Below are 57,671 nucleotides of genomic sequence, written 5' to 3' on the forward strand. Positions count from 1 at the left end.
ACCAATTTGGCCCTCTGCGCGTCATTGCGAGGCACGAAGCAATCTCCACGATGGCAGGGCGAATATGCAGGCTTAGCTTTTCTGTCTGCTCTGTATAGTAGGGAGATTGCTTCGTGCCTCGCAATGACGGGGTTACAAAAAAACACTTTTTGTCATACTGAACGTAGTGAAGGATCTGTTGTTCGCCATGCTTTTTTGTCCGGGACAGTCTGCGAATAGATTCTTCGTTCCTAAGTATAACAAAATTTTAAACGTCATTTTTTTCAGTGTCCCCCGATAGTAAAACTCGTGACGGTTTTGTATAAATCAGTAATTAAATAAAATCTCCACTTATTAAAATTATTTAAAAAGTTGTATATATTTACGTGTCCAATAAAATTAAACACTAAAATTATATGCGTAAAATTTTTACTACGATGCTTATCGCGGCATTTTTTATGAGTTCTGCTTTTAAAACTACGGATGCTATAAAATTTAATGCTGCCGATTTGCGCATTAGCTGGGAGGTAATGGATAATAACTACCAGGGTAAAAATGAAGCGTTGACCGCGCTGGTAATTACCAATAGCGGTAGAGAAGTATTGCCGGCAGGTGGATGGAAGTTCTACTTCAACTCGGGACGTGGCTTTACCGAGAATGCGGTAAGTGGCAACGCCAAAATAAACCAGGTAAACGGCGATCTGTACAGTATTACCCCAACAACAAGTTTTAAAGAACTGAAACCGGGTGAATCTGCCCGCGTCGAATATGTAAATGACGATCCGGTAGTAAACGTTACCGATGCCCCTGAAGGTATTTACCTGGTTTGGGATGCCCAGCCCGAAAAGGGCTATAGCATTGGTTCGTTTGATATCAAACCCTATAAGCCTACCTACGCGGGTTTAATTACTCCCGAAATTGTTTACGACAGGAATAAAACGGTAACAGATATTCCGGCAGATCAGTTGCCTAAAATTTTGCCTACGCCGGTAAGTTATAAGGAAACGGGGAGCGCTTTTACATTAACAGCTAATATTCATGTTTCATCGGTTGATAAGAGGTTCGATAAAGAATTAGCGATATTAAACAATGACATGAAGGCCTTATTCGGCAAAAGGGCGACCAATAAGTATGCTGATAATGTTATTTCGCTTGAATATAAAGAGGGCTTAAATGCAGAAGGGTATGAGCTAAGCGTTAAGACATCTGCAATAACTATCCGTGCAACTACTGCAGCTGGTATGTTTTATGGCATACAATCGTTTAAAACGCTGATACCGGTAACAGCATTAGCTAAACCAACGTCATCTATACAAATTTCTTGTGTTGAAGTTACCGATGCTCCCCGTTTCCCGCACCGTGCGGTGATGTTGGATGTAGCCCGTAATTTTCAACCCCAAAAGCAGGTGATCAAATTGCTGGAGGCTATGAGTCTTTATAAACTGAACGTTTTACACCTGCACCTAACCGATGATGAAGGCTGGAGAATAGAGATTCCATCGTTACCGGAGCTTACTTCTGTTGGTTCAAAACGTGGGCATACGTTGGATAGTAAAAACCATTTACCGGCATCGCATGGTTCGGGGCCGGATGTAAACAATCCTTATGGTACAGGTTTTTATACTAAGGCGGAGTACATCGAAATTTTGAAATACGCTACAGATCGTCATATCACGGTAATCCCCGAAATAGAAACTCCCGGCCATGCCCGTGCTTCTATCAAAGCGATGGATGCCCGGTATGATCGCCTGATGGCCGAAGGTAAAAAGGAGGAAGCCACCAAATATCTACTCCGCGATCTTGATGATAAATCCGAGTATCGGTCTGTACAGTACTGGAACGATAACGTGATCAATGTATCGGTGCCATCAACCTATACTTTTGTGGAAAGGGTTGTTGATGACCTGATCAGCATTTATAAAGAAGCAGGCGCACCACTGCCAAACATTCATTTTGGGGGCGATGAAGTACCACCGCATGTATGGGAAAAATCTCCGGCTTATATCGCTTTAAAGGCCACCCACCCGGAGATTCAAAACACCGGCGACCTGTGGTATTATTTTTACGGCCGCGTTAACCAGATATTGAAAGCTAAAGGCATTCACTTATCCGGCTGGGAAGAAATGGCCCTGCGCAAAACCAGGCTTGATGGCAACGATACTTATGTGCCTAACCCCGATTTTACAGGCGAACACCTGCAGGCAGATGTATGGAACAATGTTTTGGGTGGCGGCCAGGAAGATCTGGCTTACAAGCTGGCCAATGGCGGTTATAAGGTAGTGCTTACCTGTGTTACCAATTTGTACTTTGATATGGCCAACTACAAATCATTTGATGAGCCGGGCTATTATTGGGGCGCCTTTTTAGGGATAGATAAATTTTACTCCTTTATTCCTTATGATTATTTTAAAAATGCGGATGTAGATAAAAACGGCGCACCAATAAACAGGAGCATATTTTTAGGCAAACAACGTCTTACTGATTATGGCAAAAGCAATATAATAGGCTTACAGGGAGCGCTATGGGCCGAAACAGTAAAAGGCACCGAGCGTATGGATTATATGATTTTCCCGCGCCTGTTTGGCCTGGCCGAACGTGCATGGGCGCAAGACCCTGCCTGGGCTACAGAGAAAGATGCTATAAAAGCACAGCAGGAATACCAGCAATCATGGTCGGTATTTTTGAATGTGCTGGGTAAAAGAGAAATGCCACGTTTGAGCTATTACAATGGCGGTTACAACTACCGTGTGCCAAAACCGGGTATCAGCCTGCAGGATGGTAAATATTCAAGCAACATAGAGTTCCCTGGTTTAACTATACGCTATACTACCAACGGGAAAGATCCGGATGCAGGCAGCAAAGTTTATACCGGCCCCGTTGATTATAAAAGCGGTGTGATTAAGTTCCGCGCTTTTGATCCAAAGGGCAGGGGAGGTAATGTAGCTACCGGTGGTGAGGATGCAGAAGGAAAGAAACAGGGATCTACTTTGTAAGTAGAGAAGAACGTTAAAAACACCCGTTATTGCGAGGAACGAAGCAATCCCAGCTATGCAGAGCCGCTCTGTACTTGGGGAATTGCTTCGTTCCTACCTATGAGGTTTTGGATTTTGGGGCGTGTGGGCCTGTCAGTCTGAGCCTGTCGAAGACTCGCGCGGAGAGGCCTTTGCCCACTATCCTTCGACAGGCTCAGGATGACAGCCATTTTTTTTACGTCATTTTCTCCTTCAAAGGCCAAAACGGATAGTAAAACTTGCAATGACGTTTTAAGAGTGTTAGTTGACTAATGATTTAGGCCGTAGGATATCTTCTCCTTAAAAGAGCGTAGAACTTTTCGGCAGTTGCGGCTTTGCTATCCCAGTTGTTTTTGGCAACATAATTTGTTTTCAAAAAGCGTTCGGCTTCTTCAAAAGTGTTAAAACGGTTCACTATTTCAATGGCTTCGCTATAGGCCAGGCTGTAGCCGTTAAACAGATCTTTAATATAAAGCAGTTTATCATTCAGGTTAATGGCCGATTTAAGATCATTAACAGGCAATGCGTTTACCTGTGCCGACAAGCCATTTTCCCTTTCGGCCTTTTGGGCCGACATTTTTTGATTGAAGGTAAGTACCTGGTCGCCTTCTGTTTTTGCCGGCTCAGGCTTAGTCACCATTGGTTTAAATAGTTCTGGCTGGGCTACTGGTGTTGGTTTCTCTGCTACAGGCGGTTGTACGGCTACAGGCAGTTCAATTATTGCTACTGGTTCGGCTATCTTTTCTTTCTCTTCGGTTATTATTGGTTCATCCAATACCAACTCGTTGTTGAGAATTATGGGTTCACTATTTTCAAAAGTATATGAATCAGCTGTGCTTTCTAATCCGGAATCAATTACCACTGGTGCGGGTTCCTCTTTAATCGGGGCAGGCTCAGCTATTTCGGGTTTAACAGGATTATAAGCTGCTGGAGCTGGAATAACTGCCTCATTGCTCAGTTCGAGTTTAGCTTCAACAACTGGTTTTTGTTGTACTACCGGCTCAAAAAAGCGGCGTTCATATATCGGCTCTTGTTTTGGTAAGGGAGTGGTTGCCGGTTTTGGAGTTTCTATAACCGGCTCTGGCTTTGCAACAACTTCGGGCGCATCAGCAGGTTGTACTTTGCGCTCGTGAATTTTACGCAATATTTCGGCGTGGTCTTTTAAAAAATGTGCGTTGGCTACAAAAAGCTCCAGTTCAAGTTCATTCAGATCGCTGCTGTCAGCTTTAAGGTAATCATATTGGTCATTAAGCTCTTGTAAAATGCCGCCGATCTTTTTAAATACATCCATTTGCTTCATGGCTTCAATGTTAGGAAAATGCTTACCAAAAATAGGATAAAATTCTGATATTTGGGCCCCACAATAGTTAAGTATGGTATATCACGAGGATGTTTTTAGGCGTAAGAGTGAATTTGGCGGCAGTATTGAACTGGTCTGCGGATCAATGTTTTCGGGCAAAACCGAGGAGTTGATCAGGAGGCTTAATCGTGCGCGCATTGCCAAATTAAAGATAGAGATCTTCAGCCCTAAATCTGATACCCGTTATGGCGAGGACGCCATCATTTCACATAACGCCAATAAGTTTTCTTCAACTCCTGTTGATAGTGCTTCTGCTATATTGCTGCTGGCTAATGATGCTCATGTAATTGGTATTGATGAGGCGCAGTTTTTTGATGATCAACTACCCGAGGTTTGTACCATACTGGCCAACAGGGGTGTGCGGGTTATTGTGGCTGGGCTTGATATGGACTTTAAGGGCCGCCCATTTGGCCCGATGCCGGCAATTATGGCAATTGCCGAATCTGTTACCAAGCTGCACGCCGTATGTGTTCAATGCGGTAATCCGGCTTTATACTCTTATCGCCTGGTGCCCGATGAATCTAAAATATTATTGGGCGAAAAGGAAAGTTACGAACCACGTTGCCGTATTTGCTATAACAGCTAACAATTTAATTTTTCTGTAATATTTTCTTCATAAAGCGTACCTGCTAAAACAAAAGGTGAGCCTTTATTTGTTATGCTTGTGATTGGATATGATAACCAGTTGTGAATTATAGGTAAATTTTATAATTTTCAATTAAAATTTATTATATTCGATCCTAACTATGAGGACTTTATGGCGAAGAAAATTTTAGTGATCGAAGATGATAAAGACATTCGCGACACCATTGTTTATGTTCTGGAAGAGGAAAAATACGAAGTTATAGCTTCTGATAATGCCCGTATACTAAAAAGGCTGGTGGAGATAGATCCCGACCTGATTTTGCTGGATAACTGGCTTACCGATTGGAAGAGTGATGCCAATGGACAGCAATTGAGTAAAGGCTTAAAAAGCGATCCGGCTACAAGCGGTATCCCGGTGATCATCGTTTCGGCGGTTAATAATATTGAAGAAGTTTCAAAGGCTGGCGAGGCCGATGGCTTTTTAAAGAAACCTTTTGATCTTACCGAACTGTTACATATAGTAAAAAAGCACGTTAAATAACAGGCTTAGCCTGAAATGAAAATGGCCTCCTGGTATTATCGGGAGGCCATTTTTCGTTAAATCTTAATTCCGAAACCAATGTTAAAAGTCCGGCCGTCCGCAGGCAAAATACCGGGACCAGGGTACATATTAATGCGGCGGGTAAAGTATTGGGCATTCAGCAGGTTATTCACGTTGGCACTAATGTGGTAGTTTTTAAGGAAGCTATAATTAAAAGCCCAGTCAACCACATGGTAGGCAGGTACAACGCCGGTTGCCCCTGTTGGGTTAAATACGGTGTTATTGGCATCGCTAAAGCTTTTGCTGGTATAGCTCAATTGCAGGGTGCTGCTAAAGGCTCCGCTTAAAAATGTTAAACCAGTACGGTTTATCCATTCGGGTACATTCTCCAGGTGATTGTTCGCCAGGCTTATATTTTTACCCGATGCGTTAATGGATCCGCTGGTGTAGCGGCCATGGGTATATGCCAATGAATTGAACAAACGGATATCACTACCGGCATGTTTGTTAAATGATCTTAGTAATGATACCTCGGTATAGGCTTCAATGCCTTTGGCCACGCCGTTGCCTATATTAGTTAAAAATAAATGGTTTACATTTTGCGCGTCGGTTTGGGTTAATGTACCTGCACGGTTGCCGTAGTAAACGTAAAAGCCGTTAACATCATAATTAAAAATGGTGCCGATATGCCCGCGATAACCCATGTCGATATCATAACCACGACTATCCTTAATATTAGGATCAATAATTGTCAGCTGATCGGCAGGGGTAACAGCGGCGTACAGGTAAGGGCGGTAAGCCTGCGAAATGTTGCTATATAGCTGGCTGCCATTGCTAAACTGGTATTGTAGCCCTGTCCCAAACAACGGGAAATTCCTGTTGCCTTTATACCCAATAGGGAAGGTGGCATTATTAATAACACCCGATGTGGTGCTTTTGATCACTTCGTATCTCACACCTGGAGTTATGGTAAACTTCGGCGTTAACTGGAAAATATTTTCGGCAAAGGTGGCATAATTAAGCGAATGCAATCTCAGGTCGATACCATAAGGTTTAACCAAGGTCAAATCGAAATCGGATGCGATGGTACCTGTTCCTTTTTGCTTGCGCTTTGTAGTTTCCTCAAAAAACCTTACCCCGGTGGTAAATGTAATGTTCAGGTTGCCCAGTTTGTAGGTATGCAGTAAGCGGGCTTCGGTAGTAAAGCCGGCATAGTAATCCCTGTCAACTTGGCGCGGATTAAAGGTTTTTAAGCTGGCATTAACCGTATCCTTAATGTTGGGTGTGTTGATGAACTGCACGCTGTTACGCTGCCCAAACAATACATGCGATGTAACCTCCAGTTTTGTATTACTGCTGAACGCGTAGTTAAATAAGAGGGCGGGAATATTAATCTCCGGGTTAAAGAAATTCCTGGCCCGGAACGACTGCCGGTTATCAGCCTCAAACTGCGCGTCTGTTAATCCTCCCGCAATCTGCTGCACATAATCCGACCGGGAAAACTGCAGGGCTATACTGCCTTTGCTGCTAAACTGGTATTTGATATTGGCATAATAAGCATGATAATTAAAGGCAGCGTTTGGTCGCCAGCCATCGCCTCTGCGGGTGGAGTAAAATGCGTAATAGGTCACCTTACCTACCTTGCCACCAATAGCATTATACGAATTGAAGAAGTTGTTTGAGCCTGCGGTTTGTTCGCTTTCAATACCGAAAACCTTAGTGCTGTCGCCTTCTTTTATTTTGTAGTTAACCATGCCGCCAAACTGCGGCCCAAATTGCAAAGCAGCCGAGCCGCGCACAAACTGAATTTCGCTGATGGCCTGGAACGGTACATTGTAATGATTTTCGGGATAACCAAACGCGTCCGAATTGGTATTATACCCATTTTGGCGCATGTTCATTTCAATTGACCTGTGCGGATCGGTACCGCGTGTGCCAATATTTAGCTGCAGACCGGCTCCATCCATTTCCCAGGAGTTAACACCCGGAACTTTGGCAAAGACCATCCGTGCTGTATTGTTGGCCAGGTTTACCTTCCCCGCATCAGGGTATATTAAATGTGTGTTTTTACCGGCGAAAATATAGGTACCAACGATGTTGGGCAGATATTTAGAGCGACTTTCTTTAATAATTACACTATCGAGGTGTAAGGTATCTTTGACGCTCTTTTGTGCCAGCGCAGAACCAGACGCTGTAATGAACAGAACCGAAAAAAGTATTTTATAAAAATTAGTCATGAATAGTTTTATTTTGATAGATATGGCCGATAATTAGCTGTAAGGCAATAAATAGCCATGCATTACTACCGGCAATCTGTTGCTGTATATAATAAAAGAATGATAAGAGCTGCTTAGGCAATGTTTTCTGGCGGGCGGCCATCTATCAGAATCAGCGGTTGATTGATATCAATAAAAATAAAGGTGTTTAGTTTTTTGATTGCCGATACCCTGGATGTAAATATGTATGCTGTTATAGGATAGTTGTATTTATTATCCACTCCCGTTTTTTTTCCGGATGACTCATGCGCCTTTTTGCTTATCGGGATATCGTTGAGCTGTTTGGCGTATATCACATTATCGGTTAGCAATTTGGTGGTTTCGTAATTTGGAATGCACTGTACAAATACCGTATCGCGGGTTACCTTAAGTTTTACATAGTTATAGGCTATGCCGGCAAACTGTACCTGGCCAGATACACACACAAATGATTTCCAATCGCGTATTTGGGGCATGTGTTGAGGTATCTTTATTTCGATAAGGTTGGTAGGATCGTATTTTCCCTTGCTGATCTGTTCGGCCGCGAATTTATCAGATTGGTAAACCAGGTATTGGCTCAACACCATATATCCGCCTATATTGAAAAGGTGGGCTATAAGCAATATGGTGGCGAAGAACTTTTTCAAGAATGATTCTAAATAAGCACAATGCTAAGTATAATTTTTCTTGGTTTACTATTTTATTTAAAAATAGTGGGCGGGTGACGAGGGGTGACTGTACCGGCTGTAATTAATTTGGCAAGTTTGCGGGGCGATTTGCTAAGTTTAAACCACATACTTCCTTTATCTTCACCCTGCTTTACTTTCTCTTTACCCGCATCTTAAAGCTTGCTTCTTAAAATTGGATTATATACATTTGTAAATCTCTGATTTTCAAACTATAACCGCCAGGGCAAATACCAGGGAGATTTTATTTTGAGTATTCGGGTACTTAAATAAAAAATTCAGACTACTTTTATAGAACCAATTTTATAAACAGGTAATATATGATAATCAAAAACTTTTACTTTTTGCTGGTCGGCTTGCTGCTGATCAGTTTTACTGCATGCAAAAAAACATCTCCTTCTAAGGGCGGTTCCGGGAACGTTCCCGGAGATACGGTAGTGACTGGTGGAAAGGAATTACCCGCAGGCGCGGTAGATGGAGTTACCTATATAAACTCAGGTAAATCAGTCATTTTAAACTTATATGCTCCGTCAAAAACATCAGTAAGTGTAATAGGCGATTTTAATAGCTGGACCGCTGATGCCAAATACGCCATGAACCACACGCCGGATGGGAAGCGCTGGTGGATCCAGATAGATAACCTGGATGCGAGTACAGAATATGCTTACCAGTATTTAATTGATGGCAGCCTTAAAGTGGCCGATCCTTATACCGAAAAGGTGCTTGATCCGGACAATGATAAAAATATAACGACCGATACATATCCGGGTTTAAAGGCTTACCCAACCGGCAAAACAACCGGTAATGTAAGTGTTTTGCAGGCCAATCAACCTGCCTACAGTTGGAAAAACGCCACGTTCGCTCGCCCCGAGAAAAAGAAGCTGGTTATTTATGAGCTCCTTGTGCGCGATTTTACCGATAGTCACAACTATCAAACCCTGAAAGATACGCTTAACTATTTGGCTAATCTTGGTGTAAATGCAATTGAGCTTATGCCCATTAATGAGTTTGAGGGTAACCAGTCATGGGGATATAACCCATCATTTTACTTTGCGCCCGATAAATATTACGGTACTAAAAATGCTTTAAAGGCATTTATTGATGAGTGTCATTCGCGCGGTATCGCAGTTATCCAGGATATGGTTCTTAATCATTCATTCGGGCAATCGCCAATGGTGCAAATGTATTTTAACACAGCCGCGGGCAAACCTGCTGCCAATAATCCCTGGTATAATGTTGATCCTACACACCCTTATAATGTAGGGTACCAGTTTAACCATGAGAGTGCAGCTACCAAATATTTTGTAAAAAATGTATTGAAATTCTGGATGCAGGAATATAAAATTGATGGTTTTAGGTTTGATCTTTCCAAGGGCTTTACACAAGTTAATTATGGTACCGGCGATGCCGCTGTTGGTCCTTGGGGGCAATATGATGCCAGCCGTGTTGCTATCTGGAAAGAGTATAACAACTATATAAAAAGCATCGATAATAATAACTTCTATGTAATACTGGAGCACTTTGCCGCCAACCAGGAAGAGAAAGAACTGGCCGGAGAAGGCATGATGTTGTGGAATAATTTAAATTATAATGCCAATGAAGCTACCATGGGCTGGCTAACTAATTCAAATTTCCAGGGATTGTTTTATGATCAGCATACATTTACCCTGCCATACCAGTTGGTAGGCTATTTTGAAAGTCATGACGAGGAACGCCTGATGTTTAAGAACGAGACTTATGGAAACGTATCCGGCAGTTATAGTACAAAAGATATACCCACAGGCTTAAAACGCGAGGAGATGGCTGCCGCGTTCCTGCTATCGGTACCGGGGCCTAAAATGATATGGCAGTTTGGCGAGCTGGGTTATGATAAATCCGTTGATCTTTTTGGGCGCACCAATAATAAACCTATACTGTGGAATTACAATGCTGATCCGCAGCGCAGGCATTTATACAGCATATATTCGCAATTGATAAACCTGCATAAAAAGAACGCGGTGTTTGCCACTACAAATTATGTTTACAACCTTTCGGGAGGAATTAAAACAATCCAGTTGAAGGATGCCAGCGCCAATGTTGAAGTAGTAGGTAATTTTGATGTGGCATCGCAAACGGCCAATATCACCTTCCCAACCACTGGTACTTATACCGATGCCTTAACCGGTGCCAGCATAAATGTGGTTTCATTAACCTATTCCATAACACTTGCACCGGGCGAATACCATGTTTACAGCAGTACTACTTTGACTCGTTAGCAGCGGGGCTAACATGCTAATAATAAAGGCTCCGGGCGTATTGCGGAGCCTTTATTATTATTTAAATTTCAATTAAAAACTTAATTGCCTTATTTATAATAGATTGTTGATTAATTAACTGTACATTTGCTTAATTAAATAAAAATATAATGCAAGGAACAGTAAAATTTTTCAATGAAAGCAAAGGTTTCGGATTTATTACACCTACAAATGGTGGTGCCGAAGTTTTTGTACATGCCTCAGGCCTTATCGATACTATCCGTGAAAACGACAGTGTTACCTACGATGTAGAACAAGGTAAAAAAGGCTTAAACGCGGTAAATGTAAAAGTAGGTTAAGACTTAACTATTATATAAAGAATCGTACAAGCATCTGCTCCACAATGGGCAGATGCTTTTTTTTGTGGGTAAAATTTATTTAACCCGTTATTATTTCCACGCGTCGTTGGTTCGCTTCTACTATGACTTTTTTTGAAAAACTTTTGTCATCCTGAACGATAGTGAAGGATCTATTCGCAGACTTTACAGGGAGAAGAAGCATAGCGCATAATAGATACTTCACTATCGTTCAGGATGACAAACGCTTCAAAACATTATTTCCCTCTTTATCTCCTCTGGGATTTTATTCCTTGCAATGAAATCCCAGAGCACAAAAAAAACGCGTATGATTTTCACCATTCGCGTTTCAAATATGTGTTCGGATGCATCTGCATCCGGCTAATCTCTTAGTTCAAGTATGATTGTAAAAGATTTGATTTTGAGTTGTGACGTAAACGCATCAACGCTTTATCTTTTAACTGACGTACACGCTCGCGGGTAAGGTTAAATTTCTCACCTATTTCTTCTAAAGAATGAGCGGCATAACCACCTAAGCCAAAAAACAGGATGATAACCTCGCGGTCACGTTCGGCAAGGATACCTAATGAACGTTTGATCTCTTGTGATAATGAATCCATCATCAGTTCGGTATCAGTTGCGGCATCGGTGCTTTGCAAAACATCAAGCAAAGTATTTTCTTCACCTTGTATAAAAGGAGCGTCCATTGATACCTGTCTGCCAGCGTTGCTTAATGAATCGGCAATTTTATCAACAGATATTTCCAAATCATCCGCCAGCTCTTCTGGTGTTGGTTGTCTTTCAAATTCTTGCTCTAATTTAGATGCCGCTTTGTGAATTTTACTTAATGAACCAATCTGGTTCAAAGGTAAACGTACAATACGTGATTGCTCGGCAACGGCAGATAGTATAGATTGACGGATCCACCATACAGCGTACGAAATAAATTTAAAGCCTTTGGTTTCATCAAAACGTTTTGCAGCCTTAATCAAACCTAAGTTTCCTTCGTTTATAAGGTCACCTAAGGTAAGGCCCTGGTTTTGGTATTGCTTTGCAACCGAAACCACGAAACGCAGGTTGGTTTTTGTTAACCGTTCTAATGCAGCTTGATCACCCTCACGAATCTTCTGCGCCAGGATCACTTCTTCCTGTGCGGTTATTAAATCTACTTTACCTATCTCGTGAAGATATTTTTCAAGTGATTGAGATTCACGATTGGTAATGGATTGGGATATTTTGAGTTGTCTCATTTTTTTGAATAGATTTTTTTCAGCTAATTATTAGTCCGATAAGATTTTACACGGTTGGTTTAACCTGCAGTATAAATATATGATGAATTAAACGGTGCTCCTATGAATTTTTCTAAACCCGGAATATTTATAAAACGTGGGTTGGCTTTTGACATTATAGCATTAGGATGCGCGGTATTTACAATATTGAAATATAGTGCAGTGACCGGTAAAAGTTTAATCAAATGTGATATCTCTTAAATGGATGCACAAAGATACGCATTAAATTGCTATTATTGTGTCAAAAATACAAGTATTTGAATGCTAAAAATGAGGCATATATAAGGATTTATTGTAACTATTTTGTGCCATTTTCTTCCGGACCTTTTTCATCCTTGTCTTTTTTGTCTTTATCGTCTTTTTTATCCCTGTTTTTGTTCCACTTTATTTTTATTTTCCCGTCTTCGCCATCAGCGGCCAGTATATGAAGCACAATACCTTTCATACGTTTTTTATTGCGTTGGGTTACATCAATAATAGCGGTATCGCCTTTAGGATTACGTAAAGGAATATCCATAGCAATGTTGGTACCCTTTGATAAGGAATAAACGCCGGCAACATCCATATTTATAGCGCTTGAATTGATTTGCATGGGGTCAATATTGATCTTATCTCCATCAATATTAAACTTCATATCCAAATTAGCAAACCTGATATTTTTAAGGTCCCTGAAAGGGAAAGCAAATTTACCTACACTTGTAATAGGTGTAAAGTTAAGCAGCGCCCCTTTTTTTAGGTTAACGGTAACCAATCCTTTCAATGATCGTGGAACCAAATTACCCTGGCTGTTTATACCACCGGTTAAATGAGCCTGCGCGGATAATAAACCGCTAAGGTTTTTTGATGTGAAATTTTGCATACCAAAATTATTAAACGAGGAAAAGAAGTTGCTGGTATTCACATCATCAATTTTAGTGTTGATAGTGAAGTTATTAGTGGCTCCGTTTTGCACAAAGCTGCCATTTAGTTTTAATGAACCACCTGCGTTTTTAACACTTACATTATTTATTTTGATGACATTATCAGCCATTAAAAAATTTGCAGTGGCATCTGTAGCTAAAAAGTTTTTATAATATACTTTATCAACCCTGAGGTGTATTTCGGCCTTACCTTTTTCAAAAGCAGTGCTCAGTGCACTATTGATATTGGTTTTTTTACCGGACGATTTAATCTCCCCGGTAGACTGGCGGCTGTTTAAAAATCCCAAAAACTCTGCCAGGTGCAATTGCGGACTGCGCACCTGCCAGTTAAGCACTATTTTTTCCGGAGCTGTATAATACAAGTTAAGAAAATTGTTTACCCGGCCTTCCATAAACACAATGCTGTTGCCTGTTTGCATTCGAATGTTGCTCAGCAGCAGATCATTGCGTGAAAATTTGATGGTGATAGCCGTGTTTTTAAAATTTAGGTTACGCGGCACATAACTTACATTGGCGTTTTTAATGTTGATGGTGCCGGCAAGTTTAGGCTTGGTGATTCTATAATTAACCAGGTCGGCTTTATAGGCCAGCTTCAAATCGGCATAACCTTTGGTGAATTTAAGATCATCATCGCCAACGGCGCGGTTAAGCTTCGCAATATCAAAATGCGATTTAAAGATGCCGCTTGCAATGGGCGTATTTAAATTGTTGATGAAGGCTGTATCAATAGTAAAGGGAATCTTTTGGTAGGTGCCATTAAAGTGATAAAGTTTTATCACCGAGTTTTCATCACTCAAACCCTTCCCGTTGATGTAATTATTGGAGAATACACCGTTGAAACTACAGTTTTCAATCTTAACGCCGGGTATGGTCACCACATTATCTTTTACTTTGGCAGTAACAAAAATGGACGGATCGCCGCCTCCGCCAAAAGCGCCTGCAATATCACAGGTAACCGCGATGGGATTGTTAATATTAAACATGCTGAGGCTTTTTGTAATGTTGGGAGCAAATAGCTGGGCAGCGCTTGTCCACAAAATTTCGTCATTCTTAATATTAAGTACAAATTCCACATTGGGTTTGGCCACATTAAATTTACCTCCAATAGTAAATGCATCATCGCCAATGTTTAAAACATTGGGTGCTACAGTTATCAGCTTTGCCGGTTCATTGTAAGTTATGTCAAATATGCCATCCAGCAGTTTGTTTTTCATAAAGCTGCCTCTTTTGGTATTGAAAGAAAAATTTTTAACCAATGTTTGCAGCTTGATATAGGCATGCCAGCCGGTTGCCGGGTATTGCATCTGGCCGTTTACATCATTTACCTGAAACTTAAACAGCTTAAAGGCTTTACGGTCATCAACCACAAAATTAACGTTGCTAAGGTTAAAGCGTTTTATCTGGGTTGAAGATCCATTTTTATCTGTCGGAGCGTTTTTTTCTTTAGGTTTACCCTTAAAAACGGCTGTATTACTATAACCAGTGCTATCGGTAAACAAATCGATATTCGCCTCACTAATGGATACCTTGTTTATCTCCACGCTGCCTTTTAACAGCGCCGCTGCATTTACAGAAACATCAAAGTTTTTGGCATCCAGTAAAGTATGATGATGAGCGGGCCATCGCTGATCTTTAATAACCACATCTTTTAAACTAACAGAAATTCCCGGAAAGCCTTTAAAAAATGTAGGATCAAGCTTGCCGATAGTAAGTGTACCATCCAGGTTTTTATTTAGTTCGGTGGTGATCATTTTGAGCACCTTTTCCTTGTTGAAAATAATATACATAGAAATGCCGGCAAAGGCAATTATTATAATCCCTATTACAGCCCCCAATATTTTCAACGATGTTTTTATCCACTTCGGCATTACAACTATTTTATTATAAAAGATTTAATAAGTTTAATTGTTTGATTTATACAGATATAAACACATTGGTTATAAAATACTAAGCTGAGGTGTATTTATTTGCAGTCGTTATTATGTTGTTAGGAGAGCTATAATTATAATATTACAATTATTACGAAATAGGTTGCTGTATAGCTGAATCTGTATCCTGGAGACGCAAATATGCGTCTCTACAGAGAATTGTGAATAACCTGTTGTTAAAACAAATCATTTTTAGGCTGCTTTGCTTTTTACCATTTGTTAAGTGGGTTTGCTTTTATCATGTTGAATTTTGTGCCTACAAAAATTAAAGAATATGAAAAGTGAAACACTTGCCGGTAAAAGAGTAATATTATTAGGGGCCAGCACAGGCCTGGGATTGGCCACTGCCAAGGCGGCTGCTGTTGAAGGGGCTAAAGGGGTTATTGTATCCAGCAATCAACAACGTATTGATAAAGCGCTTGAGGAACTTCCAGAAGGGAGTGAAGGGTATGCCGTTGATCTGGGTAAGGAAGAAAACATTAAGGCATTTTTTGAAAAAACAGGCAGGTTTGATCACCTGGTGTATACTGCCGGCGAAAATTTGAGTCTGAAAAACATAAGTGATACAGTTGTTGAAGAAGCAATAGGCTTTTTTAACCTGCGCTTTTGGAGTGCATTTACCGCGGTAAAATACGGCGCACCTCATATTAACCAAGGTGGTTCTATATCGCTTACCAGTGGTACGGCCAGTGAAAGGCCTGGCGCGGGCTGGTCTGTTGCCTCTGCCATTTGCGGGGCTATGGACGGTTTTGTAAGGGCTATGGCCGTTGAGCTGGCGCCAATTCGTGTTAACTGTGTTGTGCCGGGTGTTATTAAAACAAACCTGTGGGATGCCATGACCGAAGAGCAGCGCAATGGCATGTACAATTATCTGGAAGGTAGTTTGCTGCTTAAGCGGGTAGGCGAGGCAGAGGATGTTGCTTTAGGTTTTTTATACCTCATGAAACAGCAATACGGCACAGGCCGCAGCCTAATCATTGATGGCGGTACGGTATTGGTATAACCGTATTAAATAATGAAAAGGACAGGAGATAAAGGTTAACTTCTTTTATCTCCTGTCCTTTTTTTAATGCCGGAAAAATATCCTCTTAAAAATTCAGTGCATTTTATTTGCTGGTTTCCTTACGGATAATTGGCGCCACTTTGGTGCCATATAGCTCAATGGCTTTCAGTATTTTTTGATGTGGGGTATGGCCTGTTACCAATTGAGCAACAAAGCGTGTATTTCCAAATAATTCATATTGATGCATTATTTTATCTACCGCCATTTGTACATCGCCTACAACCAAAGGTCCGCTCTGGCGCAGGTACTCAAATGAATCCCTGGTCATGGGCGACCAGCCACGATCTTTGCCTACCCGATTCATCAATGCTTCATAGGATGGGTAAAACTCATCCGCAGCATGATTGGCATCTTCGGCCACGTAAAACTGGGATGATATGGCCAGCTGCAGTTTGCTTACATCATGCCCGGCCTTCTCTGCCGATTCGCGGTAGGCCTCCACAAAGGGAACAAAATGCACCGGGTCACTACCTAATATAGCAATGATCATGGGCAGGTTTAACTTACCGGCACGTAATGCGGATGCGCGGGTACCACCAACGCCTATCCAAACCGGGATGGCCTCTTGCAGCGGGCGGGGGTAAACTCCCTGGTTTATAACCGGCGCGCGGAATTTACCTTGCCAGTTCAGGATTTCCTGTTGGTTGATCTGCAAGAACATTTCCAGCTTTTCGGTAAAAAGGGCATCGTAATCATCAAGATCGAAACCAAAAATGGGGAAGGATTCAATAAAAGAACCACGACCAGCTATCATTTCGGCCCGGCCGCCCGAGATCAGATCAACAGAGGCGAAGTTTTGAAATGTGCGGACCGGATCAACAGAGCTCAATACCGTTACCGAACTGGATAGTTTGATGTTTTTGGTAATTGATGCTGCCGCGGCCATAAATATTTCTGGTGCCGAGATCACAAAATCGGGACGATGGTGCTCGCCAAAAGCGAAAACATCCAGGCCCACCTCATCAGCCAGTTTAACCTCTGCCAATAATTCCTGTACCCGTTTGTGGGCGTTTACAGCTTTGCCGGCAGTTCCATCAGGGTGTACTTCGCCAAATGTGCTTATTCCTAATTCCATAAGTAAAATTAAGAAGTTTAAACATGTAATTTAGGTAAGGGAAGGGAAATTGACAAGAAGGTGATAAGAACTGATTAAATACAATTGTTATCTTGCAGGTAGAATTATACAAATGAAAAATATATTTGACGCATTTATCAAGGAAAAAGGATTTGTTGTTCTTGATGGTGCAATGGCCACCGAGTTAGAAGCAAGAGGGGCTAATCTTAATCATACATTATGGTCGGCCAAATTATTAAAGGAAGATCCTGAATTAATTAAGCAGGTACATTGCGATTATTTGCTTGCCGGCGCTGATGTTATTACAACGGCAAGTTACCAGGCCAGTTTTGAAGGATTTGCAAAAAATGGATACACCCACCAGGAAGCTGTTGAACTGATGCAGTTAAGTGTGCAATTGGCTTTCCAGGCACGCGAAGATGCGATGAAAGTTATATCCCGAAAAGAAAAGCCGTTGATAGCAGCGTCTGTTGGGCCTTATGGGGCATCTTTAGCCGATGGTTCAGAATATCGTGGTAATTATGGCGTGAGTATTGAAGACCTGAAGTTATTTCATCGCAGCAGAATTAAATTGCTGATTGAAACCGGTGCAGATTTATTGGCTTGCGAAACAATACCTTGTTTGGATGAAGCTATCGCGTTAAAAGAGTTATTATTGGAGTTTCCGGATGTGCAGGCCTGGATTAGTTTTAGCTGTAAAAACGATACTCAAATTAGCAGTGGCGAAGAATTTTCTGATGCTGTAAAATTAATCAGTCAATCAAATCAGGTCATAGCTGTTGGGGTTAATTGTACCGCACCGCAGCACATAACATCGCTTGTAGAAATAGCGGCAATAAATACCGGTAAGCTTATACTGGTTTACCCTAATAAAGGGGAAATTTGGGATGCGGTTAATAAATGCTGGTTGTCTTCATCTGCAAGCCACACACATTTTCTTGATGATGCAAAAGGTTGGTTTGCAGCGGGTGCAAAAATTATAGGGGGCTGTTGCAGAACAACTCCGGAGGATATAAAGCAATTACAACTGTTGATGGATTAAAACTTATTTCTTCTCTAAACTCTTTTTTACCCTAAACTTTACAATCCGGGTGATCAACGCTAAGGGCATGGGCTTATCAATCGGAAATTGAACCGAGCCCTTTGCTCCCTTGTATGCCGAGAGTTCTTCTTTAAACTCCTCGATGCCGTTGGGTGTTGGGTACAGGCCTATATGATTTTTGAAAGCTGCAAAGTGAATTAAGTTACCCTTAAGCGTGAAAGTAGGCATTCCGTAACTTATTTTTTCTCCGGCCGCGGGTGCCGCTTCTTTAATAGTTGCACGAATTTGCTGCAGGATTTGCTGAACATCGGCTGGGAAATCTGCTATATACTCGTCAATAGTGGTGGCTTTGGCTGTTATCATGGTTTTACATAGAATTTGGGCTATCTGCCTGGTTTATAATGCATAAATATACAAAACCTGCCAAATGCAAAAAATTATTTGCCAACTAATTCCCGATCCGCAAAAAGGGTACTCATTAAAATACCCTTCACGGATCTATAAAACAAGGTTTGGGTTTATGGCCATGCAAAAATAAATAATAGCTATCCTTTAGTTCCCTGGGTTACGTACAAGCACTTTGGCGGGTATTTTATTGCTAAAGAAATTCCTAATGATGGTTATTTTCCCGCTGCGGATAAGATAGCTGATGAATAAGGCGATTAACATAATTTATTATTTAACGATACCTGCAAAACGTTGATAAAAGGCAGTAGGGCTGTCGGCATTTTTGGGCTCATACTTGCCTGCAATAATGGGGATATAAATTACCCTTCTGCGGCTTTCTTCGCCAGTTACAGATGACTGGGCTACACGGTGCCATAAGCGGCCGTCATGTATGGTGAGGTCGCCAGCTGTAGGAGTAATGGCAACTTCATTTTCATCCGTGTCATGATCTAAGAAATATTTTTTACGAAAAAGCATCTGGTAAAGATTCTGTTGATGTGTTCCGGGTAAAATCCTTAATCCTCCATTCTCTGGTTTCAGCGTACTCAGGTGGATCCCCACATTAAGCATTGGATTTAATTTTTGGCCATGGAAAATATCACGCAAGCCATCTGTGTGCCAGCCCATTTTGGTAAAACTGCTTTCGGGACCGTTTACGTAGTGATTAAAAACCATTCCATCTTTTTCGTCGGTACCCAGGCGGGCGCCTTCGCCAATAAGATTAAGCAATACCTGGAACCGGGGATCTTTGGAAAATTCATCTAACGCCGCATGGTGTTTGTTAATAAAAGCGAAGCGTTGTACAATAGGCGAGCCATCAACATCTTTACCATATTTAATGGGTACACCGTTTACCTTTTCTACTTTATTAGTAATCCAGTTTTGCTGAACCTGTTCTGATGCCTGAATGATATTAGTTACTGTTTCGGGTTTAATAAAATTTGTAAAGTGTATAAAGCCGTGTTGGTTTAAAAAAGCTTGTTGTTCGGGCGTAATTGCTGAGCCTAAAGTGAATTTTTGATATGAGCCTGCCATGAAAAAGAGGAATTAAAATGCTTGGAAATGAGTGCGAAAAACCTGGGAACTGCTTTAAGCAGTTTTTAAAATAAGGAGATGATCCTTGGGGAAATTAACAACAACAGCTGCACATGACCCTTTGGGAGAAGGGCATTCGCATGGAGCATGCAAACGGTATGTGTTGTTGTTTAATCAATGTATATAATGTCTATGTATTTAATAGACTATGCAAAAGTATGTAATTTGTTGAACCAAACAAATTTTTATGAAAATATTTTTTTAACGTTTGTAAAGGCCGGCGGTAACACGCTCAATAATCCCTTTTGGGCTGTGCCTTGCAGCCGCAGCCGATAGATTATTCAAAAAGCCCGGCACAATCTCGGCCTTTTTACTGAACATGCCACTGATGCCTATGGCGGCAACATCATCGGGTGTCATATTAAATTTGGCTGCCAGATCGGCCAGCGCGTCCATACCCGCACGATGGGCAAAGCCCGTGTCGGTAGGGCCAGGGCACAGGCAGCTTACCGATACAGCAGTCTCTTTTAACTCATAGCGTAAAGCCCGGCTAAATGATAGTACAAACGATTTTGACGCCGCATAAACCGCCAGCGTAGGCACCGCCTGGTAAGCCGCAGTGCTGGCAACATTTAATATATAAGCTTGCCTTTGTGATTTTAAAACCGGGAGTAAATGATAGCATAACTCAACCACTGCATCTATATTAACCTTTATCATGCTCAGCTGCCCGGTCAGGGCCAGTTCATCAAAGTTACCCCAAAGACCATAGCCGGCATTATTTATAAGTATGGATATAGGAACCGATAAGCTCCTGCTCCACTCCGTTATCCGGGTAGTAGCACCGGCTGCTGATAGATCGGCTAAAAAATAAGAAACCTCCACATGATATTGCGCTTTGATATGAACCGATAAATCTTCCAATTCGTTTGCTGATCGGGCTACCAGCAATAAGTTGTAACCCTTTTGAGCCAGTAATAAAGCTATTGATTTGCCTATGCCTTTACTTGCACCTGTTATTAAAGCGTATTCTTTCATCTAAACAATGTCATATCAAACTAAAAAATCAGATCGATGTTGCAAGTTTAATAAATACTCTACTAAATTTGTAGACTATTTAAAATGTTATTACGTTTGTGCCATATATGAAAAAGGCTTTTCATCATTTTTACCTGGCTGGCTATAATAATTGCCCAAATTATTGTTGTTGTGGATAAACAAATTCCATGTACTGTTTGCTATTCATTTACGTTATAACATTAACCAGATAAAAACCATTTTTCATGATAACTCGTCGTATAACCCCATATTTTAAGGCGTTTATAATCATAAGTTACCTATTATATTGTTTACCCGTGTATGCCCAATTGTCAGCAGCGGTGCGTTATAAACTAAAACCGGGCGATACCACAGCCAAAGACTTTTTTGAAAACGATTTTAATATTCCTGTTTTATCGGATGTAAGCAAAGCACCGGCTGCCGCCAATAAAGCGCGAATTAACAATGAAGCTGATGTAAACCTTATTGAAGGTATGGAAACCCATTTAAGTAACCGCCAGGAAAGAAAAAAACTGATGGGCTACTTAAAAGAACTTTCGGCGAATAACAATGAGGTAAATTATAATCAATCAAAAGTTAAAGTATATTACAGGCTGGCCAATGTATTTGCCAGGTTGCGTTTGTATCCTTTGGCTATGAAATGTTTTTTTAAAACAATGCAATATGCAAAGGGCAAACAGGCAAATAACAACCCGGCGCCATTGCAGTATTCAGCTGATTCGCTGGCAGCCGATAGCGTGAATAAGGATTTTACCTTAAATACCAATTATTTATCCATTAATACAAAGGACGATTCGGTATTTATCAATGCACCAGGTCCCGTTGGGTTAAAAGACAAAACCGAAGAAAAAAGCAAAGCGATAACTTATGATCGCATCATCAATACGTTTAATGATGGTAAAAAGGCTGCCGCATATGCATTGCTTTTCCATGTAAAACAACCGGTACCGGGCAAACCCAAAGTATTTGCTTTTACCAATACAGGGCATACTTTTATTACGCTTATTAAGTATAATACCGATTCAACGTCGGTTTCTATTTCTTTTGGATTTTATCCACAAAAAGACAACCTATTTTCGGCAACGCCATTGGATCCTTCCTGCTCGGGAACCTTTAAAAATGATTGCGGGCACAGGTGGGATGAAGTGATGGGTAAATTTATTTCCAAAAAAAGATTTGAAAAGATCCTGCTGCTCACCAAACGTTATGATGGCCTGGAGTATCATCTATCCAAAAACAACTGTACCGATTTTGCTATTAAAGCAGCCTCCTATGCCGGGTTTGGCGTATCAAACAGCAAAGGCAGCTGGCCATTAGGGCATGGAAATAATCCCGCAGTAACCGGGCAAAGCATTATAGCAGGAGGTGTTTATGATGACGACAGCAAGGCCGATCTATTCATTAATTTTGACGAGGTTTTAAATAAAAGTAAATAAACCAGTGGCGTAGCCACGGCTAATATTGTAACAACGGATTTCAATCCGTTGAAAAAGAGGCAGCCTATAAAAAGAACCATAGGTTCGGACGATATACTCGGCTGGTTAACAGTCATTTAGCATCCACTAAATGAAAGCGCCGGTTCCATTTAAAAGATATGCGCCGTGCCGATGGCACTCATTTTAATTTGGCTTATAATCAACGGATTGAAATCCGTTGCTACAAGATGTTCGAGCCGATGGCTCTATAAAAATGATAATTAACCGACTCATTGAAATTTAATCACTCCTATAAATTGTAAAAATTTTAAGGAATCAGTATTATTTTACCGTTACTCTTCCTGCTTTCTAAAAAGGTATGTGCCTCCTTGCCATCAGCAAGTTTAAAAACGGTTGGCGGCGAAATGGCAATTTCATTATTGCTAATCCACGTAAAGAGCTGGCTGGCCCGCTTTATTCTTTGTTCTTTTGAGGTCAGGTAACTCCAAAGGTCGCCGCCTGTGAGTGTTTTTGAGGTATCCATCAGCATCCTTGGGTCTACAAACGCAGGGTCGCCGCCGGCCATGCCAAAAAATACTGCTTGTCCGCAGTTTTTTGTTACCTCAAAGCTGTCCTGTAAGGTGCTGCCAATACTATCGTAAACCACATCAACGCCATTGTTGCAAAAAGATAAAACTTCATTTTTCCAATCATCCTGGTACAAAAACACTTTGTCAATCCCGTTTTGTATGGCTGTTGCTGCCTTCTCTGCAGATGAGGTTAGCCCTATTGTTTTTGCGCCCAAAAGTTTACTTATCTGGGTTAGCAATTGCCCTACACCGCCGGCGCAGGCATGTATAAGCACTACTTCGCCAGCTTTGGTCTGGTGGCTGTCTGTAGCCAGGTACTGCGCGGTAAGCCCTTGTAGTAAAACCGAAGCAGCAGTTTCAAAACTAATGTTTGCTGGTAAAGGAATGGCATGATCAACAGGAACGGCCACCATTTCGGCATTTGCAAAAGGCACATCGGCAAAGCCAATTCTATCGCCAATTTTAAAATCGGGGTTGTTGTTGGCGTTGATTACCACACCAGCACCCTCATACCCGGCTATAAAAGGAGGGGTGCCCTTTAGGTGATAATTCCCTTTTCGGCGATAAACATCTGCAAAATTTAAGCCGATGGCTTTCATTTCAACCAGTAACTCTCCGGGTTGTAATACGGGTGTAAGAATGTCAATATATTCAAGTACTTCCGGGCCGCCAAAAGTTGAAAATGTTAAAGCTTTCATTTATTGCAGATGATTTTAAGATTTGGTAAAAGTAGGAAATCAACCGGGAACCTGTGTTGCCCCGGAATCAGGGTGATGTAAAAATTATGATCCTATAAGAGCTGGGCCCTTTAAATAAACAAAGCGGCAGGTAAATTACCCGCCGCTTTGTTATCGTATAAATTAAACCTGTTTAAGTTGATTATTTATAATCAGGATTTTGAACCAATACGCCACCACTTTTATCAATCTCTGTTTGTGGCAGTGGCCATTTGTAAAATTTATTTTCAAAATGGTAAGGGATCAGGCTATCCTTTACTTTATTTAACACATCATCCGCAATGTGCCACCTCATTAAATCATAATGACGTAAGCCTTCAAAAGCGAGCTCAACACGGCGCTCATGTCTTATCCTTTCGCGCATTTGCTCTTTGGTATATCCGGCCGGGTAAGCGGGCATAGTTACACGGGCGCGCAAATCTGTCATCGCTTTATAAACGGTTGCATCCGGACCGGCAATTTCGTTTTGTGCTTCGGCATACATCAGCATCACTTCTCCTAAACGTAATACAATAGCATCCTGGCCGCTAAGTGTCGAAAACCCGAATGGAAGATTGGCCGGGTCAAGAAATTTTAGGACGCCATAGCCTGTAGGGCGTGGGTTTGACGGGTTATGTACTTTACCTCCGCCAAAATCAGGATGATCAACATATACTGTTTTGGCTAATCTTGGGTCGCGGTTGTTAAACGGCTTTTTTGTATCGGTAAGGGGAGAAGTACCATAAGGTAAACCATCGGTACACTCAAACGTGTTAACAAAGTTAGGCAGCGGGCTTGCTGAGCACCAGTCGCCATAATCCCTGTCCCAGTAGGCTAAATTGTTAGGTGCTAAAAAATTAATAGAGAAGATGGTTTCTGTATTGTTTTTCTGTGTAGCATCCCTGAAATTGTCCTCAAAGTTTTTAGTTAAGGTGTATTGCGACATAACATCTTTACAAAGATCCCTTACCTGCGTTAGCATTGCCACATCAGGCGTACCAGTAGTGCCATAAGCTGCAAATAAAAGTACACGGGCTTTTAATGCCTTGGCCGATGAAGAAGCCGCATGCCCTCCGTTTGAAAAATATGGAGCGGTATTAAGGTTTGCAATACTGTAATCAAGATCGGTTGTTATTTGAGTCAGTATCTTAGCTGCGGCTACTTTAGGCTGTTTTTGGGTAGCCAGGGTAAGCGGCTCTAAAACCAAGGGAACATCACCATAAATGGTGTATAACTGGTAGTAAAAAAATGCTCTTATAAACCTTACTTCGCCCTCATAGGCCTTTCTGTCGGCATCTGCAATATCAGATCCTTTGTAGTTAGCCAGGTTTTGAATAAATAAATTTACCCTTCCAATGCCAACATAGCTGTCTTTGTAAATACCGGTTTCATAGCCACCAGTAGTAGGATTTAAGTTACCCTGATCAACATCATTAACGCTGCCCGAGTTAAACTGCGCATAACCATTATCGGTAAGGCAATCCCGAATAGGAAGCTCCTCGGCGAATTCATTGTTTTGTAAAGACGCGTAAACTGCGGCAAGGGCTTTGTCAAAGTCGCTTTTTGATTTATAAAATGTAGATGTGGATATCTGGTCCAGCGGATTCAGATCCAGTGTTTTTTTACATGCACCTAAAAACAGTGATGTAATTAATATAGTTGCTATAATTCGATTTTTCATGTGGACTGATTAAAAGGAAACGTTTACACCAAAAGAGTATATTTTATTTTGCGGGTACTGCACTAAATCACCGCTTCCATAACGTTCTGGATCAAGACCCTTAAATTTGGTTATGGTAAATAAGTTATCGCCGGCAAAGTAAACCCTTAACCTGTCAATACCTATGCTTTTGGTTACCTTAGACGGCAGTGTATAGCCAAATACTAAATTTTTAAGCCTTAAGTATGATGCATCCTGTAAAAAGAAAGTTGATGGGCGGGTAAGTTTTTGCGGAGCGCTCCATCCCCAGTAAATACGAGGCATGGTGGTTGATGGGTGTTCAGGAGTCCATCTGTTCAACCAATCGGTTGTTGGTGGTGTGCCTTGTACAAACGGAATTACTCCCCAGTTAGATACGTATGATTTACTACCGTAAACACCTTGCATCATAGCAGAAAAATCAAATCCTTTAAAGCTTGCCGATAGGTTAAACGAGTAATTTAATTTAGGGTATACGCCGCTTATAATGGTTCTGTCATCACTGTTGATCTTGCCATCGCCATTAACATCTTTATATTTCAAGTCGCCCGGTAAGGTGCTGTCATTAAATTGTTTAGGCGAGCTGTTTACCTCGGCAGTTGACTGAAAAATTCCTGCAACCTGCAGCATATAAAAAGAGCTTATAGGCTGTCCGTTTTTGTTAGTGGTATAATCAAAAATGTCTTGCTGACCGTATTTTACCAGTTTGTTATTAAAGTGATCTAAATTAACTCCTAAGCCATAGGTAAACCCGCTTAATGATCCTTCATGAATCATGTTGCTGTAGTTTAAACCAAGCTCAACTCCGGTATTATCAACAACGCCATCGTTAATAGTTGGGGCGCTTAAGCCCACAATTGCGGTAACTTGCGATTGCCTTAAGATATCAATTGTTCTTTTCTTGTACCAATCAAAAGTTACATTGAAGTTTTTGAAAAGTGCCAGATCCAGGCCAATATCTGTCATGGTAGTAGTTTCCCACTTAATATCGGGATTGTTTAATGATTGTTGGGCTACGCCGGTTGTTAAGGCGGAGTTATCAAAAGAGTAATTCCCGGTCAGGTTTAATAATGCCTGGTATGGGTAATTTTGGCCATAACCTCCTATTACAATGTTTTGATTACCTAATTTCCCCCATGAGCCTCTTAACTTAAAGTTATCCAGCCAGGTTAAATTCATGGCTTTTACAAAAGGCTCTTCAGATGCACGCCAGCCTCCGGAAAATGATGGGAATATACCCCATTTGTTATTGCCGGCAAATTTTGAGCTGCCATCATAACGGATATTGCCCTCTAACAAATAACGCTCTTTGTAGTTATAATTTACACGACCAAAGTATGACATTAGCGCCCATTGGTTTGCTGTACCGCTGGCTCTTTGAATGTCCTGTCCGCCGGCGTTTAGTTCCCTTAAGTCCTCATCAGGGAAATTCTGACGGTAACCCTGCAGGTATGAGTATTTACTTTGCTCAACACTGTAACCAGCCTGCGCTTTAATGCTGTGCCCGTTAAAGTTATGGTTGTAATTTAAGTAACTGTACAAGTTTGAGTAAACAGTTTGTTCGTCCTGGTCGGTTAATCCCTTACCCAAATCTAACGAAGTAGAAAGCGTGTTGGTTTTGAAATTATATAGATCAAGGGTTGATTTATAATCCTTGTACTTATCCATATTAACATTTACAGCTCCCTTGGTATACCATGAAAAATCTTTGGTGAACTGTACTTCAAACCAGCCTTGAGCATTAACGGCGTAATCGTTTGTATTGTGGGTGAAGCTATTGTCAAGTACAGCTATAGGGTTTTTGTTGTTGTATTCATAATCATAAGCCTTATAGGTAAAGTGCCCGCTTCCATCGGTAAGGTATGGTCCGTAGGTAGGCGCTTGTGACATGGCCGAAAGGAATAAATCTTTTGAGCCACCTGCAGCAGATTCTGTAGTGCCGGATTTTAATAAAATATTAGTTCCGAATTTGATATGATCGTTAATTTTTGAGGTTAGATTAATACGACCAGTATATTTTTTATAATTGAAACCCCTGATAATACCATTCTGATCAACGTAACCTAATGATATGTTATAAGTGGTTTTTTCATTTCCGCCGCTAAAGGTTAGGTTATGATTTTGTGTTGGAGCCGTTTTAAAAATAAGACTTAACCAATCGGTATTAGGATAATGAACACGATCTGAACTGTTACGGTAAAGATCTATCTGATCCTGCGGATAAAGACCATATAGTTTGGTTGGATCGTTAGGATCATTTAAACCAGTATTGATACGGGCCTCATTATACAATTCCATGTATTGAGCAGAGTTGGTTATCAGTTTAAAAAGCTTGGTTGGCTTGTATATGCCAACATTGCCATCGTACTGAACTTTCATTTGGCCTGCTTTGCCTTGTTTGGTGGTAATTAATACTACCCCGTTTGCAGCCCTTGAACCATATATTGATGCGGAAGCCGCATCTTTAAGAACGGATACATTATCAATATCTGTAGGATTAATATCACTAAAACTACCCGGAACACCATCTACTAAAACCAACGGTGCTGATCCGGCGCCACTAAAGGTTCCGTTTCCTCTGATCTGTATGGTTACACTTTCGTTACCCGGTTCGCCCGAGCCCTGGCTCACCTGTACGCCGGGTATAGTTCCCTGCAACATCGAAGCCGGATTTATAACCGGGCGTTTATTAAGATCTTCGCCGCTTACTGTAGAAACAGCACCAGTCAGGTTTACCTTTTTTTGCGTACCGTAACCTACAACTACAACCTCATTAAGTGCCGATGTTTGTTCCTTTAACACCACATCAATTTTAGCCTGGTTGCCAACGGTTATTTCCTGGTTAACAAAACCAATAAAACTAAATACCAAAACGGCTTTATTATCGGGTACGCTAAGAGAATATTTACCATCAAGGCCTGTTTGAGTGCCAATCTCAGAGCCTTTTATTTTAATGGTAACACCAGGCAGGGGCAACCCCTTGTTGTCTTTAACCTGGCCTGTAACCGTAATAGCCTGAACAGGGGTTGTTTCCTGTATCTTAGGTGTAACTACGATGGTTGTATTATTGATTACATAAGTAAACGGTTGGTCCTGGAAACATTGTTTTAATGCTTCTTCCAGTTCAACGTTTTGTAAATGCACGTTTACAGGCACTGCCAACTTTAGCATTTTGGCATTGTAAAGCACACTAAATCCACTCTGCTTGTGGATCTCTTTTAGTGCTGCAGCCAGGGATGCATTATTTTTGTTCATGCTGATTTTTTGTGCATAGGTAGTGGAGGCACTAACCTGCAGTATGGAAATCAAGCATAAAAAGAACGTCAATTTCATAATCAGAAATAATTTAGATTGGATACGGGGAAGCTCCCTGCATCTAATTGCAGTAGAAATTTTATACATTTGAATGTTAGGTTAAATAATTGGTTATGAGAAAAATGATCATTGGTTTTTACCTGGCAGCTTCACAGCTTAATACCAGGGGCGGTGCGAACGCTCCTGGTTATTATTTTAACAGGTTAACATTATTGGGCAGATATAACTACTTCATAATGATTACCCTCCTTCCTTCAATTTTATAGTGAATAGTACGGGTTAACTGCATATTGTTTAATAACTCATTAATGTTTTTGTACCTGGATATGGTACCGCCAAACTCGTTCTGTTGCACATTGTCGCGGTACTCTATATCAACATCGTACCACCTGCTTACCTGCTTCATCACATTTACAATGCTTTCGTCATGAAATACAAAGAAGCCATTGATCCAAGCCATGTTTTCTTCGGTATCAGCCTTGCTAACTTTAATCGCCGCGCCGTTTTCGCCTGCAGATCCCTGTTGGCCGGGAACCAGCATTACTGCCGAGCTTGCATTTGACATTCTTACAGATCCTTCTAAAAGGGTGGTGGTTATATTGTTATTATCGCTGTAGGCATTTACGTTGAAATGAGTACCCAATACCTGCACCTGAGTACCGTTAGCTTTTACAATAAATGGTTTTTCTTTATTTTTTGCCACTTCAAAATAAGCTTCGCCGGTTAGTTCAACCTGCCTGTCGGTACCGGTAAATGCCTGCGGAAACCTTAATGATGATGCGGCATTTAACCAAACTTTAGTGCCATCTACCAGTTCAACCTTGTATTGCCCGCCGCGTGGTGTGGTTATGGTATTAAACTCTGGCGCGGCACTCGCAACAGCTTCGGGTCTGGTTTTTGTAAAATGATATACAAGTACGCCATTAGCTGTTTTACTCACCTTGATGCCGGTTTTAGCGGCAATTTCACCGTTTTTAGCATCATCGAGAATAATATTTGCGCCGTTGGCCAGGGTGAGGTAGGCTTTGTTACTGCCCGGTACAATTTGTTGTTGTTTGTTTTTTGCTATGCCGGTAACTGCCTGTTGTTTTGGTTTTTCACCTTTTATAAAAAACAAGCCCGCAAATAAAGCTATCAGTAAAACAGCTGCTGCGGTAATCCAACGGTAATTGGCTTTTTTACGTGGTGTAATTTCAACTACTTTGCGGCTGTCATTTAGTTTTTGCCAAATTCTGTTGCGTACATCCTGCTCATCAACTAAATCATCGGTCCAGTCATCACCCTGCAATTTCATTTCATCGCTGTAACTATCAAGCAATTCCTTTTCCATAGGGGTGCATTGCCCGTTAATGTACTTTTGGTACAAAGCCAGAAACTCGTTTTTGGTTATCATCAGGAATATATATTACAGGTTTATACATTATATGTGTAGGTAACATTTAATCACACACACATACTTTTGTAAATTTTTATTTGCAAAAAGTAAAACATTGAAATATTTCAGGTCTTTTCATACTTTTACCCTACCAATTATGTCTAATTCCCCGCTTAGTGACGCTGAACTTTGGGCTGCTATCCGCCGCAATGACGAAGCAGCTTTTACCGCTCTTTTTGACCGGTACTGGGTAAGGCTTTACAAAACCGCGCTGGTGTACGTTAAAGATCGGGAGGAGAGTGAAGAAATTGTGCACGATGTTTTCCTGAATATCTGGAACCGCAGAAACCTGCTGGAAATTGAGTCATTCCCCAATTTTTTACTTACGGCTATCAGGTACCAGGTGTATAACAGGATGAGATCGGCAAAATCACCTGTTATTTTGGCTCCCGAGGGGCTTGAATTAGCAGAGCAGGTAGATGGTAACGCTGGTGAGCAGCATATTATGGTTCAGGAGTTTGAGCAGGAGCTGGATAAATACCTGGTGCAGTTACCCAAACGTTGCCAGGAAATATTTTACATGAGCAGGGTGAGGCAACTCTCCAACCAGGAAATTGCCGGTCAGCTGGGTATCTCAAAACGTACAGTTGAAAACCAGATAACGGTTGCACTTAAGCACCTCAGGATTTGCTTTAAACACATTTCGTCGTTTATTTTAATGATCTACCTGCTTAAATAAATTCAGCCGCTTATCGGTTTTAGCAAAGGGCCGCTCTCCGATACATTATTTGCTTTTTTACTATATTCGTTTTTTTTACAATCATCCCTGTATGTAAACAAAGGTATATTAAGGTTTTTCCCCCGTAGCGGCTTTAATCATGCCTTGCCTTATGTAATTTAAGGGTAATAAAAGCAATATTTTTTAATGGAGGTTAAATTCAGATTAGGTGAATATAAGGTTCTTATATTCAGGATTTTATTAGGTTATTTATTTTATTTCATAGGCAGGGTGCTGTTTTTTGCATTTAATGCAAATCTTTTCGCTGTTGATCACCTTTCCTCTATATTAAAACTGTGTTATTACGGGATGGCTTTTGATACAGCCGCGCTATTATATATTAACAGTTTGTTTATTGTATTAAGTATTTTGCCCTTAGCCATTAATACACGGCCCGGTTTCCAAAAAGGGTTAACAATTTTATACTTCATTACAAACCTGCTGGCTTACGCTACCAATTTTGTTGATATTATTTACTACCGTTTTAGCCAGGTTAGATCAACAAAGGCTACGCTTGATGTGCTTGCCGATGAAAATAACAAGAAAGCACTATTTAAACACTTTTCCGGAGCATACTGGTATGTAATTATCATTTTTATATTATGCAGTCTTTGCTGGATATGGTTATATAGCCGCGTAAAAATTAAACCCAACCCGGGGAGAAAACCGGCATCCTATTTTTATTCATCAGTAGCTGCATTCTTAATTGTGCTGGCTTTAGTTATTGGTGGCATACGGGGCGATTTTAGTCACAGCACCAGGCCTATAAACATGATTGATGCCTACAAACACGTAATCATCCCCAACCAGGGCGATATTGTATTAAACACACCTTTTGCCATTTTCAGAACGCTTAGCGCCAACAATTTTAAACTTGAACACTGGACAGACCAAAACTATATTAACGCGAATATTAAGCCTGTAAAACAATACAACAACACCCCCGCTGTAAAGCCTAATGTTGTAGTTATTATATTGGAAAGCATGGCAAGGGAGTATTGGGGAAGTATGAACAGGGGCGCCAATATACCCGATTTTAAATCCTACACTCCTTTTTTAGATTCATTATCTGATAACAGCTTAATATTTACCAATGCTTACGCCAACGGGCGGCAATCTATTCACGCCATGTCGTCTATTTTGGCTGGTATTCCATCGTTTCAAACCGCCTTTACTTCATCGCCTTATGCAAAGCAACAAATCCAGTCCCTGGTATCCGTTTGCGATACAATGGGTTATCAAACATCGTTTTTTCATGGGGCGGCAAACGGTTCTATGGGTTTCCAGGGCTTCGGCAATATTTTAGGATTTAAAAACTATTACGGCAGAACGGAATATAACAACGATAGAGATTTTGATGGTATTTGGGGTATTTGGGATGAGCCATTTTTTCAATTCATGGGTAAAACGCTTAACACCCAGAAACAGCCATTTATGGCTACGCTGTTTACCCTATCATCGCATGATCCCGATCAGATTCCGGAAAAATACAAGGCGAGGTTTAAAGGTGGTCCGCTTACTATTGATAAATGTGTACAATATACAGATAACTCCCTGCGGCTGTTTTTTAACTATGCAAAAACGCAGCCCTGGTTCAATAACACCATTTTTGTAATAACTGCCGATCATACCAGTCAAACTTATTATCCTGAATATAGTAAGGCTATTAACCGGTTTGCTGTTCCCATATTGTTTTACAGTGCTAATAAGGCTTATGCTTTAAAAGGTGTGAGGACAGACCTGGCCTCGCAAATGGATATATATCCTTCCATAGTTGATATGATAGGTTATAATAAGCCTTTTAGATCATGGGGCAGAAGCCTGATCACCAATTCCCCGGACGAAACGCCAAGGGTAATCAATTCGCCGGGTAATATATACCAGTTTATGCAGGGTAATTATATTTATTTGTTTGATGGAAAAGTATTTACGGGGATTTTCGCGGCTGCTGATAAAGGGCTTGAAAAGAATTTAATGGGCGGGAAAATTGATTCTGAAATGGATAAGGCAATGCTTGATTGTAAGGCCCTGATCCAGGATTATACAGATCGTATTGTAAATGGAAAGTTGAAGCGGTAAATTACTTCTTCGCCCTGTTTTGCGTGGAGCCATCTAAACGTTATTGATATTATGCTGGTGCTTTCGTTAAAAGTAACAGTAACAACGGATTAACAAAACCGCGGTTTTGGTGTTGTAGCTTATTATAAAGCTGCCTGTAGGTTGCTTAAAACTAAAATAAGAGCAATTATTATGGCGGTTTCGTTTTTAAAGCACAGGTGGCAAAAAATTGTATTGATCAGTTTGGCGGCGGTGGGTTTATTGGTGCTTGTTGTAGCATTATTCCTCAATAGTTTTTTAACCAGCAAGCTTACCGCAAAATTAAAGGATGCGGTTTTAAAAGGCTCCGATAGTTTATACCATGTAGATTTTAGTAAAGCCGAGCTGCATATTTTTGCGGGGAAGGCCACTTTGTATGATATTACCTTCGGTCCGGATACTGCTGTTTACCGTAAGATGCAGGAAAGTGGCGATGCCCCCAATCATCTTTATGAACTGCACGTAAAGCGACTGGAAATTTCGGAAGCGCACCCGCTGCAAACCTGGTTTAAAAAGAAAATGGATATTGGCCGGATTACGCTGAATAGCCCGGAAATATATATCAGTAAAAACACAGATAAGCCGCACAAAAAGGAGCAGAAGGATAAACGAACCCTCTACCAGAAAATTTCCAACAGTTTTAAAATGATCCATGTAGGTCAGATTAACCTGGATGCTATCACCTTTACTTACAGAGATAAGAGTGTCCCCAAGCCTTCGGTTTCTGTACTGAAGGAGATGAACCTGCAAGCTACCGACCTGCTGATAGATTCGACAACGCAAACAGATACCTCCAGAACATTATATTGCAGGGACATCGTTACAGAGCTGAAGCATTATACCCAAACTTCTGCCGGGGGCCTGTATAAATATAAAGTGGGATCGGTAAAACTATCCACCCGCGAAGCCCGGTTGGATATTGCAGGGATAGACATACAGCCACTAAGCGTAAAGGCATTTTTTGCCAAAAGCAAAAGCGACCGCTTTACCCTGCACCTTGATAAGGTTACCTTTCATCATTTTGATTACCGCAGCTATCGTAGAGCGCAGGATCTCCTGGTATCAAAAATTACTGTTGATAAAGGAAGTTTCGAAGTTTTTGCCAACCCCAATGGCCGGCTTCAAACTACCGATAGACTGGTAACGTTCCCCAACTGGGCTATCCGCCAGGTAAAAGCGGGGCTCAATGTGGATACGCTCGACATAAAAAAGATCGACGTTACCTACAGCGAGTATAACAAAAGCTCCGGGAAAGCCGGGGCGGTAAAGTTTGATAATACTACGGGTAGGTTTCTCAACCTCACTAATAAAAAAACTATCCTCAGTCAGCATCCTGTTTGTACGGCTAACCTCAATACTTATTTTATGGGCAAAGGCAAGCTCGACCTGGCCTTTGGTTTTAATTTAAGCGATGCTGCTTATAGCTACAGTTATAAAGGGCACCTGGGCTCTATGGATATGTTGGCTGCTAATCCGGCGGTTATGCCCCTGGGCCTGGTAAAAATAACATCGGGAAGGGTAAATAGTCTCGACTTTAATGTTCACGGCGACAAAAAAAACGCTGCCGGTAAGGTCACGTTCCTCTACAATAACCTAAAGGTGGATTTACTAAAACGCGATGAGGAAAGAGGTTACGCGAAAAAGTCGCTCCTGTCTCTGCTGGCCAATGCCGTAATACTTAAACAAGATAACCCCGATGAGGGAAAGCCTGTACCACGGTCGGCCAACGTGGTTTTTATCCGCCCGGCAAATTTTCCTTTCTTTAAAACAATATGGCTTACGTTGCTCGATGGACTCAAGTCATGCGTCGGGGTCGGCAAATCGCAGGAAAAAGAAGCCGGTAAGCCAGTTACTAAAAAGGAAAAAAAGGAGCGGGAGAAGGCTTTAAAAAAAGCAAGGGAGAAGAAAGAAAAAGAGGAAAAAAAATTCAGGGAGCAGCTTGAAAAAAAGAAGAATTAGAAAATTATACCCAGCGGATATAGCATATTGGATCTATATCCGGGAGATGCAAAATATGCGTTTTTACACCTACACGTATTGAAACTTGATCCTGTCATTAGGGAACTCATTGCTGTGCTGTATTTTCAATTGCTTTAGTTTATCATCAAAATATTTATAGATCTTTTTCGAGTTTTTTTCGGCTTTCTGTTGATTCTCAAACTCTTTTTCCAGGTACCTGGAAAGGGCAAACAGGGTTCTTGGAAATTCATAAATGGTTATGGTGCCATCGTCTTCCTTTTTTGCCCGTACCCAGTAAGGGTCATTTTTGGTCGATTCGCGAATATACACTACATCACTTTGGGCTTCTACCATATTGCAATATTTAACCAAAGCGTTTAGGGTGCCCGGTATGCCTACCTTAACGTTAACCTTGCCGGGAGGGTAAGCTACAAGATTAGTATCCGGGAAAGAAAAACTGATATCGGCCTTGCCTTTTAAAAGTTTAGCCAGCCTGCCGGTAAAATTCATAAAATAACCCATCGCCAGTATTTCGGCCAGCGACCTTCTGTAATTACGCTTGTTTTCGGCATGGAAAATTATTGCCAGTATTACAGATACTACAAATCCTGACCCAAAAGCCATCCATTTATTGGGGAACGTAATAATGCCATCAAGGAAGCCGCCATAGGTACCAATAGTTGGTATAATGGAAAATATAAAATCCTTAAACGGGAAAAATCTGAAAGTAAAGGTCATGACTATCAGGTTATTAGTTAATAGTAATAATAATGATTAATTAAGTGGTATGCAAAAAATGTTGGAATTTGATTGAATTGCCACATACAATTTGTTGAGAAACACCTCATTCACGGCAGCGATGCGGAGCGTAAGGATAATAGCGTACTGGATGCCTGGTTATTAACCTTTTAAAAAAGAAAAGCCCTTCTTTTTTAGAGAAGGGCTTTGGAGCGAAAGACGAGATTCGAACTCGCGACCCCGACCTTGGCAAGGTCGTGCTCTACCAACTGAGCTACTTTCGCGTTGGTGTTTCCTGTTTCGAGTTGCGTTGCGGTTAACCGTGTGCCTATCTCGTTTTCGGGAGCGCAAATATAAAAAGAATTGAATACTCTGCAAGTTAAAAATACACTAACCATCTGCTTAATTTAAATTATAGGCCGGCAAGCGAATAATAAGGCTCTTATTTAAGCATTGCCTTGGCTCAATTTGCGGCATGCCGGATGAAATTATTGGGAAGATATTTAAATGACAAATAAATTATATAAAGTCTATGTGTTTAGTAGAATATATTATATATTTGCTGACGAAATAAGTTCTTTAATTTTAATTATCAAGAAAGACTGAGGGAAAGGCCCTATGATGTCTTAGCAACCTGTAAGCCCATTGTTATAAAGGTGCTAATTCCTGTCCGCTATAAAAGGTGGAGAAGATAATATTCGCAAAATTATTGCACAGCCCATGGCTGATCATTATCTCCCTTTCTCTCTGAAATCCTGTTTAATTAAAATACTTAAAAATTTATGCCTGCTAAAAGCAGCATTAAAATTTACAACTATGAATATTAAACATTTACTCATTACCTGTACATTTCTGATAAGCACCATGTTCGCCGGCGCGCAAACTGCAAAACCAACTGATCCTGCATCTATTGATCGTGGCTATATTGTAAAAGTTGGCGACCAGGCACCTGCAGATTTTGAACTGCAACTTGCCGATGGTACCAAAACCTCCTTAAAAGAGCTGCGCGGCAAAGTTGTTATTCTGCAATTTACAGCCAGCTGGTGCAGTGTATGCCGCGAAGAAATGCCCCACCTTGAAAAGGACGTATGGCAGGCTTATAAAGGCAAAGGCCTGATTCTGATAGGTGTAGATCGCGATGAGCCCCTTGAAAAGGTAAAGAGATTTCACCAGGAAATGAATATCAGCTACCCGCTGGCGCTTGATCCCGGAGCCGATATTTTTGGCCGGTTCGCCAACAAAAAAAGCGGCGTAACGCGTAATGTTATTATTGATAAGGATGGTAAAATAGTTTACCTCACCCGTTTATATGATACCCAGGAATTTGCATCGATGCTAAAAGCTGTAGATGCGCTGGTTAATAATAAAACTGCATCTGTTAATTAAAAATACCGGGCAATTACGGAGTAAGTTGCTTGCAATTATTTATTCCGGTTGCTTTTTCTATAAGTCAATATCTTAATGTTATGAAAACAACAGCTACCTTTTTTCACGCCAACTATTCTTCTGATGCTACGCTGTTTACCTGCAATTCTTTCCATGGCTGTATGCAAAGCATGCGTTGTTGATGCTAACCCAACCGCAATGGTTATTTAATGAGTGTACTTGCTGCAGCTTGTTATCTTTTAAATAACCACAAAGCAAAAATTAATTCTTTACAGGTTCTATAAAGCATATCAGCGGGTATTTCATGCCAAAAAAGCTGTTAGCCAATGCTTTCATTCAGCTGTATTGATATTCAAAAACTATTCACAATCTATTTATCATGTTTAAAAATTACAAACTGTTACTGGTAATCCTGTTGCCATTTTTTCTCATCCAAACAGTTGCGGCGCAATCTGTTAAAATAAGCGGAGTGGTAACCGCAAAATCCGATGGCCTGCCATTGCCCGGTGTTAATATCTCTGTAAAAGGAACTTCCAATGGTGCGCAAACCAATGCAGATGGAAAATTCTCCCTCAGCGCCAATGTTAACGATATATTAAAGGTTACTTATATAGGTTTCGCAGCGCAGGAGATCACCGTAAAGCAAGCTGAAAACAATTTACAGATCATATTACAGGAGGCTGCCAATTCCCTTAACGAAGTGGTAATCACGGCCCTCAATATATCTAAGGATAAAAAATCATTGGGCTATGCTGTTCAGGGGTTAAAGTCGAAGGATATCTCCGAGGCTAAAGAAACCAACCTGGTGAATGCGCTGGCCGGTAAAATTGCCGGGGTGCAGGTAACCAACAGCCAGGGTGATATGGGTTCGTCCCGGATCATTATTCGCGGCGAAACCTCTATCGCGGGTAACAACCAACCGCTGTTTGTGGTGGATGGTGTTATAGTTGATAACTCCCAGTTTTTGGGTACAAACGGATCAAGGGATTTTGCCAATGCCATCGCCGATCTAAACTCCGAAGATATTGAATCTGTTAGTGTACTTAAAGGCCCTAATGCGGCGGCTCTTTACGGTTATCGTGCGGCGGCCGGTGTTATCCTCATTAAAACTAAAACAGGTAAAGGCGCAAAGGGCTTGGGTATCAACATTAATTCAAATACCAGCTTCTCAAACGTACAGCTTTTGCCAAATTATCAAAATCAGTATGGCCAGGGTTCAAACGGTAAATTTAGCTATGTTGATGGTAAAGGCGCCGGCGTTAATGATGGTGTTGACGAAAGCTGGGGGCCGGCTTTAGATGGTTCGTTGATTCCGCAGTTTAATTCAAACGGCGTTGCCGTGCCTTTTATAGCGCACCCGGATAACGTTAAAAATTTCTTTAAAACAGGAGTAACCCTTAACAATGGTATAGCATTATCAGGCGGTAGCGATAAAGCGGATTATCGCTTATCCTACAACAACCTGCACCAAACAGGTATTATCCCGAATACATCACAAGGAAGAAATTCATTTTTACTGAACTCTACCTTCAGGCTTAGCCCTAAATTAACGGTAACCACTATTGCCAATTATATTAAAGACGATGCCGATAACCTGCCGGGAGCAGGCGGCAAGCGTGCTACCAGTACCATGCTGCAATTTACCTGGTTTGGCCGCCAGGTTGATATAAGCCAGTTAAAAAACTATAAAGACGCCAATGGCAATACCTTTAACTGGAACAACAGTTACTACAGTAACCCGTACTGGCTGGCTTATGAAAATACGGTTGGGCAACATAAAAACCGTATTATAGGTAGTGTGGAATTGAACTACAAGATCATCGAAGGATTATCTGCCAATTTCCGTACAGGTACCGATTATTATAACGACAGGCGCAAGATCAAGGTAGCTTATGGCACCAATGGCACACCATTTGGCTCGTATGAGGAAGATGCCTATAGCGTGAACGAAAACAATACCGAGGGCCGTTTGCAATACACCAAAAAGCTCAATAATGATTTCTCTTTAGATGTTTTGGGTGGTGGTAACATCAGCACTATAGTAAACGAGCAAAACGACCAGGTGGCGCCAAAGCTGGCTGTTGCAGGTTTATATACGCTAAGCAACTCACGCGATCCGCTGGTGTCTTCCAATTTGTACGGCAAGCTTAAAACCTATAGCTATTTTGCATCAGCTCAAATAGGGTTCAGAAACTACGCTTTTATTAACCTTACCGGCCGTAACGACTGGTCGTCGACCCTGCCTGCTGCTAACCTATCTTATTTTTATCCATCAGTGAATGGTAGTTTGATATTATCAGAGGCGTTGGATATTAAAAGCGATGTGTTAACCTATGCAAAACTAAGAGGAGGATGGTCAAAAGTGGGTAAGGCTACAACACCATATCAACTCATCAATACATATGATTTTACCGCTCCTTTAGGTACAAACCCGCAGCAAAACGCAAACAGCGTTGATTTAAACCCGAATCTTAAACCGGAAACAACCACATCTGCCGAAGCTGGATTTGAGCTTGGTTTTTTCCAGGACAGGGTTCATTTTGATGTGAGCGTGTATAACACCAATAGCGTAAACCAAATATTAAAAGTCGACGTGAGCCCATCTACAGGGTATAGCCAGAAGCTGATCAATGGTGGTAAAATCAATAATAAAGGTTTAGAAGTTCAGTTGGGCATAACTCCTATAAAATCGAAAGAATTTACCTGGGATATCAATACTAATTATTCCCTTAACCGCAGCAAAGTGGTTTCGCTTGATGCGGAAGGCCGCCTGCAGAGCTATATACTGGGTACAGACCGTACCGTACAGGTGTTGGCCGCTATTGGACAACCTTACGGCACCTTGTTTGGCAACGCTTATTTGCGCAATGCATCGGGGCAAATAATTGTTGGTGCAGATGGTACGCCAACCATCAATCCTACCAAACAATACCTGGGCAAGTTTACCCCAAAATGGCTGGGTAGCATCAATAACAGTTTCACCTACAAAGGAATAAACTTAAGCTTTTTGGTTGATGCCCGCATTGGAGGTTCTATTTATTCAAATACAAACCGTACCGGTACTTATACCGGAGTACTGGCCTCAACATTGCCGGGCCGCGGAGCGGCAAACGGCGGCTTAAGCTATTATTATCCGGGTAATAATACCAAGCTTGCAGCTGTACAGGTGAGCGGTACTGCGCCGGCGGGAGCAACGGTTTATCAGGATGGTGTTATTTTTAAAGGTGTAAAGGCCGATGGTACGCCAAATACAACAATACTGCCTGCGCAATCATACTACAAAGGTTTTACCAATGTTGATGAGGCTTTTGTTTATGATGCTTCATATATTAAACTGCGCGAGGTTAAGCTGGGCTATACATTCCCTTCAAGGTGGGTAAAAAGCGTAGGCCTGCAGGCTGCAACGCTATCAATTGTGGGACGTAACCTTTGGATAATACATAAAAATGTGCCAAATGTAGATCCCGAAACAGCCTTCAATAATGGCAACGGACAAGGGTTGGAAGATCTTACCCTGCCGACCGTTCGTAACATTGGTTTTAACATCAACCTTAAATTCTAAAAATCATGAAACTTAAATATACATCGTTGCTATTATCAGGTGCGTTTTTGCTATCTGTAACATCGTGCAAAAAAACCTTGGTTGATATTAACCAGAATCCAAATGCTGCCCAGGTTGCACAACCAGACTACCTGCTTACCGCAGCTACCAAAACTACTGCCGATACCTACTGGGGAACAGCCAATAATATGGATGCCAGCCTGCTTTTTGTGCAATACTGGTCTAAAATTCAATATACCGACCCAGACAGGTATATATATACCAACAGTGCCTTCCAGGAACTTTGGACAGTAGGTTATTCCAAAAGCATTGTAAACCTTAACCAGATCATTAAGCTGGGCGATGCACAGGCTAATACTAATTATAAGGGGGTAGCACTGGTGCTGCGTTCATGGGTGTTTAGTTTGTTAACAGATGCCTATGGCAATGTTCCTTACAAGCAGTCTGCCAATATCGACCAATACTTAACCCCGGCTTATGACACGCAAAAGGATGTGTATTATGCCTTACTGGATGATTTGAAAGCAGCTCAGACCGCGCTTGACCCGGCAGGCAAAGCTATTTTAGGCGATGTGATCTATGGTAATGATATTGCCAAATGGAAAAAGTTTGCCAATTCACTACGTTTGCGTATTGCGCTGCGCATTGCAGATCGGGATGCTGCGAAGGCCAAACAGGTATTGGATGATATTAAGGCTGAGGGCGGGGCATATATCAGTTCGAACTCAGATATAGCCCAGTTTGTTTATTACAACTCGCCTAATCAAAACCCGATAAGCAACCTGTTTGATACCAGGGACGATTACCGTATCAGTAAAACTATTGTTGATAAGCTATTTGCGCTGAACGATCCGCGCCTGCCTGTCTACGCCAGTAAAACCAAAGATGCTACACCGCAAACCTATGTTGGCTTACCAAATGGTTTGTTGGTTGGCGATGCCAGCAGCATTGGCTTTACCAAAACATCAAAACCAGGCACTTATTTTTTAGCGCCAAACGCGCCGGCTGTGATCATCAGCTATGCCGAGGTTTTGTTTGACCGGGCCGAAGCTGCCGCACGTGGTTTCACTACCGAAAATGCTGCTGATTTATATAAGCAAGCTATACTGGCATCATTAGCTCAATATAGCATTACCGGTGGCATAGCAAGCAGCTATGCAGATCAACCTGCTGTTCAATATGATGCAAGCAACTACAAAAAATCAATTGGCGAGCAAAAATGGATAGCGCTGTTTGGGCAGGGCCTGGAAGCTTTTGCCGAATGGCGCAGGCTTGATTATCCGCAGCTGCAACCCGCAGTTGCCGGTACCCTGAATGGTAAAATACCGGTAAGGTTTATTTATCCCGGTACCGAGCAGTCACTTAATGGGGCAAGCTATAAAGCGGCCGTGGCCAACCAGGGCTCGGATGTGCTGACTACCAAATTATGGTTTGACGTGAATTAATCTTTTGTAAGCGGTCATACTTATTTTAAGTATGGCCGCTTATTGTTAAAAGGCGGAGTGGCCGAGTGGTTTAGGCGAGGGTCTGCAAAACCTTTTACGGTGGTTCGAATCCACCCTCACGCCTCATTGTTAAAATACTAAAAATATAACATTTGAAAAAGCTGGCTGTACTGTTATTAACCATAACATTTTATTTTACCGGTGACGGGTTGCAGGAAACGATGGCACAGGCTATAACCCATGGCCCGCGTGTGCTGGTGGTAATGGCTCATCCTGATGATGAAAGTACATTTTCTGTTACGCTATATAAGATTGCTAAGGAACAGCATGGCATTGTTGATCTGTTTGTGATCACCAACGGCGAGGCCGGGTACAAATATTCGACACTGGCCGAAAACTACTATGGCCTTGAACTTACAGACGAAAAAACAGCAAGGACAAATTTACCCGCTATCCGCAAAAAGGAATTGGTTAACGCAGGCCATATTTTAAGTGTGAATGGATATTATTTTATGGATCAGAAAGACGCTCGCTACACGTTAAATGAAAAGGAGCCGCTGGATACAAGTTGGAATGTTCCCGTGATAAAAAAGCGACTGAACCAAATTCTGACAAGTAACCATTATGATTTTGTGTTTACGTTATTGCCAGAAAACACGACTCATGGGCAGCACAAGGCGGCAACACTTTTAGCTTTGAATGCCATAGCTGCTTTACCTGTTGATAACAGGCCCATTATTTTAGGGGCCGTTACCCTGAACAAAACAGATTCAGTCACCCGGTTCTCTAAATATGCCCAATACCCGTTAACCCGTACTTTAACCGATACAGCCCTGTTCAGAATTGACCGTAGTGCTTCATTCAGCTATAAAAACAGGGTAAACTATAAAGTTATAGCCAACTGGGAAATAGCCGAACATAAATCACAAGGCCTTACCCAGATGACCATGAATGATGGCGACCTGGAGGGGTTTTGGTATTTCTCCATTAACGGAACACCTGGAATTAACACCTGCAAAGCACTATTTAACAGGCTTAGTTATACACCCTATGCACCCAAAACTTACCTGGATGCGCAGCCTGTATATTCTAAATCAAAATAAATTAACTATCGGGACTACATCTTCATGCCCTTATCTGTATCTCCATTTTTAAAAATGGCTTCACTGTTTAGTAAATACACACCGTTGGTAACTATCACGTCACCGGCATTTAACCCGGCAATAACAGGGACGTAAGTTTGGTTTCCCGGGCCCGGTTTGATACTTCTCGGCGAAAAACTTCCATCTTTATCTTTAACCCAAACCTTGCTGCCCCGGCCATCAGTTAAAATGGCGGATGTGGGTACAGCCAACGCGCGTTTGCTGCCATTGGTAACAGATATATAGGCCAGCATCCCCGGCCTGATAAGCCCCTGCGTATTGGCAACACTAATCCTTACCAAATCAACTTTAGAGGCATCTGATAATTCAGGATTGATAAACTCAACTTTGCCGTTAATCACCTGTCCGCCCAGGTCGGGGAATGATACCTTAACCCGGTCGGCCACTTTGTAGTTTCCGGCTTCGCCGGCATATAGCTGCGCTTCGATCCATAAACTGTTTAAGGCTTGTGTTTTTAAAATCGTCATTCCTTCCGTTACATAGTCGCCCTCGTGAACCGCTATATCACTAACTGTGCCTTCAACTTTGCTTAGTATAGTTGTTGTAGCCGATGCTTTTCCGGTGGCTGCCAGGCTCCTGATCTGTGCTGGTGATAACCCCCATAGCTGCAGTTTGCTTTCGGCGGCGGCAATCAGTTGCTTATAATCAACATCGGGGTTATGCAAAACCTTTTGCTGTTGCCGGGCCAGCAGGTATTCCTTTTCTGCTTCCTGCAAATCTTCGCTGTAAATAGAATATACAGGCTGACCGATGACTATTTTTTCGCCAACGGTTCTGATATATAATTGTTGTATTCGGCCTGCTATTCTTGCACTCAGTTCTTCGGCTTTATTTTCATCCGTAGTTACGGTTCCGGTGATTGTTTTTTCAGTGCCGGTATTTTCCTCCCGTACGGTATCTGTTACAATCCCGGCCAGCTGAATTTGCGTTGCAGTCAGTGTTATTTTATCGGGGGCAGTGCCGCCAGTACCGGTAAACTCTACTTTGATGAGTTTCATGCCACAAATAGGGCAATTACCCGGATGCTCTTCATGTACCTGCGGATGCATAGAGCAGGTATAATAAGCTTTGTTTGATGCTTTAGCTATTGGCTGTTTGGGCTTTTGCTGGCATGCGGTAAACAGCGCAGCAATCAGCATTACAAAGAATAGGATCCCGGCTGATTTTAACGCAGCAGGGTGTTTTTTTATATTATTCATTGCCTTGTGTTTTGATAAAGCTTTCGCTATCTGTTAAATATTGGGCATTTGATGCCAGGCTGTCTGTTAAGGATAAGCCTTTTATAATTTGTATATCATTGTTGTTTGTGGCACCCGTAAAAACCTGGTGAGCATGGTAGGAAGCACCTTTTTTTAGCCAGACAACTTTTGTGAATCCTAAATCAACCAATGCCGATTTTGGTATCCATAATCCGCTGGCTGTGCCGGTTTGTATGGTGGCTTTAACCACGTTATTTACTTTTAATGCATGGTCCATGTTGTTTATGTACACACGGATGCTGGTGCTTTTATCGGCTTCGCGTAAAACGGGTTCAATAAAATTGACCTTCCCATTTATTGTTTTGCCCGGTAAATCCGGTAAATTAATTTTTACCTGTTGGTTTAACTTTAAGCCAGAAACGGTCGAGGGGGCAATCTTAATAATTGCCCATAGTTGGTGAGGATTAACCACATTAAATAACGTTTGCCCTTTTTGAACATACATGCCTTCCCTGATAGATAGCGGAACATTAGCCGCAAAGCTTTGTGATGACTGTTCGGTTATGGCACCGCCCATTTGGCTGTGCTGCACATCATGCACATGACCTTCATAAGCGCTATAGACGGGCAAGCTGTAAAATGATTTACCTGTTTTGATAACCTGGTTTATTTGCGCTGATGTTAAACCAAGTAACGATAATTTTTGCCGGGCGGCATTAATCAGCCCCGTTTCCTGCGGCGAATTTTTGGATAGATAGATGAGATCCTGCTGGGCGGTCACTATATCCGGACTGTAAATATCAAAAATGCGCTGGCTGGCATGTATCTCCTGGAAAGCATATTTGATGTATAGTTTTTCTATCCGCCCAGAAAATCGTGCTGAAATATTATTGAATGTGCGGCTGTCAAAATCCAGGTATCCATCGCCATGTATTTCTGTAGCTGTTTCAATTTTCTTTGGTGTAATTGCCTCCACCGATGAAATAACATTACTATTAACCGGCTGCAAAACCGTGTTAAGGCTAATGCCCGCACCCTCACTGGCCTGTCCGGATTTTTTTACCAGTGCCATGCCACAAATTGGGCAGCTACCGGGATGATCTTCCATGATCTGCGGGTGCATAGGGCAGGTATATTTTACAACACTTTGGGCCTGTGCTATAACCGGTGGCTTTTTTTTATCGGAGCAAGCACTAAGCAACAGGGTGCTTAACAGCAGGCTTGTCCATATTATCTTAATACTTTTCATATTCCCTTTCATAAGCTACCTGTAATTGTAATACTTCCTGTAAGCGGTCTAATGCCTCCATCCTGGCCGTTTGTAAACCTTTAATGCTATCCAATACCGTGGGCAGGTCGCCGGTATTTTGTTCATAAGCCAGTAAGGATGTTTTATAGGTGTTTTGTAAAGCAGGGATGATGTTTTGCTGATAATTTTTTAACTGCCTTTTTTTACTGCCCATATCCGTTTTTAAACCGGTAAGCTGCCCTTCGGCCTGGTTGAGTATAGCTGATTTTTTTCGTTGCAATTCCTCCACTTCGTAACGGATCCCTTTTAAGTTGGCCTTGTATTCTTTTGAAGCCCAGGGAACAATGGGTATGGTAACGGAGCCCATTAAAATATATTGATTGGCATACCCACCATAGCTCAGCATGTGCGCGGCCTGGATCCCAAAATCGGGTTTGCGTTTGCTGTATTCCATTTTGGCATTTAATTGCTGTAATTCAATATTCTGGCTTATTCCTTTAATATCGCTGCGGTTTGTTGCCAGGGCCGCGGTATCGGTAATGGCCGATTCATAGTCTTTCCAAACGGTATTTGTATCCACCGTAAATACAGTTTGCTGATCCCTGTTCATGAGGGTATTCAGCAAAATTTTTCTTTGGCTTACCTCGTTGTTCAATTGTTCGCGGGTATTGTTTAGCGCATACAATTCTGCTTTGGCCTTGTAAATATTGCTCAGCTTTTCTTTACCATAAGTAAGGCGGATGTTGGCATCCTTAAGCATATACTCCAACAGGCTTTGTGTATTCTGTAATAAAGCAAGCTTCTTTTCCAGCACCACCCGTTCATAGTAATATTGTTTTGCCTGGGCAACGAGCTGATTTTTCAGGTAGTTCTTGTCTTCCGCTGTTACTTTCGACATTCCTTTCATGTAGGCCTCCTTAGCGCGCAGTTTGGCCGGGTTAGTGAAAGTTTGTTCTGCCTGGATCATAAAGGAACCCACATTGGGATTAACCTGGTAAGGCGTTTGATACTGGCCTGCACTTATCTTTGGCGCATCAAGGCTTTTTGCACCTGTTGCATAAGCATCCTGCGAGCTGATCCTGGCATCATAGGCCTGCAGGGCCGGGTTAGCAGTAATTAGTGCTATAACACTATCTAACGGTAATCGTTGTGCTTTTGCTGTTATCCCGGTAAGGCAGATCAGCAGGGTACATATAATTTGATATTTCGTTTTCATGATATTATTCCTTTACCTCCAATACTTCCAGTTTGCCATGTTTTTTTAGTTCGTATTCCTTTACCATTAAAAATATAAGCGGGGTAACCAGTAAAATATGTGTGGAAGAAGTTAATACACCGCCAATCATTGGCAGTACAATAGGCAGCATCACATCGCTGCCGGTGCCGGTTGCCCACAGCACAGGTACCAAACCAAACAGGGCTACACAAACGGTCATGAGCTTGGGCCTTAACCGTTTTACCGCGCCATTCATTACATAAACACGCAGGTCTTCACGGGTGATGGTTTCGCTGGAATTTCCCTTTAAAGCAACCAGCTGCTGCATGGCATCATTGAGATAAATAACCATGACGATACCCGTTTCCACAGCGATACCGAACAGGGCAATAAAACCAACCGCTACGGCGACTGATAAATGCACCCCAAAGAAATAAACCATATAGGCGCCGCCAATGAGCGCGAACGGAATACTGATGAGGCTAAAAAATGCTTCCCGGATAGAGTGAAATGCAAAGTACAGGCAGGCAAATATGATGACAAGCACTATAGGTAAAATCAGCTTGAGGGTATGCTCCGCGCGGATCAGATTTTCGTACTGGCCGCTCCATTCAATAAAATAACCTTTTGGCAGCGATTTAACCATCGTGTTTAACCTGTTTTGGGCCTCCTGCACGGTACTGCCCAAATCCCGTTCACGAACATTGAACAATACTGTGCCGCGCAACAAGGCATTTTCCGACTGAATCATAGCCGGGCCATCACTAATCCTGATATCCGCAACAGATGATAAGGGAACAGGACCGTAGGAGGGTGTTTGAACTAGGGTACGCCTGATCTCATCCAGGTTACTGCGGTAGTCCTGTGCCAGGCGCAGATTTACGCTGAAGCGTCTTCGCCCTTCAATGGTTGGCGTAAGGTTCATACCGCCCAGGGCGCTTTCTACAACCTGGTTCACATCATCTACGCTTAGTCCATAGCGGCCAATGGCATCTTTATTCACCTGTATATCCAGGTATTTGCCGCCGGTAATGGGGTCAACATATAAATCTTTTACGCCGTTAATGCCCTGCAAGGCCTGTTTCATTTGGTTGGATAAGGCATAAATGGTATCCAGGTTTTGTCCATATACTTTCAACCCAACATCGGTACGGATCCCTGTAGAAAGCATATTGATGCGGTTAATGATGGGCTGTGTCCAGCCGTTTACAACGCCGGGGATCTGCAACTTGGCGTTTAGCTCATTAATAATATCTTCCTTTTTAATTCCCTTGCGCCATTCGCTGGCAGGTTTTAGCAGGATAATGGTTTCCACCATACTAATGGGTGAATTATCAGTAGCCGTATTGGCACGCCCGGCTTTGCCCAGTACATTTTTTACTTCGGGGATACTTTTAATGATCCTGTCCTGCACCTGTAAAAGCTGCTTGGCCTCCGAGTTGGAAATATCCGGCAAGGTAACCGGCATAAACAGGATGATACCTTCATCAAGCGGCGGCATAAATTCGCTGCCCAAACTCAATAACAGCGGTATGCTGATGAGTAGCGCTACGATGTTAATACCTATGGTTGTTTTGCGCCAGGTAACGCACCAGTTTAATAGGGGCCTGTAAAGCTTTTCCAACCCGCGGTTCAGCGGGTTACGTTCGTCTGTTTTTAATTTTCCTTTCAGAAAAAAGGAGATCAGCACCGGGGCAAGTGTTACAGCAAGGATAGCATCAATAGCCAGGATAAAAGTCTTTGTCCAGGCCAGCGGGCCAAACAGTTTACCTTCCTGGCCTTCCAGCAAAAATACCGGGAGGAAAGAGGCGACGATGATCAGCGTAGAAAAAAATACGCCACGGCCAACCTGTTTGCAGGATGCTTCTATAATTTTAATTCGTTCTGCTGTGGTCATGATCTTTCTTTTTCTTGTGCAATGGATAAATTCCGGTGCGAGTTTTCAACCATTACAATACCGTTATCTACTATCACTCCAATAGCTAAAGCGATACCCGTTAATGACATGATATTGGAGCTGATGCCAAAAGCGTTAAGCAGGATAAAGCTGGCAGCTATGGTGATGGGAATTTGAATAATGATACTCAGGGCGCTCCGCCAGCTGAACAGGAACACGATAACGATAATTGATACCGTAATCATTTCCTCAATCAGCGTATGTTTTACGGAAGCAATGGCATTCTCAATCAACTCACTTCGGTCATAAGCGATCTTAAATTTTACTCCAGCAGGCAGGCCCCGCTGAATATCGTTCATTTTGGTTTTAACGGCATGGATCACCTTGTCTGCATTTTCGCCGTAGCGCATTACTACTATGCCGCCTACAGCTTCGCCTTGTCCGTTTTGGTCAAATATGCCCAGGCGTTCGTCGCCACCCATTTGCACGGTGGCAACATCTTTTACCTTCACCGATACAGATTTGATGGTTGCAATGGAGATATTTTCAACATCGGGTAAACTCTTAATATAACCCAGGCCACGAACGATGTAGGCGGTGCCGTTCATTTCAAACTTACGGCCCCCAACATCATTGTTATTGCTTTTTACTGCCTTGAGTACCTGCGATAAAGGGATATTGTAATAGTTGAGTTTATGTGGGTCGATATTGATCTGGTATTGCTTTTGAAAACCGCCGAATGAAGCTACTTCACTAACCCCCGATACAGTTTGCAGCCCCAGTTTTATGTACCAGTCTTGCAATGCCCGCTGTTCGCCAAGGTCGATACCTTTGGCATCCAGCGTGTACCACAAAATATGGCCAACTCCGGTTCCATCGGGCCCTAATGTTGGCGTAATACCTTCCGGGAGTAAACGCTGGGCATAGTTCAAGCGCTCCAGTACCCGGCTTCGCGCCCAATACACATCGGCTTTATCTTCAAAAACAATATAAACAAAGCTCATTCCAAACATGGAAGTAGCACGGATAGCCTTTACTTTAGGAATGCCCTGTAAATTGCTCACCAGCGGATAGGTTACCTGGTCTTCCATGATCTGCGGACTGCGGCCCTGCCACTCGGTAAATACGATCACCTGGTTATCTGACAGGTCGGGAATGGCATCAATAGGATTCTCGCTAACAGCATAAGCGCCCCATGCAAAAAGAATGGTCGCGATGAGCAGAACGATATACCTGTTTTTTAAGGACAGGGTAATAAGTTGATTAATCATCTTAATGGTTTTGATAATCCCGGTGTATGAGCACCGGGATTAAATGAATTACATTTTCATTGATGTAGCTTTCTTTTTAGCAGGCTCCTTTTTTACCAGGGTCATACCGCATTTGGGGCATTTTCCAGGTTTATCGCTCAATACTTCGGGGTGCATGGTGCATGTGTATTGTACTTTAACAGGTTTAACCTTTTTGGTTTTGGTAGTGTCGGAAACCGCGGTACTTGAGTGAGATGCAAAAACGCTTGCTGCTGAAAACAAGATTGCAATGGCCATCAGGGTTACTTTTTTCATGAAAATAAAAATTAAAAAAATGGAGAAATGGCATAAGACTATAGCAAGTCCTATACGTTGATTATAAATTAAGATGATTGATTTTAATTTAAAGCGTAGCCGGTTTACAGATAGTAAAGGCTAAATAGAAAAGGTACAGGTCAGATCCTGTAGGTACAGTTGCGGGTATAGATAGGTATATCGGGGCTTGCCGGGGGGGCGTTGCTTTGATAACCAATACCGGCATCGTAATCTTTAATAATGACTGTTGAATTCCAGGTATTGAAAGATGGCAGAATTACCGGTGATAACGTACCCAAAACAAAAGAATCGGCACTTACGTGGGTATCCTTGATCTTAAAGCTTTGTTTTTCGTTTTTGCAGCAGTCATTGTTGTTTTTAGCCGCTTTGCCTGTATTATCGGTTGAGCCATAGATGAAGGTAACCGAAGCCAGTTTCCCGCAGCAATAAAAACGGTTTACCCCAATACCCACACAGGATAAAAGGTAAACGGCTGTTAATATAATGAGTGCGCTGCGTTTCACAATTCGAAGATACTTAATAATTTAAATTTTATACAAATCAAGTTATATAATGCCGGGATTTTACTTTTTGCAGACGGGCGATTAGCAGCTACAATAATGTTGTTAAATCATTGCCGTTGACTAAAGTCAACGGAGTAATAAGTGAAAAACAAGGGGCTTTAGCCAAACTACCGCTTGCATAATTGGGCTGTTTTAAACAGCATCTTAGATATTTACATGTAATGCTTTAATATGTGTATCATTTGAGGTTCGCTCAAACCTCACCTTTGTTATGTCAAAACAAACAAGACAAAAACAAAACAACATAACAAAGGAAATCATGAAAACGCTATCAGAAAAAGTAATCTTAGTAACCGGCGCATCTAAAGGTATAGGAGCAGCAGTAGCCCAACAACTGGCTAATGCCGGTGCCAAAGTAATAATCAACTATGCAAGCGGTAAAGAAGCCGCCGATGAAACTGTTAACCTTATCAAACAAAACGGTGGTGATGCCATAGCATTACAGGCCGATGTAAGTAAATCAGCCGAAGTAGCGGCTATGTTCGATGCAGCCATCGCTCACTATGGTAAAATTGATGTGTTGGTAAACAACGCCGGCATTATGATCACCAAACTGCTAAAAGATACTACCGACGAAGATTTTACCCGCCAGTTTGATATCAATGTACGCGGCACATTCAACACCATGCGGGAAGCCGCCACAAAACTGGCCGATAAGGGCAGTATCATTAACTTTTCTACCTCTGTTAACCGGATCATGTTGCCGACCTACAGCACTTATGTGGCTACCAAAGCAGCGGTTGAGCAATTAACCCGTGTATTTAGCAAAGAAGTTGGCGCAAGGGGTATCAATGTAAACTCCGTTTCTCCTGGTCCTACCAATACCGAATTGTTCACCAAAGGCAAGCCACAGGAAGTGATTGACCGCCTGGCATCACTTTCAGCCTTCAATCGCATCGGCGAGCCTGAAGATATCGCAAGGGTTGTTGTATTCCTGGCCGGCGATGATGCCAAATGGATCAGTGCACAAAATATTGGTGTAAACGGTGGAATGGCTTAAAAGAGAGTCAAGAAATTAGAATCAAGACAGCAAAAGCACGATTAAGGGAGAGTCAAGAAGTTAGAGTCAAGAATTAAGACGGTAAAAACACAAATTGTATTTCAAATCAATCGGTGAAATCATCGAGTAATCAGTGTAATCACAAATTTTAAAAGTAAAGTCATGAACTCATTAAATAATAAAGTAGCATTAATAACAGGATCAGCACGCGGTTTAGGTAAGGCAATAGCAGAACGCTACGCTGCATTGGGTGCAGATATTGTGATCAATTATTCAAGAGATAAAGCATCAGCAGATGAAGTAGTAAGCAACATCGAGGCTATGGGCGCAAGGGTAATAGCCGTACAGGCCGATGTAAGTAAAGTTGCCGATATTGAACGCTTATTTGCGGAGGCAAAAAAAGCATTTGGCAAAATAGATATCGTAGTGGCCAATGCTGGTATCGAGCTGGTAGAAACCCCGGTAGTTGATTTTACCGAGGAGCAGTTTGATCGTGTATTCGGGATCAACACCAAAGGTACTTACTTCACCATGCAGCAGGCTGCAAAAAATGTGGAAAACAATGGCCGTATCATTTACATCGCGTCCAGCACCACCTCATTCCCCGTACCAGGAATGGCAGTGTATGGCGGCAGCAAAACCACTCCGCGTTACCTGGTTGATATCCTTTCTAAAGAGATAGGTCATAAAGGCATAACTGTAAACTCTATCATCCCCTTCGCGGTTGATCATTCAGGCATCTTTGCAGAAGCAGGCAGCTATCCCGAATTAAGGAAACAATTATTAGACAGCTGCCCCATGGGCAGACTGGCCGAAGTGGAAGATGTGGCCAACGCTGCCGAATTTTTCGCCAGCGACCTGTCGTCATTTGTAAATGGCCAACACTTATTGATCAACGGCGGCGCCACTAATTAATCAATAATTTAAATTTTGGCAACTGACAGGTTTGGTGCTAAGTGTTCAGCTGAAATAGAAGTAAAATAGATTACTGAATAAATAAAAAAAGAAGGTGCTCCCGGTAAAATGGAAGCGCCTTTATTTTTTATAGTAACATCAGGTTGGTAAAGCCTACAATGGATAAGCCGTATCGCTTTTGGTTTCTGATAAAACAAAAAAGCTTTGTACGGTGGTGATATTGGGAAGGGTTGCCAGTTTATTTCTGTAAAAATGGTGGTAGGCCTCCATATCACTTGTAGCAATGCGCAGGATAAAATCAAATGCGCCGGTCATCTGAAAGCATTCCATTACTTCAGGAAACTTGGCTACTTCCAGTTCAAAATTATTTAAGGTATTGGCCGTATGATCATTTAAAAGCACATGGCTAAAAGCGATCAGGTTTCTGTTGATCTTCTTTCGGTCGAGTATAGCTACAACCCTTTTTATATAGCCCTGTTCTTTCAACCTTCTGATTCTTTCATGAATGGTAGCGATAGATTTATGGAGCTTATAAGAAATTTCCTTATTGGTTAATGAGGCATTTTGCTGTAAAAGCTTTAAAATTTCCAGGTCGGTTAGGTCTAAATCTGTCATTGATAAAAAGATTGAAAAAACAAGCATTGAAAAAACATACAATGATAAGAACTAATGTTCTGCGAAACTGAAAAATAACACTATAAAATATGATTAAAGCATAAAATTTATGGATTTTATGGAAACCATTGTTCTTATTATAGGATATAGGGACATTTATACCATAAATTTTAAGGTATGGTTGGGGCAGCAGTATTGGATTTAGATATAGAACTGGAAAAAAGGTTTCAAAACTTATGGCATTTGGTAGGTAACACGCCAATGTTAAAGTTACAGTACACCTATAATGGCAACGCTGGAGAAATTTATGTAAAATGTGAGCATTATAACCTTACAGGCAGTGTAAAGGATAGAATGGCGCTGTACATTTTACACCAGGCTTATAAAAACGGCAATATAAACCCGTGCGATACCATTATTGAGGCCACCAGCGGTAATACAGGTATTGCCTTTGCCGCGATTGGAAAAGCGCTGGGGCATGATGTAAAGATCATTATGCCCAACTGGCTAAGCAAAGAGCGGATAGATATTATCAGAAGCATGGGGGCCGAAGTGTTATTGATCAGTAAAGAGCAAGGCGGCTTTTTGGGTAGTATAAAACTTAGTGAAGAGCTAGCAGCACAGGGAGGGGTATTTTTACCGCAGCAGTTTGAAAACAACCACAACGCCGAGGCTCATGAAATGACCACCGGGCCAGAAATATGGAAGCAATTGGCTAATATCGGTCTTAAACCCGATGCATTTGTGGCAGGCGTAGGTACCGGCGGTACAGTGATGGGAACAGGTAAATATCTGAAAGCCATGAATCCGCAAATTAAGATCCACCCTTTGGAGCCGGCCGAGTCACCTACATTAACAACGGGTTATAAAGTTGGCAGTCACCGTATCCAGGGAATTTCTGACGAGTTTATACCGGCTATTGTAAAACTCGATCAAATGGATCATGTTGTTCAGGCAAATGATGGCGATGCTATTATTATGGCACAAAAGCTATCCAGGCAATTGGGGCTTGCCGTTGGTATTTCATCGGGCGCCAACGTGATTGGAGCAATTAAGCTGAAAGAGCAATTGGGAAAGGATGCCGTTGTTGTTACCCTGCTATGCGATAGCAATAAAAAATACCTGAGCACAGACCTGGTAAAAGAAGAAATTATTAAAGAAGGCTATCTATCTACCGATACCGATTTTACCGGTTATCAGCCTATCTCCCGCTTAAACGAATTTATTATCCCATAAAAACAATCAAAAACCTCATGAAAAAAATCACAATTGTTGCAATAGCCCTTGTTCTGTTTGCGATACAAAGCAAAGCGCAAATACTACAACCCGTACGTTGGAGCTATGCCGCAAAAAAAACCAGCGCCACCGAAGCGGTAGTATTTATTAAAGCTACTATTGACGAAGGCTGGCATGTATATTCCCAGTTTGTTAAAGATGGCGGCCCTGTAAAAACCACCATCGATTTTACGCCATCAAAAGCTTTTACACTGGTAGGTAAAACTATCGAGCCTCAGCCCATAACCCGCATGGAAAAAGTTTTCGGGATGGAAGTTGGCTTCTTTGAAAAGAGCGTGATTTTTCAGCAAAAGATCAGGCTGAAAGCCAAGCAAACTACGGTAAGCGGCAAGCTGGAATACATGACCTGTAACGATCAAAAGTGCTTGCCACCAGATGATATCGAGTTCAGCATCCCGGTAAAATAAACCAACATCTATTCACATTAAAATGAATTTGGGGAATACCCCAAGGCTACGCCTTTGCCTTATTTTTTGGCGCGATACAGTATCCATGTAGTCCTGAATATTATTTATCCCGGTAATAAAAGGACTACAGATTTTAAAGAACAAAATTAATGAAGCAGACCATATTACTTATTTTACTCACAGCCGGTATCCTGTTCACCCCAAATTTGGCAAAGGCGCAGGATACCGCCTCAACAGCAGGTATTGAATTTACAGAAATAAATACGCCCCCGGCTGCAAAAACCACCGGGACAGACAAAGACGGCAGCCGGGAAAAGGTGATTAGCAAAAAAGTTGTAAAGGCACCCGCAAAAGGAGCAAATAAGGATCAAAATAAACAAACACTGCTGACCATCTTTTTAGCCGGTTTGGCAGGCGGGTTTGCAGCATTGCTCATGCCCTGCATTTTTCCGATGTTGCCCTTAACGGTAAGTTATTTCACCAAATCTGGCGATAAAAAAGGCAGCCCGGCTGGTAAAGCGGCAGTTTATGGTATCAGCATTATAGCTATATATGTGGTAATGGGGCTTGTGGTAACGGTTGTTTTTGGGGCCGATGCCTTGAATAGTTTGTCCACAAATGGGATCTTTAATTTTGGTTTCTTCCTGATGATCGTTTTGTTTGCGGCATCTTTCCTGGGCGCGTTTGAGATTACCCTGCCATCAAGCTGGGTAAATAAAATGGATCAAAACTCAGATAAAGGCGGGTTGATGGGATTGTTTTTTATGGCTGCTACATTGGCCCTGGTATCTTTTAGTTGTACCGGTCCTATTATTGGCACCTTGCTGGTACAGGCTGCTACAACAGGCGCATTGCTTGGTCCGGCTATAGGTATGTTTGGGTTCGCGCTGGCGCTGGCTATTCCTTTTGTGTTGTTTGCCATGTTCCCCAGCTGGCTGCAATCTTTGCCTAAATCGGGCGGCTGGCTTAATAGTGTTAAAGTAACATTGGGCTTCCTGGAGCTTGCCCTTTCTTTTAAATTTTTAAGCAATGTTGATCTGGCCTATCACTGGCACTGGTTTGATCGGGAAATATTCCTGGTGTTGTGGATAGTGATTTTTGCGCTGATGGGTTTTTACCTGTTAGGTAAGCTCAAATTCAGTCACGACAGCGAGTTGAAATTCATTTCGGTACCGAGGCTTTTCCTGGCCATTATCGTGCTATCGTTCACTATGTATATGGTGCCGGGCTTATGGGGAGCGCCGCTAAAATCTATCAGCGCTTTTTTGCCGCCACAATCAACCCAGGATTTTGACCTGTCTAATCCGGGAATCACTAATAACAGGAGTAACGGCCCCGCTACCGGCCCGCATAAATATGCCGATCTGTTTGATAAGCCGAAAGGCTTTGATCCGTATTTTGATTATGAGGAGGGAATAGCCTACGCCAAAAAGATGCACAAACCGGTGATGATTGATTTTACAGGCCATGCCTGTGTTAACTGCCGCAAAATGGAAGCTAACGTATGGCCGGATAAACAGGTATATCAGCGTATCACGCAAGATTATGTACTTATCCAATTGTATGTTGATGACAAAACAGATTTGGCAAAAGAGGAGCAGACAACCACTCCCGAAGGCCGGAAAATTCAAACCATAGGCAATAAATGGAGCTACCTGCAAACCTCCAAATTTGTATCCAATTCGCAGCCATTTTATGTGCTGCTTAACCCGGATACACAGGAGCCTTTGGTAACGCCGGGCGGGGCAGATTATGATCCGCTTAGTTACTTAAAATACCTTGATGCCGGGTTAAAAGCTTATGCGATACAATGAGTTGTATGAGTTGGATGGGTTACTATAAAAAGTCTTCGTTCGTTCTTTAAGCAGTTAATAGTTAATTAAAAAGCATTCTCAGAAGCGGATGCTTTTTTTGTATTAATTCACCTTAGTACAGCTTTTGGGATGATGACCGTACAATCAGTTCGGTCTCCATCCGTTCTGTGGTGAACTCTTCAACCGGCCACTTGCTTTCGATGGTTTTAATAAGCATTTCTGTAGCCTTTTGTCCTATCTGGAATGCTGGCTGGCGAACAACGGTTAATGGCGGATCAAATAGTTCAACCACATCAGAGTTGGTGAAGCCTGCCAATGCAATATCCCCCGGTATTTTGACCCCCAGTTTTTTTAATATAGATACACAACTGATGGTAAGCCGGTCGGCGGCTATAAAAATAGCTTCGGGGCTGTCGTCCATAGCTAACAGGGCTTTTACGGCAAATTCTATTTCATCATAAATCATACCCCCGTGCTCACAATGTTTCAAATAACCGGGGTTAAATGCCAGGCCATGTTTGTCCATTGCGGCTTTAAAACCATCAAATCTTTCGTGGCTTATTGATAAATTATTTGAACTGGTAAGGTGTGCTATTTTTTTAAAGCCCGAGTTTATTAAAAGTTCCGTAGCGTCAAATGCCCCCTTAAAGTTATTTGCAACCACCCTGTGGGTATTAATATCGGTTGCTACCCTGTCAAAAAATACAATTGGAAAACCTTTTTCGTGCAAATACTTGTATTGTGAAGTATCGGTTGTTTGAGTAGATAGGGAAACCAGTAAGCCATCAACATGCCTTGAAAGTAAGTGCTG

The 57,671-nt window shown here is 41.9% G+C and carries 43 protein-coding genes, 2 tRNA genes and 1 riboswitch (1 of these 46 running past the window's edge); of the genes, 21 read left to right on the top strand and 24 right to left on the bottom strand.

All coding sequences use genetic code 11. The annotated features are described in order from the left end of the window. Positions 1-395: 395 nt before the first annotated feature. On the top strand, positions 396-2,972 hold the full coding sequence (locus Q0R88_RS26210; RefSeq protein ID WP_295721608.1) for a family 20 glycosylhydrolase: 2,577 nt from the start codon (positions 396-398) through the stop codon (positions 2,970-2,972). A 295-nt stretch (positions 2,973-3,267) separates the two neighbouring features. On the opposite strand, the gene Q0R88_RS26215 is transcribed toward Q0R88_RS26210, so the two are convergent. After that, a complete protein-coding gene (locus Q0R88_RS26215; RefSeq protein WP_295721610.1) occupies positions 3,268-4,290 on the bottom strand; it encodes a hypothetical protein in 1,023 nt (340 codons plus the stop codon). Between the two features lie 73 nt (positions 4,291-4,363). Here Q0R88_RS26215 and Q0R88_RS26220 point away from each other — a divergent pair, with 73 nt between their 5' ends. Both Q0R88_RS26220 and Q0R88_RS26225 read left to right on the top strand, forming a co-directional pair. Next, a complete protein-coding gene (locus Q0R88_RS26220) occupies positions 4,364-4,936 on the top strand; it encodes a thymidine kinase (protein WP_295721612.1) in 573 nt (190 codons plus the stop codon). A 171-nt stretch (positions 4,937-5,107) separates the two neighbouring features. Then, the gene (locus Q0R88_RS26225; RefSeq protein WP_295721614.1) at positions 5,108-5,476 is read left to right on the top strand and encodes a response regulator; all 369 of its coding nucleotides are present in this window, start codon (positions 5,108-5,110) and stop codon (positions 5,474-5,476) included. A gap of 56 nt (positions 5,477-5,532) precedes the next feature. Here Q0R88_RS26225 and Q0R88_RS26230 read toward each other — a convergent pair whose 3' ends face one another. Both Q0R88_RS26230 and Q0R88_RS26235 read right to left on the bottom strand, forming a co-directional pair. Further along, a complete protein-coding gene (locus tag Q0R88_RS26230; RefSeq protein WP_295721616.1) occupies positions 5,533-7,713 on the bottom strand; it encodes a TonB-dependent receptor in 2,181 nt (726 codons plus the stop codon). A 113-nt stretch (positions 7,714-7,826) separates the two neighbouring features. Continuing rightward, positions 7,827-8,378 (bottom strand): hypothetical protein, encoded by a 552-nt coding sequence (locus Q0R88_RS26235; RefSeq protein WP_295721619.1) that lies wholly within the window; start codon positions 8,376-8,378, stop codon positions 7,827-7,829. Between the two features lie 359 nt (positions 8,379-8,737). Between Q0R88_RS26235 and Q0R88_RS26240 the strand changes: the two genes are divergently transcribed. Together Q0R88_RS26240 and Q0R88_RS26245 are read left to right on the top strand one after the other, a co-directional pair. Continuing rightward, the gene (locus Q0R88_RS26240; RefSeq protein ID WP_295721621.1) at positions 8,738-10,672 is read left to right on the top strand and encodes an alpha-amylase family glycosyl hydrolase; all 1,935 of its coding nucleotides are present in this window, start codon (positions 8,738-8,740) and stop codon (positions 10,670-10,672) included. A 146-nt stretch (positions 10,673-10,818) separates the two neighbouring features. After that, positions 10,819-11,010 carry a cold shock domain-containing protein gene (locus Q0R88_RS26245; RefSeq protein WP_091145844.1) on the top strand — a complete coding sequence of 64 codons (192 nt, stop codon included), beginning with the start codon at positions 10,819-10,821 and terminating at the stop codon, positions 11,008-11,010. Positions 11,011-11,396: 386 nt separating this feature from the next. On the opposite strand, the gene Q0R88_RS26250 is transcribed toward Q0R88_RS26245, so the two are convergent. Together Q0R88_RS26250 and Q0R88_RS26255 are read right to left on the bottom strand one after the other, a co-directional pair. Further along, positions 11,397-12,257 (bottom strand): RNA polymerase sigma factor RpoD/SigA, encoded by an 861-nt coding sequence (locus tag Q0R88_RS26250; RefSeq protein ID WP_295721622.1) that lies wholly within the window; start codon positions 12,255-12,257, stop codon positions 11,397-11,399. Positions 12,258-12,594: 337 nt separating this feature from the next. Then, positions 12,595-15,084 (bottom strand): AsmA family protein, encoded by a 2,490-nt coding sequence (locus tag Q0R88_RS26255; RefSeq protein WP_295721624.1) that lies wholly within the window; start codon positions 15,082-15,084, stop codon positions 12,595-12,597. Positions 15,085-15,418: 334 nt separating this feature from the next. Here Q0R88_RS26255 and Q0R88_RS26260 point away from each other — a divergent pair, with 334 nt between their 5' ends. Continuing rightward, a complete protein-coding gene (locus Q0R88_RS26260) occupies positions 15,419-16,147 on the top strand; it encodes an SDR family oxidoreductase (RefSeq protein WP_295721626.1) in 729 nt (242 codons plus the stop codon). 103 nt (positions 16,148-16,250) lie between these two features. On the opposite strand, the gene Q0R88_RS26265 is transcribed toward Q0R88_RS26260, so the two are convergent. Continuing rightward, positions 16,251-17,282 carry an LLM class flavin-dependent oxidoreductase gene (locus tag Q0R88_RS26265; protein WP_295721629.1) on the bottom strand — a complete coding sequence of 344 codons (1,032 nt, stop codon included), beginning with the start codon at positions 17,280-17,282 and terminating at the stop codon, positions 16,251-16,253. 112 nt (positions 17,283-17,394) lie between these two features. Here Q0R88_RS26265 and mmuM point away from each other — a divergent pair, with 112 nt between their 5' ends. Further along, a complete protein-coding gene (mmuM, locus tag Q0R88_RS26270; RefSeq protein ID WP_295721630.1) occupies positions 17,395-18,324 on the top strand; it encodes a homocysteine S-methyltransferase in 930 nt (309 codons plus the stop codon). Between the two features lie 3 nt (positions 18,325-18,327). On the opposite strand, the gene Q0R88_RS26275 is transcribed toward mmuM, so the two are convergent. From Q0R88_RS26275 to Q0R88_RS26285, 3 genes are all read right to left on the bottom strand, one after another. Next, the gene (locus tag Q0R88_RS26275) at positions 18,328-18,687 is read right to left on the bottom strand and encodes a DUF1801 domain-containing protein (RefSeq protein ID WP_295721632.1); all 360 of its coding nucleotides are present in this window, start codon (positions 18,685-18,687) and stop codon (positions 18,328-18,330) included. Positions 18,688-18,999: 312 nt separating this feature from the next. Further along, a complete protein-coding gene (locus tag Q0R88_RS26280; RefSeq protein WP_295721635.1) occupies positions 19,000-19,806 on the bottom strand; it encodes a phytanoyl-CoA dioxygenase family protein in 807 nt (268 codons plus the stop codon). Positions 19,807-20,067: 261 nt separating this feature from the next. Beyond that, complete coding sequence (locus tag Q0R88_RS26285; protein WP_295721637.1) at positions 20,068-20,844, bottom strand: SDR family oxidoreductase; 777 nt, start codon at positions 20,842-20,844, stop codon at positions 20,068-20,070. A gap of 317 nt (positions 20,845-21,161) precedes the next feature. Here Q0R88_RS26285 and Q0R88_RS26290 point away from each other — a divergent pair, with 317 nt between their 5' ends. Then, a complete protein-coding gene (locus Q0R88_RS26290; RefSeq protein WP_295721639.1) occupies positions 21,162-22,301 on the top strand; it encodes a hypothetical protein in 1,140 nt (379 codons plus the stop codon). Positions 22,302-22,608: 307 nt separating this feature from the next. On the opposite strand, the gene Q0R88_RS26295 is transcribed toward Q0R88_RS26290, so the two are convergent. The 4 genes from Q0R88_RS26295 to Q0R88_RS26310 all read right to left on the bottom strand — a co-directional run bounded on the left by Q0R88_RS26295 (position 22,609) and on the right by Q0R88_RS26310 (position 29,993). Further along, complete coding sequence (locus Q0R88_RS26295; protein WP_295721641.1) at positions 22,609-23,568, bottom strand: quinone oxidoreductase; 960 nt, start codon at positions 23,566-23,568, stop codon at positions 22,609-22,611. A gap of 181 nt (positions 23,569-23,749) precedes the next feature. Next, positions 23,750-25,267, bottom strand: coding sequence for a RagB/SusD family nutrient uptake outer membrane protein (locus Q0R88_RS26300; protein ID WP_295721643.1), 1,518 nt, complete (start codon positions 25,265-25,267; stop codon positions 23,750-23,752). A gap of 9 nt (positions 25,268-25,276) precedes the next feature. Continuing rightward, entirely contained in the window at positions 25,277-28,540 is a 3,264-nt protein-coding gene (locus Q0R88_RS26305) for a TonB-dependent receptor (protein ID WP_295721647.1), read from the bottom strand. A gap of 286 nt (positions 28,541-28,826) precedes the next feature. Beyond that, positions 28,827-29,993 carry a FecR family protein gene (locus Q0R88_RS26310; protein ID WP_295721649.1) on the bottom strand — a complete coding sequence of 389 codons (1,167 nt, stop codon included), beginning with the start codon at positions 29,991-29,993 and terminating at the stop codon, positions 28,827-28,829. Between the two features lie 139 nt (positions 29,994-30,132). Here Q0R88_RS26310 and Q0R88_RS26315 point away from each other — a divergent pair, with 139 nt between their 5' ends. The 3 genes from Q0R88_RS26315 to Q0R88_RS26325 all read left to right on the top strand — a co-directional run bounded on the left by Q0R88_RS26315 (position 30,133) and on the right by Q0R88_RS26325 (position 34,809). Then, on the top strand, positions 30,133-30,714 hold the full coding sequence (locus Q0R88_RS26315) for an RNA polymerase sigma-70 factor (RefSeq protein WP_295721651.1): 582 nt from the start codon (positions 30,133-30,135) through the stop codon (positions 30,712-30,714). Between the two features lie 348 nt (positions 30,715-31,062). Continuing rightward, the gene (locus Q0R88_RS26320) at positions 31,063-32,832 is read left to right on the top strand and encodes an LTA synthase family protein (protein WP_295721654.1); all 1,770 of its coding nucleotides are present in this window, start codon (positions 31,063-31,065) and stop codon (positions 32,830-32,832) included. Between the two features lie 171 nt (positions 32,833-33,003). Next, a complete protein-coding gene (locus Q0R88_RS26325; RefSeq protein WP_295721656.1) occupies positions 33,004-34,809 on the top strand; it encodes a hypothetical protein in 1,806 nt (601 codons plus the stop codon). 69 nt (positions 34,810-34,878) lie between these two features. Here Q0R88_RS26325 and Q0R88_RS26330 read toward each other — a convergent pair whose 3' ends face one another. After that, positions 34,879-35,547, bottom strand: a complete 669-nt coding sequence (locus Q0R88_RS26330; RefSeq protein WP_295721658.1) for an STING domain-containing protein — start codon at positions 35,545-35,547, stop codon at positions 34,879-34,881. Positions 35,548-35,755: 208 nt separating this feature from the next. Then, positions 35,756-35,831, bottom strand: a tRNA-Gly gene (locus Q0R88_RS26335). Between the two features lie 302 nt (positions 35,832-36,133). Continuing rightward, positions 36,134-36,245, top strand: a riboswitch (SAM riboswitch). 118 nt (positions 36,246-36,363) lie between these two features. Here Q0R88_RS26335 and Q0R88_RS26340 point away from each other — a divergent pair. From Q0R88_RS26340 to Q0R88_RS26360, 5 genes are all read left to right on the top strand, one after another. Continuing rightward, on the top strand, positions 36,364-36,933 hold the full coding sequence (locus Q0R88_RS26340; protein WP_295721661.1) for a TlpA disulfide reductase family protein: 570 nt from the start codon (positions 36,364-36,366) through the stop codon (positions 36,931-36,933). 379 nt (positions 36,934-37,312) lie between these two features. Next, entirely contained in the window at positions 37,313-40,495 is a 3,183-nt protein-coding gene (locus Q0R88_RS26345; protein WP_295721663.1) for a SusC/RagA family TonB-linked outer membrane protein, read from the top strand. Between the two features lie 5 nt (positions 40,496-40,500). Continuing rightward, a complete protein-coding gene (locus tag Q0R88_RS26350) occupies positions 40,501-41,940 on the top strand; it encodes a SusD/RagB family nutrient-binding outer membrane lipoprotein (protein WP_295721665.1) in 1,440 nt (479 codons plus the stop codon). 51 nt (positions 41,941-41,991) lie between these two features. After that, a tRNA-Cys gene (locus Q0R88_RS26355) sits at positions 41,992-42,064 on the top strand. Between the two features lie 28 nt (positions 42,065-42,092). After that, on the top strand, positions 42,093-43,043 hold the full coding sequence (locus Q0R88_RS26360) for a PIG-L family deacetylase (RefSeq protein ID WP_295721667.1): 951 nt from the start codon (positions 42,093-42,095) through the stop codon (positions 43,041-43,043). A 14-nt stretch (positions 43,044-43,057) separates the two neighbouring features. Here the strand turns inward: Q0R88_RS26360 and Q0R88_RS26365 are convergent, their stop codons facing one another. The 7 genes from Q0R88_RS26365 to Q0R88_RS26395 all read right to left on the bottom strand — a co-directional run bounded on the left by Q0R88_RS26365 (position 43,058) and on the right by Q0R88_RS26395 (position 50,753). Continuing rightward, positions 43,058-44,302, bottom strand: coding sequence for an efflux RND transporter periplasmic adaptor subunit (locus tag Q0R88_RS26365; protein WP_295721669.1), 1,245 nt, complete (start codon positions 44,300-44,302; stop codon positions 43,058-43,060). After that, positions 44,295-45,563 carry an HlyD family efflux transporter periplasmic adaptor subunit gene (locus Q0R88_RS26370; protein WP_295721671.1) on the bottom strand — a complete coding sequence of 423 codons (1,269 nt, stop codon included), beginning with the start codon at positions 45,561-45,563 and terminating at the stop codon, positions 44,295-44,297. The genes Q0R88_RS26365 and Q0R88_RS26370 overlap by 8 nt, the downstream gene beginning before the upstream one ends. After that, positions 45,538-46,767 carry a TolC family protein gene (locus Q0R88_RS26375; RefSeq protein WP_295721673.1) on the bottom strand — a complete coding sequence of 410 codons (1,230 nt, stop codon included), beginning with the start codon at positions 46,765-46,767 and terminating at the stop codon, positions 45,538-45,540. Before Q0R88_RS26375 ends, Q0R88_RS26370 begins: the two co-directional genes overlap by 26 nt. Positions 46,768-46,771: 4 nt before the next feature. Further along, entirely contained in the window at positions 46,772-48,664 is a 1,893-nt protein-coding gene (locus Q0R88_RS26380; RefSeq protein WP_295721674.1) for an efflux RND transporter permease subunit, read from the bottom strand. Continuing rightward, positions 48,661-49,935 carry an efflux RND transporter permease subunit gene (locus Q0R88_RS26385; protein WP_295721676.1) on the bottom strand — a complete coding sequence of 425 codons (1,275 nt, stop codon included), beginning with the start codon at positions 49,933-49,935 and terminating at the stop codon, positions 48,661-48,663. Before Q0R88_RS26385 ends, Q0R88_RS26380 begins: the two co-directional genes overlap by 4 nt. Before the next feature lie 48 nt (positions 49,936-49,983). Beyond that, on the bottom strand, positions 49,984-50,229 hold the full coding sequence (locus Q0R88_RS26390; protein ID WP_295721678.1) for a heavy metal-binding domain-containing protein: 246 nt from the start codon (positions 50,227-50,229) through the stop codon (positions 49,984-49,986). Positions 50,230-50,369: 140 nt separating this feature from the next. Beyond that, positions 50,370-50,753, bottom strand: coding sequence for a hypothetical protein (locus Q0R88_RS26395; protein ID WP_295721680.1), 384 nt, complete (start codon positions 50,751-50,753; stop codon positions 50,370-50,372). A gap of 319 nt (positions 50,754-51,072) precedes the next feature. Between Q0R88_RS26395 and Q0R88_RS26400 the strand changes: the two genes are divergently transcribed. Both Q0R88_RS26400 and Q0R88_RS26405 read left to right on the top strand, forming a co-directional pair. Then, positions 51,073-51,813 (top strand): SDR family oxidoreductase, encoded by a 741-nt coding sequence (locus Q0R88_RS26400; RefSeq protein ID WP_295721682.1) that lies wholly within the window; start codon positions 51,073-51,075, stop codon positions 51,811-51,813. Between the two features lie 162 nt (positions 51,814-51,975). After that, a complete protein-coding gene (locus Q0R88_RS26405; RefSeq protein WP_295721684.1) occupies positions 51,976-52,728 on the top strand; it encodes a glucose 1-dehydrogenase in 753 nt (250 codons plus the stop codon). A 153-nt stretch (positions 52,729-52,881) separates the two neighbouring features. On the opposite strand, the gene Q0R88_RS26410 is transcribed toward Q0R88_RS26405, so the two are convergent. Beyond that, positions 52,882-53,343 carry an Lrp/AsnC family transcriptional regulator gene (locus Q0R88_RS26410; protein ID WP_295721686.1) on the bottom strand — a complete coding sequence of 154 codons (462 nt, stop codon included), beginning with the start codon at positions 53,341-53,343 and terminating at the stop codon, positions 52,882-52,884. A gap of 177 nt (positions 53,344-53,520) precedes the next feature. Between Q0R88_RS26410 and Q0R88_RS26415 the strand changes: the two genes are divergently transcribed. The 3 genes from Q0R88_RS26415 to Q0R88_RS26425 all read left to right on the top strand — a co-directional run bounded on the left by Q0R88_RS26415 (position 53,521) and on the right by Q0R88_RS26425 (position 56,860). Further along, positions 53,521-54,579: a PLP-dependent cysteine synthase family protein gene (locus tag Q0R88_RS26415; RefSeq protein WP_295721688.1), complete on the top strand. Its 1,059-nt coding sequence runs from the start codon at positions 53,521-53,523 to the stop codon at positions 54,577-54,579. A gap of 17 nt (positions 54,580-54,596) precedes the next feature. Beyond that, on the top strand, positions 54,597-55,046 hold the full coding sequence (locus Q0R88_RS26420; RefSeq protein WP_295721690.1) for a protein-disulfide reductase DsbD domain-containing protein: 450 nt from the start codon (positions 54,597-54,599) through the stop codon (positions 55,044-55,046). Positions 55,047-55,195: 149 nt separating this feature from the next. Further along, positions 55,196-56,860, top strand: a complete 1,665-nt coding sequence (locus Q0R88_RS26425) for a cytochrome c biogenesis protein CcdA (RefSeq protein ID WP_295721692.1) — start codon at positions 55,196-55,198, stop codon at positions 56,858-56,860. 112 nt (positions 56,861-56,972) lie between these two features. Here Q0R88_RS26425 and Q0R88_RS26430 read toward each other — a convergent pair whose 3' ends face one another. After that, positions 56,973-57,671, bottom strand: partial view of a LacI family DNA-binding transcriptional regulator gene (locus tag Q0R88_RS26430; protein WP_295721694.1) — the 3' portion only. It continues 333 nt past the right edge of the window; only the last 699 of its 1,032 coding nucleotides appear in the window; its start codon lies off the right edge, out of view; its stop codon occupies positions 56,973-56,975.

The sequence above is a fragment of the Mucilaginibacter sp. genome (genome assembly GCF_025362475.1).
In the GTDB taxonomy this organism is placed as follows: domain Bacteria; phylum Bacteroidota; class Bacteroidia; order Sphingobacteriales; family Sphingobacteriaceae; genus Mucilaginibacter.

What these genes read in the sequence shown, in the direction of transcription:
- Q0R88_RS26210 (WP_295721608.1), top strand. Translation starts at nt 396, where the DNA reads ATGCGTAAAATTTTTACTACGATGCTTATCGCGGCATTTTTTATGAGT.
- Q0R88_RS26215 (WP_295721610.1), bottom strand. Translation starts at nt 4,290, where the DNA reads ATGAAGCAAATGGATGTATTTAAAAAGATCGGCGGCATTTTACAAGAG.
- Q0R88_RS26220 (WP_295721612.1), top strand. Translation starts at nt 4,364, where the DNA reads ATGGTATATCACGAGGATGTTTTTAGGCGTAAGAGTGAATTTGGCGGC.
- Q0R88_RS26225 (WP_295721614.1), top strand. Translation starts at nt 5,108, where the DNA reads ATGGCGAAGAAAATTTTAGTGATCGAAGATGATAAAGACATTCGCGAC.
- Q0R88_RS26230 (WP_295721616.1), bottom strand. Translation starts at nt 7,713, where the DNA reads ATGACTAATTTTTATAAAATACTTTTTTCGGTTCTGTTCATTACAGCG.
- Q0R88_RS26240 (WP_295721621.1), top strand. Translation starts at nt 8,738, where the DNA reads ATGATAATCAAAAACTTTTACTTTTTGCTGGTCGGCTTGCTGCTGATC.
- Q0R88_RS26250 (WP_295721622.1), bottom strand. Translation starts at nt 12,257, where the DNA reads ATGAGACAACTCAAAATATCCCAATCCATTACCAATCGTGAATCTCAA.
- Q0R88_RS26255 (WP_295721624.1), bottom strand. Translation starts at nt 15,084, where the DNA reads ATGCCGAAGTGGATAAAAACATCGTTGAAAATATTGGGGGCTGTAATA.
- Q0R88_RS26260 (WP_295721626.1), top strand. Translation starts at nt 15,419, where the DNA reads ATGAAAAGTGAAACACTTGCCGGTAAAAGAGTAATATTATTAGGGGCC.
- Q0R88_RS26265 (WP_295721629.1), bottom strand. Translation starts at nt 17,282, where the DNA reads ATGGAATTAGGAATAAGCACATTTGGCGAAGTACACCCTGATGGAACT.
- mmuM (WP_295721630.1), top strand. Translation starts at nt 17,395, where the DNA reads ATGAAAAATATATTTGACGCATTTATCAAGGAAAAAGGATTTGTTGTT.
- Q0R88_RS26275 (WP_295721632.1), bottom strand. Translation starts at nt 18,687, where the DNA reads ATGATAACAGCCAAAGCCACCACTATTGACGAGTATATAGCAGATTTC.
- Q0R88_RS26280 (WP_295721635.1), bottom strand. Translation starts at nt 19,806, where the DNA reads ATGGCAGGCTCATATCAAAAATTCACTTTAGGCTCAGCAATTACGCCC.
- Q0R88_RS26285 (WP_295721637.1), bottom strand. Translation starts at nt 20,844, where the DNA reads ATGAAAGAATACGCTTTAATAACAGGTGCAAGTAAAGGCATAGGCAAA.
- Q0R88_RS26295 (WP_295721641.1), bottom strand. Translation starts at nt 23,568, where the DNA reads ATGAAAGCTTTAACATTTTCAACTTTTGGCGGCCCGGAAGTACTTGAA.
- Q0R88_RS26300 (WP_295721643.1), bottom strand. Translation starts at nt 25,267, where the DNA reads ATGAAAAATCGAATTATAGCAACTATATTAATTACATCACTGTTTTTA.
- Q0R88_RS26305 (WP_295721647.1), bottom strand. Translation starts at nt 28,540, where the DNA reads ATGAACAAAAATAATGCATCCCTGGCTGCAGCACTAAAAGAGATCCAC.
- Q0R88_RS26310 (WP_295721649.1), bottom strand. Translation starts at nt 29,993, where the DNA reads ATGATAACCAAAAACGAGTTTCTGGCTTTGTACCAAAAGTACATTAAC.
- Q0R88_RS26315 (WP_295721651.1), top strand. Translation starts at nt 30,133, where the DNA reads ATGTCTAATTCCCCGCTTAGTGACGCTGAACTTTGGGCTGCTATCCGC.
- Q0R88_RS26320 (WP_295721654.1), top strand. Translation starts at nt 31,063, where the DNA reads ATGGCTTTTGATACAGCCGCGCTATTATATATTAACAGTTTGTTTATT.
- Q0R88_RS26325 (WP_295721656.1), top strand. Translation starts at nt 33,004, where the DNA reads ATGGCGGTTTCGTTTTTAAAGCACAGGTGGCAAAAAATTGTATTGATC.
- Q0R88_RS26330 (WP_295721658.1), bottom strand. Translation starts at nt 35,547, where the DNA reads ATGACCTTTACTTTCAGATTTTTCCCGTTTAAGGATTTTATATTTTCC.
- Q0R88_RS26340 (WP_295721661.1), top strand. Translation starts at nt 36,364, where the DNA reads ATGAATATTAAACATTTACTCATTACCTGTACATTTCTGATAAGCACC.
- Q0R88_RS26345 (WP_295721663.1), top strand. Translation starts at nt 37,313, where the DNA reads ATGTTTAAAAATTACAAACTGTTACTGGTAATCCTGTTGCCATTTTTT.
- Q0R88_RS26350 (WP_295721665.1), top strand. Translation starts at nt 40,501, where the DNA reads ATGAAACTTAAATATACATCGTTGCTATTATCAGGTGCGTTTTTGCTA.
- Q0R88_RS26365 (WP_295721669.1), bottom strand. Translation starts at nt 44,302, where the DNA reads ATGAATAATATAAAAAAACACCCTGCTGCGTTAAAATCAGCCGGGATC.
- Q0R88_RS26370 (WP_295721671.1), bottom strand. Translation starts at nt 45,563, where the DNA reads ATGAAAGGGAATATGAAAAGTATTAAGATAATATGGACAAGCCTGCTG.
- Q0R88_RS26375 (WP_295721673.1), bottom strand. Translation starts at nt 46,767, where the DNA reads ATGAAAACGAAATATCAAATTATATGTACCCTGCTGATCTGCCTTACC.
- Q0R88_RS26380 (WP_295721674.1), bottom strand. Translation starts at nt 48,664, where the DNA reads ATGACCACAGCAGAACGAATTAAAATTATAGAAGCATCCTGCAAACAG.
- Q0R88_RS26385 (WP_295721676.1), bottom strand. Translation starts at nt 49,935, where the DNA reads ATGATTAATCAACTTATTACCCTGTCCTTAAAAAACAGGTATATCGTT.
- Q0R88_RS26390 (WP_295721678.1), bottom strand. Translation starts at nt 50,229, where the DNA reads ATGAAAAAAGTAACCCTGATGGCCATTGCAATCTTGTTTTCAGCAGCA.
- Q0R88_RS26400 (WP_295721682.1), top strand. Translation starts at nt 51,073, where the DNA reads ATGAAAACGCTATCAGAAAAAGTAATCTTAGTAACCGGCGCATCTAAA.
- Q0R88_RS26405 (WP_295721684.1), top strand. Translation starts at nt 51,976, where the DNA reads ATGAACTCATTAAATAATAAAGTAGCATTAATAACAGGATCAGCACGC.
- Q0R88_RS26410 (WP_295721686.1), bottom strand. Translation starts at nt 53,343, where the DNA reads ATGACAGATTTAGACCTAACCGACCTGGAAATTTTAAAGCTTTTACAG.
- Q0R88_RS26415 (WP_295721688.1), top strand. Translation starts at nt 53,521, where the DNA reads ATGGTTGGGGCAGCAGTATTGGATTTAGATATAGAACTGGAAAAAAGG.
- Q0R88_RS26420 (WP_295721690.1), top strand. Translation starts at nt 54,597, where the DNA reads ATGAAAAAAATCACAATTGTTGCAATAGCCCTTGTTCTGTTTGCGATA.
- Q0R88_RS26425 (WP_295721692.1), top strand. Translation starts at nt 55,196, where the DNA reads ATGAAGCAGACCATATTACTTATTTTACTCACAGCCGGTATCCTGTTC.